The following is a 57671-nucleotide window of genomic DNA, read 5'->3' on the forward strand; positions in this document are numbered from 1 at the left end:
TAATAATTAATTTCTGCGTCATTCTGAATTTATTTCAGAATCTCATATAATGCTAAAAATCAAAGCTTATCAGATGAGACCCTGAATCAAGTTCAGGGAGACGAAACATTTTATGATGCATTACGGACATTCAAAATGATATTCAATTAAATCTATTCTAAACTAATGTCTCAAGGAATATTTGCAAATATCATTTGTTCTTTTATCAATGTTTTTATGCTAGTAACCTACTATTTTCTATTAGTCTGGCAGAATAAGGTAAGAAGTGGTATTTGTCGGACTACTACAGTCTAATGATCATTGATTTTATCTCTAATTCTCTTCTTTACATTATGATTAAAAGAATCAGCTATTAAGCAATTCTAAAATAGGATTTAATATTGTGAGCTCTCAACTAATATCTAGTCTGATATTATATAATAAATAAAAAAGCCAAAACTTATCGTTTTGGCTTTTTTATTTATTATAAATTTTTATCTCAAATTTTATTTTAATTTGAAAGTAACTCTTCTTACCAATTGTCTAGCATCAGAAGAAGATTTGTCAACAGAATCATCAATCCCTTCACCTCTGTAGCTTAATCGAGATTCGTTAATACCTGATGCCACGATAATGTCATAAACTCTTTTAGCTCTGCGCTCAGAAAGTTGTTTGTTGTACTCCGCATTACCTAACTCGTCTGCATATCCCACTAAGTCAGCATTTGCGCTAGGGTTTTCGTGCATGTATCTTACCAAGTAATTAATAGCTTCGAAAGAATAGGTTTCAGGTTTGTCGCTGTTAAATTGGAAATATACATTTACATAACCATCGTTTAAAAGTTTTTTAATGCCCATGCTTCCTGAACCTCCTTCTTTTTGGAATTCTTCTTTAGAAGTATAGCGCTCATCTAAAGAGGATTCTATTTCATCTGGTATACCATTATTGTTTTTATCTACGGCAACTCCTTTAGAATCAACAGCTACACCATTCATTGTGTTTGGTTCTCTGTCTAAATAGTTGGGAACACCATCTTGATCTTCATCCATTAAATCGCTTTCTAGATCTGCAACTCTACCTTGAATCGAATCTAATTGGTTTCTTAGTTCAGTTTCTTCACTGTTATCTACCCAGTCTGCATGTTTTTCAGATTTCCCTAAATAGACCTGAAAACCAATTGAAGCGTTAACTAACATTCCGTCAAACCCTCTATTCGGAGTTTCAGTATTACCGTCCCAAGTGTAATCTTGGTTTACATTACCATAAAGGCTTAAATCTCCTACAAGCGCAAAATGATTTCCTAAGCGAATTTGTGGAGTTAATCCTACAGTGAAAACAGTCATGTAGTCTTCTTCATCGCTGTAAAAGGCATCTTCGTCTAATCGCATTTGAGCAAGACCTACGCCACCGTGACCTAATAGGTTAAAAGTATTCGTCCAGTCTCTAAACTTAAAAAGATTTCCTAAGTTAACTACTCCTTGAAGGCTTGCGTGATAGTATTGAGTTTGGAATTCAGGTACTTCATCTCCCTCATTAATATTATTGTAACCTGCATTCAATTTGAAACCGAATTTTTCGTTAATCATATAACGAACTCCTAAATCGGCATTCCAAGCACCAAAAGTAGGTGAGTAATAAAGGTCGGTATATGGTCTAGTAGGCTTATTTAAGCCTCCCATTACTTCAATCGACCAATGATTGTATTCTGTTTTAGTTTCTTCTTGCGCTTGGGCAGTAATCATTGTGCTAAGAGCGCAAATTAAAAATAGCGTAATTTTTTTCATAATATAGTAGTTTACTCCTAATTAGAGATTTGGGGTAAAGATAGAATACAAATTTCATATATAAAAAAAAACAGCTTGAATTATACTTTTTTTAATATTAAGAAAAAGTAGAGGCTTAAATATTACACGTGCATTTTAAATTCTTTTATAATTTAGTGATTATATAATTATTATTAGTTTTCTTTGAATTTTATATTTTATAAAGTTAATCTTAAAACGAATTGAAGAGTAGTTATAAAACGGATGCGGTTTCTGGAGTTAAATGGACGGGTCTTTCTTCTACAACTATAGCTGGTGGTAGCTTTTTGCTGATTCTATTACTTACTAGGATTTTAAGTAAAAGTGATTTTGGATTATTTGCCTTGGTAAACGTAGTGGTGGGCTTTTCAGCTGAGTTTGTTGATATTGGTATAAGTCAAGCTATCATTCAAAAATCAAAAATTACTTCTAAACAACTTTCTTCACTTTATTGGATAAATATTGGCTTAGCCATTTTGGTTTTTTTAGTAGTTTTCTTATCAAGTGGTTTAATTGCAGATTTCTATGAAAGTCCGCAATTAAGTTTGCTGCTAAAATGGATAAGTTTAAGTTTCTTGTTTACAGGTTTGGGAGCGCAGTTTCAAGCGCTTTTTCAGAAAGAAATGCTTTTTAAAAAAATGGCGGTAATAGATGTCATTGCTTTTATAGGTTATGTTGGTTCTACACTTTTATTGGCTTATCAAGGGTATGGTGTTTTTTCTTTAGTTTGGGGGAATTTAATTCGAAGTGCCTTAAAATCTCTTGTCTCGTTAGTTTGTGGATGGTCATTGCATCAGCCCAAATTATATTTTAACCTAAAAGAGGTAAAGTATTTTTTAAGTTTTGGCTCATTTAGAACAGGTTCTTTTTTGGTAAATTTTCTAAGCTCACAGTTAGACTCTATTTTAATCGGTAAATTTATAGGAGTTTCAGAATTAGGTGTTTATGATGTGTTTAATGAAGTGTCTAAAGGGCAGTCGTCTGTCTACAATATAGGTAATTGAAGTCCAGTGTAATTGTTAGACTTTATTAAAGCGTTTGAAATAGAAATAGGTAGAAAAGCTGATATGAAAATGTTATCTAAGCAACTTGCTGTTATGGAACAAACTTGGGCAGATACTACCGCCTTGAAAAGAGATTATGATTATAATTCAAGTTCGCCGATACAAAAATGTGTTCGTCATTTTGTAAACTGGTTTGAAAAATATTATTAAATTATTTTAAACACATGAGTCAAATAAAGAATGGTGCTTTATTGTCGTATTTAAATATTCTTATAACCACAATTATAGGTCTTTTTATTACTCCTTATATAATATCAAAATTAGGTGATTCGGAATATGGATTATATAGTTTAATAGGGTCTTTAATAGCATATTTTACCCTTGTAGATTTTGGTTTAGGAGATACTGTAATTAGGTTTGTCGCTAAGTTTAGGGTTAAAAAGCAAATTGATGAACAAGCTGAATTTCTGGGTACGGTATTGAAATTGTATTCTTTGATAACTTTAGTAATTATTATTCTGGGAGTTATATTGTATTTTAATTTAGAAGTGTTATTTGGGAAGGCTCTTAGTAGTGCTGAAATAAATAAAGGGAAATTAATGTTCATATTGTTTTTGTTTAATCTTGGTATATCGTTACCTGGCAATATATTTCTGGGTATTGCAAATGCTTATGAGCAATTCATATACACTCGTGGAGTTTTGATTATCAAATATTTAATAAGATCATTAGCTATTTTTGTTAGTTTGAACTATTTTGAAAGTGCTTTAGCTTTAGTAACAATAGATACCGTAATTAATATACTTTATTTATTAATAAATTTTCTATATGGACGTAATTATTTAAAAGTAACCTTTAAGTTTACTTCATTTAATATTGCCCAAGTAAAAGGTATATTTGGGTTTTCTATCTGGATGTTTATTTTGGGTTTAGTTAGTCAATTTCAATGGAAGGGAGGCCAAGTCATAGTGGGGATGAGGGGAGGCTCTGAAATGGTAGCTATATATGCTATTGGAATTTTACTAGGAACTTATTATGGCTCTTTTTCATCAGCGGTTTCATCCTTATTCTTACCCAAAGCTACTAAAATGGTAGTGAACCTCGAATCTAATGAAAATTTAACTACTGTTTTTGTTAAAATAGGGAGGTTGACTTGTGTAGTTCTTCTTTTAATTCTTGGTGGCTTCTATCTCTTTGGTAAAGATTTTATTGTTTTGTGGTTAGATGAAGGCTATTTGCCAGCATACAGAATCGCAATGCTTATTATGGTTGCCTATACAATACCTTTGACCCAAACATTTGCTACCTCCGTATTAGAGGCTAAAAATAAAATTCACTATAAATCAATTACTTATTTGATAGTTATTCCAATGGGTACTTTGTTGGGATATTTTTTTTATCCAATGTTTGGCATTTATGGAGTCATAAGTTGTATATGTTTATTTTGGCTTATAGGTGTAGCTATTTTAAATTATTTCTATATTAGAATTCTTGGTTTAAATATTGGCACTTTTTTTTGGAACTGTTTTCAAGCTTTAATACCATTAATACTTCTTTTGTTAATTTTTAAATATGTTGATTCCAATTTAAACTATTCTAATAGTTGGTTAATTCTTACTTTAAAATGTTTAGTCTTCTTTTTCAGTTTTGTAGTGTTTTATTATATATTGTTTTTTAACAAATTTGAAAAAGGGATCGTGAAAAAACTCTTGAAATGAAATTAAGTATCGTTATAGCTGCCTACAATGTTGATAAATTTATTGAGAAATGCATTTTATCCTGCATGTCGCAAAATTACCCCACAAAAAATTATGAGGTTGTTTGCGTGAACGACGGCTCTACGGATAATACCTCTGCAATATTAGATAAATACAGAAATAAATATTCTAACTTTACTTTAATAACCCAAACCAATCAAGGTTTGGGGGGGGCTAGAAATATTGGATTAAAACAAGCTAAGGGAGATTTTATTTGGTTTATAGATGGCGATGATTATATAGAAATAGAAATCTTAACTGAAATTATAAAGAAAATTGACGATTTTAATTTAGATACATTAGTATTGAATTATAACATTGTCCAGTCCGACAACCAATTGTTTAAGCATGGGGCCAATGATGTAAAAATTGACAATAGTACTATTACAGGGAGCAAATTTTATAGATTTAATTTCTCAAAAAGTTATTCTTGGAGCTTTGTGTTTAAAAAATCATTATTTGATAATCATCATATTCTTTTTAAAGAAGGGATAAATATGCAGGATTCTGAGATATTACCAAGATTATTAACAAATGTTGAGAGGCTTTCATTTTTGAAAAGGCCTTGTTATAATTACGTGCAACATCCTAACTCATTTACAAATTCAAATGATGGCGATAAACGTTTAAATTATTTTAAATCTATTATTGTGGTAAGTAATTCCCTAAAAGAATTTTTAAAGACAGAGGTAAAAGGTAATAATGATTTAAAATTTGGATTGATAAAAAAAACGGAAATGTTACATCAAATTGTTTTTAATCACCTTGTTTATTTTACATATGATAGAGAAACGCTTTTCAAGGTTATAAATTTGCTTAAATCTAATGGGTTTTATCCTTTAAGATATAATGCTAAAAGAAAAAATAAGATTTTTAAGATAGGTTTAAATAATTTTCCTTTTTTGATGAATGATGTTTTGAATTTTTTATTTAGACTAAAGCATTATAGAAGATGATAGTATCTAGACAAAAATCAAATCAACTTAAATCTATCGCAATCTTGATGATGTTGTGCTTGCATTTGTTTAATAGAAATTATTCAGGACTATTCCAACCTTTAATTTTTATGGGTAATCAACCTTTATCCTATTATATATCTATATTTTCAGATGCGTGTGTTCCTATTTTTGCGTTCATTAGTGGATACGGTCTATATTTTAGTTATATAAATAATCCAAAAGGTTATTATAAAAAGAATATTGGAAGAATTAAACAATTATACCTTCGCTATTGGATTATAATTTTATTATTTGTCGTTTTATTGGGATGGTTTGTAACAGAGCCGGGCTATCCAGGGGATTTGCGGAAATTTATTTTAAATCTTACGGGTTTAAGACCTTCCTACAATGGTGCATGGTGGTTTTTTACCATCTATATTTTATTTGTTTTCACTTCTAAGTTTTGGTTTAGATTAATTGATAGGTTAAATCCATATTTTTTTATTAGCGGCTTATTACTTATTTATATAGTTGCATTTTATTTCAGAATATATAAAACCAATATTTTTCACAATGCTATTTTACATTGGTTCCAGACGCAGATCGCTTTGTATTTTTGCACGCTTTTTCAGTTTATGTTAGGTGCTTTTGCCTTAAAATATCAATGGCATAATAAAGTATCCATACTTTTTGATAAAATTAGGTTTGTTAATCTATGGTCTTTTATAGGAATACTTGGTTTGATTATTCTTCATGGATTAGTGCCTAATTTTATTATAGCCCCTATAACTGCATTAGGCTTTATATTTCTATTTCTTCAAATTCAGCTAGGCAAATTTTTTGAGAAAGGTTTAAGCTTTTTTACGCCTCATTCTACAAATCTCTGGTTAATTCATATGTTTTTTCTATATGGTTTATTTTGAGGAGATTATCTATGTACCGCAATATCCTATATTAATTTTTATTTGGCTAGTTTTATGGTGTCTGGCTGCCTCATTATTAGTTAATTTGATTTATAATAAAGTATACAGTTATATTAAATGAAATTACTCTACATTACAAACGGAATAAACGGAGCTGGAGGCTTAGAACGCGTGCTTTCTATTAAGGCTTCTTATCTTGCACAGCATTATAATTATGAGGTTAGTATATTATCTTTAAATGATAATCATATCAACCCTTTCTATGAGTTTTCAGATAAAATAAAAATGCTAAGTATTACTGTGGATGGAAATCCATTTCAATATATAAAAGCTTATAAAAAAGGAATAACTCAAACCGTTAATCAAATGAAACCCGACGTGATTTCGGTTTGTGATGACGGATTAAAAGCATACTTCATTCCAAAAATAATTTCTAAAAGAATTCCTCTTATCTATGAGCGGCACGTATCCAAAGAAATAGAAATGCGAGATGATTATAGTTTTATTAAGAAAACTATAATTAAATCAAAGTGGAGGCTCATGGAACGTATGGCGAAGTCATATCGAAAATACGTTGTACTTACGGAAGGAAACAAGAAAGAATGGAAGGGTCTAAAGAATCTAGAGGTCATCGCGAATCCAGTTTCTTTTTACCCAAACGAAAAGTCCAGTTTATTACAAAAACAAGTAATATGTGTGGGAAAACAATCTTATCAAAAAGGACAAGATCTGGTAATTAGGGCATGGGAAAAAGTGAATCAAATACATCCTGATTGGAATTTGGTACTTTACGGCAAATTAGAACCTTCCTTAAATTTAGATAAAATACGGCGCAATTTGAATCTAGAAGATTCTGTTTTTTTTTATAAACCGGAAAAAGATATCCAAGCTAAATACTTGGATTCGTCCATATATGTGATGTCTTCACGATTCGAAGGGTTTGGAATGGTTTTGGTCGAAGCTATGGCTTGTGGGGTTCCCTGTGTGAGTTTTGATTGTAATTATGGACCCTCAGATATCATACAAGATGGAAAAGATGGTTATGTAGTTGAAAATGGAAATATTGAAAAATTAAGCTTAAAACTTCTGAAATTAATCGAAGATAAAGATCTACGAATTGAAATGGGGGCTCAAGCTAAACAAAATGTCAAAAGATATCTTCCTGAAATTATTGTTAGCCAATGGGATGAATTATTTAAAAGTTTGGTGTCTTGAAAATACTTTATCTTACCAATCAGTTTTATCTTCATGGTGGTATCGAAAAGATATTGAGTCAAAAAATCAATTATCTACTCGATGCTGGTTATGAAGTAGTTTTATGTACAAGTGAACATCAAAATAGAGAATATGTTTACCCTTTAAATAAAAGATTAAAACACATTGATTTAAAAGTGGATTATATACGGAATAAAAGTTATTTCCATCCTAAAAATCTTATAAAATCTTGGGTACATTTTAGAAGATTAAAAAAGATAATCCACCATGAACAACCAGATGTGATTATATCAGTAAACTATACGCCAGAGCAGTACTTTATACCTTTTATAGAAAAGAAGATTCCTAAAGTCAAAGAGTTTCATTCTTCTGGAGATACCTTATATTTTAAGAACAATTTAATTGGGATGTTAAAAAAACAATTATTTAGTTTATTTAATTATTATCACTGTTTAGTAGTATTGAATCCAGATGAAATAAAGTACTACCCTTTTTCAAATATAAAAGTTATACCTAACTTTATAAATTTAGAGAAAGGTTTTAAAATAGAACCCACCAAACAAAAAATAATCCTGGCAGCGGGGAGAATAGCCCCTGTAAAACAATTTGATCATTTAATAGCAGTGTGGGCAAGGATAGGTTCTTACTTTCCCGACTGGCAGGTAAAGATTTTTGGAGAAGGGGACGTGATCTTAACAAATGAACTCAAACATCAGATTAATAGTTTAAAAGTGAATAATATTCAATTGATGGGTTCAACTAATCAGTTAGATAAAGAGATGCAAAACGCTTCTGTCTATGCGATGACTTCGGCTAATGAATGTTTTCCCATGGTTTTATTGGAGGCCCAAGCCGCAGCAATTTCAATTATAGCTTACGATTGTCCAAATGGACCACGAAATATCCTTGAAAATGATTTGTCGGGTATCTTAACGCAACCCAACTCGATTCCAGATTTTGCTGCAAGTCTCAAGCGGTTGCTAAAAGATGAGAACCTAAGATTGGAAATGGGGGCTCGTGCGGTTAAACAAGTGAAGCAATTTAGCCCAGAGAATGTGATGGGTATGTGGGAAGATTTATTTAAAGATTTAAACAAATAATATGTTTGACTGGATTCCATTAGAACTCTATTCTCCGATATACTATTATATCCTTTTAGGAATAGTGCTAATGATTTTAGTAGATTCTCATCTAAATCGTATACCTAGAAATGATAAGATGCAGCGCTTTGGATTTTTACTAATTATATTTTTAGTATTATATATGGGTTTTCGACCCATAAGTGGTAGGTATTTTGGCGATACCAGTACCTATGCGTCTATTTTTAATAATTATTTTAATGGCGCTGATATTACATCTGATAAGGATTTTTTATTTCATAATTTAATGAAAATCAGTTCTTATGTTATAAATGTACATTTTTTCTTTTTTTTATGCGCACTATTATATGTAGTACCATTATACTTGGTCTGTAAAAAATGGTTTAAGGACTTATGGTTCTTTGGTTTCCTATTTTTAATTACGGCTTTTTCCTTTTGGGCAGCAGGAACAAACGGGATAAGAAATGGAATAGCTGGTTCTTTATTGTTATTAGGAATTTCGAAGGAAAAAAGAATCATCCAAACTTTATGGATTATTTTAGCTGTAAGTGTTCATAAATCTATGCTTTTACCTACTGCGGGATTTATATTGGCTCAATTTTTTAACCAACCCAAAAAGATGATTTTCTTTTGGGCGCTGTGTATTCCTATATCCTTATTGGCTGGAGGGGCTTTTGAAACCTTTTTCGGTTCTTTAGGCTTCGATGATCGATTAAGTTATTTAACCGAAGGCAATGTCAATGATGACGACTTTAGTAGTACTGGTTTTCGATGGGACTTTGTATTATATAGTGCTACGGCTATATACGCAGGATGGTATTATATTGTTAAAAAAGGCTTCCATGATCAAGTTTATTATTGGTTGTTTAATACTTATATTTTTGCCAATGCTTTTTGGATTTTGGTCATTCGAGCTAATTTTTCCAATCGTTTTGCTTATCTCTCATGGTTTATGATTGGATTAGTAATTATTTATCCCCTATTGAAGGAGAATATTTTAAATAATCAATATAAAAAAGTGGGTTTTGTGTTAGTTTTGCAATTTGCATTTACCTTTTTTATGAATGTTATGTTAAGCTAATGAAAAGTATTACCGTTTTTACACCTACCTATAATAGAGCTTATTTACTGCCTCGTTTATACGAAAGTTTATGTAGACAAACCTGTACTGATTTCTTGTGGTTAGTTATAGACGATGGATCTAAAGATGATACTGCGCAGTTAATCCAAAGTTGGAAATTAGATAATAAAATAGAAATTCATTATGTTTATAAAGAAAATGGGGGCATGCATACGGGGCATAATTTAGCTCTTAAGCTAATAAATACTGAGTTAAATGTGTGTATTGATTCAGATGATTATTTGACAGACCAAGCGATTGAAATTGTTATTGATTTTTGGAATAAAAATAAGGATGAGGGTCTTGCAGGAATTTTGGGGCTTAATAGCTACAGTAATGGCAAAATAGTTAGTAGCAATTTATTCCCTGAAGAAATTAAACAAGGTAAATACACACAGTTGAAAAGTAAATATAATATTGTAAATGATGTTAAATTCGTATACTCAACAAAAATAATTCGTAAATATCCAGACTATCCTACTTTTGAAAATGAAAAGTTCGTTCCTCTTGGTTATAAGTATGGTTTAATTGATAAAAAATATGATATGTTATTTTTAAACAAAGTTCTTTGTATTGTAGAATATATGCCGGATGGATCTACTTTAAACATGTTCAAACAATATTATAAAAATCCCAATGGATTCTCTTTCAGTCGTAAACAATCATTAAAATCTATATATACTATAAAAGAAAAATTTATACTTGCCATTCATCTGGTGGCTGAATCAATTTTAGCGAAACAAAATTTTTTCAAAGATAATAATCAGAAGGTTTTGACTGCATTGTCCCTTCCGTTTGGATTAATTCTCTATATCTTTATTTTGATAAAAAAGTAAAATTCATGGCGAAAGGTTCAGTATTTCATCGGTTTAAGAATATTATTAATTTCTTTGTTTGGCTTGATTCTTTTCTTCCAGACAGTATTAATAAATTTATACTAATTCTTTTTCGAAATATACCTTTCAAGTTAGGAGTTTTAATAAGATATATTTTACTTAGAAACCTATCTATTTCTTGTGGTGATAATGTTATAATTTATGAAGGTGTGATTTTTGACGCTATAGAGATGATGAGTTTTGGTAATAATGTTTCTATAAACCCTAATTGCTATTTAGCTGGAGAAATAACAATTGGAAGTAATGTATCTATAGCTCACACGTCTGCTTTTCATAGTTTTAATCATACTTGGAGTGACACTAATTTACCTATAAACGAAAACCCTTTATATTCGAACAGAATAGTCATTGAGAATGATATTTGGATAGCCTGTAATTGTGTAATTTTATCTGGTGTTAGACTCCATACAAGAACTGTAGTAGCTGCAGGTGCTATTGTAACAAAATCTTATCCAGGCTGTTCATTATTAGGAGGTAATCCTGCGCGTATAATAAAAAATATCTAAGTTTATGAAAACATTTGATATAAAGAATATTTCTTACAAAACACTTCCATATTTTCAAGCTTGTTTTAATAGTAACGGAAGTAAAAAAAGCATTAATAAGGTAGAATGGCAGTTTTTAGAAAATCCCATCAATAAACAATTTGTAAACATTGCGATTGATACAAAAAAGGATAAGACTGCCGCCATTTATGCTATATCTCCGTTGAAATTTAAGCTTAACAATAGATTATTGCTAGGTTCTCAATCCTTAGATACTATGACTGATAAAAATTATAGAGGTCAAGGACTTTTTATAAACTTAGCCAATAGTGTGTATAAAAAAGCACAGGAGGGCAATGTCAAGTTAGTTTATGGGTTTCCAAACGGAAATTCTATTTATGGTTTTAAAAAAAAACTAAAATGGCAAGTCTTAGACCCTGTGCCATTTCTTATCAAACCTCTAAAAACAAAATATTTTACAAAACGTTTTCCATTTTTAACTTTAATACCCAATTTGAGTTTGAGCTTTTCAAAATTTAAACCTTCTAAAGCTTATAAGTTGGATTTTAAGAATGAATTTCCAATGGAGGTTAACAATATTTGGAAAATTTTTTCAAAGGATATCCTTGTTGCTGTTAATAGGGATAAAGAGTATTTGGACTGGAGATATATAACAAAACCTAATGAAGTGTATAAAATACTACATTGTTTTTCTAATACCGGAGAATATTTAGGCTTTATCGTATATACTATAAAAGGTAAACATGGGGGTAAGATTGGATATATTATGGAACTTATTTATGATTTAAGTAATCCATTTGCTGCAAAACAACTTTTAGGAAAAGCAATTTCAGAAATCAAGCAACAAAATGCAGATTGCATTTTATCTTGGTGTTTAGAACATTCTCCAAATTATAAGATTTTTAAAGGTAAAAATTTCTTTAAAATGCCAGAAAAATTGAGACCAATAGAGTTGCATTTTGGTGCAAGAGCATTTGATGAAAAACTCAACGATTTGGTTTTAAATCGCAAAAACTGGTATTTGAGTTATTCAGATTCAGATACAGTTTAATTATGGAAGGTGGTAAATTGGTAATCTCCCTTGATTTTGAATTGCATTGGGGTGGAGTAGAAAAGTGGAAGATAGAAGAAAAGCACCAATATTTTTCAGATACTATTCAATTTATTCCAGAGCTTTTGGAAATTTTTAAGGTGAATTCCATTAGAGCTACTTGGGCTACGGTTGGGTTTTTATTTGCGGACGATAAAAAACAATTATTGGACTTTTCTCCAGATCTTATCCCCTCTTACAAGCGGAAAGAATTGTCTTATTATAATATTTTTAAGAGCCTTGGAAATAATGAAGTTATGGATCCTTTTCACTTTGCACCAACTTTGATTAGTCTCATTTTAAATACTCCAGGACAAGAATTGGCTTCGCATACTTTTTCTCATTATTATTGTAACGAAAAGGGACAAACAATTGAGCAATTCCAAGCGGATTTAGAAGCTGCTCAGCACATCGCTGAAAAGAACTATGGCGTTACCTTAAAATCTTTGATATTTCCTAGAAACCAGTTTAATGAAAACTATTTAGAAATTGCTAAAAAAAATGGAATTCAAGTGGTTCGGTCAAATCCAGATGTTTGGTTTTGGAAAAGAAACTATGGAAAGTTAGCCCCTGTTTTTAGGGCTTTAGATACACTAATACCAATTAGTAGGTCACTATGCTTTTCATTAATAAAAGAACAAAGTGGATTAATACACTTACCTGCTAGCCGATTTTTTAGACCTTATAAGGAAAGTGAAAAGAAGATTCAAAGGTATAAAATAAATAGAATTAAAAGCGAGATGACCTATGCAGCCAAAAATAACAAGATCTATCATTTATGGTGGCATCCTCATAATTTTGGAGAGGATATTCAAAATAATAAAACACAATTATTAGAATTAATTAAGCATTTTAAAGTACTAAAGGAGAAATATAATTTCACCTCTACAAATATGATTGATTTTATCAACGAGTAATAATGTCCAAACCTAAACTCATTCGCATCACCACAGTACCGCTTTCTTTAGAAAAATTGTTGGAAGGACAATTAAACTATATGCAAGAGCATTTTGAGGTTACAGCTATTGCTGCAGATGAGTCTAGGCTAAGAGTATTCGGTAAGAAAAATAGACTTAAAGTTTTTCCTTTAGAAATGACGCGGCAAATTACCCCTTGGGCAGATCTAAATGCCTTGGTCAGGTTGGTGTATTTTTTAAAAAAAGAACGTCCACAAATAGTGCATACACATACGCCTAAAGCTGGAATCGTAGGCATGTTGGCGGCAAAAATAACGGGAGTGCCACATCGTTTACATACAGTAGCGGGTTTACCCCTAATGGAAGCGACAGGTAAAAAGCGTTGGTTGCTAAATAAAGTGGAGAAACTTACCTATTTCTGCGCAACAAAAGTTTATCCTAACTCGCAAGGCTTATTTGATTTTATCGAAAAAGAAGGATTTACGTCAACCGAAAAATTGAAAATTATAGGGCAGGGGAGTTCTAATGGAATTGATACGTCTCATTTTAACCCAGACTTGTTTAGTCGAACTCAAAAAACAAGCTTACGTCATGACTTAAATATTAAAGAGGATGACTTTGTTTTTGTATTCGTGGGGCGTTTAGTAGGAGATAAAGGCATAAATGAATTAGTAGAAGCTTTCAATAATTCAAAATTCAAAATTCAAAATTCAAAACTATTATTGGTGGGGCCTCAAGAACCTGACCTAGATCCCCTACAACCCTCAACTTTACAAGAAATTGACAAAAACCCGAATATCATTTCGGTAGGTTACCAGGAAGATGTACGTCCGTATTTTGCTCTTAGCGATGCGTTGGTTTTTCCTAGTTATAGAGAGGGATTCCCTAATGTGGTGATGCAAGCGGGTGCTATGGGTTTACCTTGTATTGTAAGTGATATTAATGGTTGCAACGAGATTATAGTGGAAGGAGAGAACGGACTCATTATTCCTTCCAAAAATAGAGAAGAATTACAAAAAGCAATGAGACTTTTAGCCGATGATCGAGATATATACACCCAGCTTCAGAAAAATGCTCGTAAAATGATTATAAGACGGTACCAAAGAGAAGAGGTTTGGCAAGCTTTGTTAGAAGAGTATCAAACTTTATTAAAAGAGAAAGGACTGGGAGAATAGGGAATAAAGACTAGTGATTAGGAACTAGAGATTAGGAACTAGAGATTAGGGACTAGGAGAATTGAATAAAATATGAAAACACATAAGGATTTAGAGGTTTGGAAGAAAGAAAAGCCTTGTCATGCTGAACTTGTTTCAGCATCTAAATAAAATAGATCTATGCCCCAACGAACATACCACAATTATACGGTATATATTTTAACAAATAAACCTAAAGGTGTATTGTATATCGGTGTAACTGGAGGAATAGATGATAGAATGGAACGTCATATAGAAGGCAAGGCTAGTCAGTTTACTTCGAAATATAAACTAAAGCGCTTAGTGTATGTTGAAGAATTTCAATATATTGAAGATGCTATAGCCAGAGAAAAAAAACTAAAAAACTGGCATCGGCAATGGAAGATTAATTTAATAGAGCAAGAAAATCCTGAATGGAAAGATTTATATAAACCTTTAGCGACAGATCCTGAAACAAGTTCAGGATGACAAATGCTTATTATCCAATAGTTCCTGCCTTTCGGTAGAAAGGTTTATTTTAGCATTTTAGACTTTTTTAACAATGTACACTAACATCATAAAACCTTTAACCGATTTCCTAGCTGCGTTCATCGGTTTACTTTTATTGAGTCCTATTTTTATACTAGTGACTATAGGTTTGTTTTTTGCGAATAACGGTCAACCCTTTTTCTTTCAAGTTCGACCTGGTAAACATGAGCAGCTTTTTAAAATCATCAAATTTAAAACGATGAATGATAGGAGAGATAAGGAAGGGAAGTTGCTTCCAGATGCTCAACGTTTAACTTCTATAGGGAAATTTGTACGCAAAACTTCTTTAGATGAACTGCCACAGCTAATCAATGTATTAAAAGGAGAGATGAGCATAGTGGGACCTCGACCGCTATTGCCGGAATATTTATCTTTATATAATGAAGAGCAAAAAAAACGACATGCAGTAAAACCCGGAATCACGGGTTGGGCACAAGTCAATGGGCGTAATGCCATTTCTTGGAAAGATAAATTTCAGTTTGATGTATGGTATGTAGAAAATCAGTCTTTTGGGTTAGATTTAAAAATCTTATTTTTAACGGTAAAAAAAGTGTTCAGGTCTGAAGGAATTAATACTGCAGGTCAGGCAACTACCGAACCGTTTAAAGGTAATTTATGAATGCACTTACAATATATGGGGCAAATGGACATGCGAAAGTGGTTGGAGAAGCTTTTTTGTCACAATTCCCTAAAGGTAAAATTAATTTTTATGATGATGATACTACTAAGGTTAGTTGTTTAGAAATTAAAGTAAATCACGATACAGCCCATATACATGCACACGAAAATTCACTAATTATCGCTGTAGGTAATAATCAAGTACGTAAATCAATTGTAGAGAAACTTGGCGGAAGAATAAATAATATTGTATTTATAGACTCTCTTCGACATCCTGCAGCTCATATTTCTCGATCTGCTCAGCTTGGGTTTGGTACTTTAATTGCGGCAAAAGCGGTTGTCAATGCTGAAGCAATTATTGGCCAACATGTCATCGTAAATACAGCATCTATAGTGGAGCATGATTGTAAGATTGAGGATTTTGTTCATATAGGTCCGGGAGCTTTATTAGCGGGTAATGTAGAAGTAGGAGAGGGAACATTTGTTGGTTTAGGAGCAAAAGTAATACAGGGTGTAAAAATAGGAAAGTGGTGTACAATTGGAGCAGGATGTGTTGTGCTCCATGATATTCCTGATGGGGCAACTGTAGTTGGAATACCCGGAAAAATAATAACCAAATAAAAAAAGCTACTTCAACTGAAGTAGCTTTTTTTTCTTAAAAAGAAATCTTATTTCTTTTTAAGTTTAGAGATCCCTAAAGAACCGCCGGCGATCATGAGCAGCCATAAAAGTCCGTTAATAGGAGCTGCAACTTCATCATCAACATCAGGTTCAAAACCAATTTGAGCTTTCATTGTGCTCGTGATCAATACCAATGCTACTAAGGCAAGAACGATTTTAAATTTATATGAAAATTTTAGCATAGCTTTTATTCTTTTACAATTTTTTGAGTAAAGGTTTTTCCGTTGATCGTGTTTATTTGAATCACGTATAAACCGGTATTTAATTCTGAAACATTAATTTGATGGTTGAAGTTTTCCGTCGCTTCGATCTCTTTTACTGTTCTTCCTAAATTATCGTATATTAAAATTGAAGCAATCGTTTCAGTGCTGTTCCATTTAATATTTAAGATTGATGAAGTCGGGTTAGGAAATAACTGAAATGCTTGAGCTAAATCTTCATCCACACTTAAATTGTTAGCGCTCATCATTAATTCAAACCGGTCGCTGTTTAGTGTAGCGTCACCAGCTTGATTAAAGTTAACCTGAAAGCTATAAGTACTTCCATTAGTTAATAAAGTGCTTTGATTTAAATAGTTATCTTTCAGATATACATCGTATTCTTCTAAACCTTCAAGTTGAGCTTCAAAGATGTAATTCGTGGTTCTGTATGTAGAAATATATAGCGGAAGAACTTCTGAAATTTCAGGGTAACTTCTTACTTCAATAGAGGTAATCTCGCCGTCAATGTTTCTAGCTATATTTTCATCTAGGTTAAACATCTTAGGAGCATCTTTATAGGTAAATGCATCATCACCATATTCCTGAAACTTTATTTTTAGACCGTCTGAAGATTGTTCACCATCATTAAATAAATTTTCTTGGTAAATATGTAGTTGAAGAAATGATTCGTTTCCTGAATTAGCAGGTCTAAATACACTTGTAGCTGTTTGATTTACATTCTTATTAGCTTCTATAAATGATAATGTTGGAGTGGTTCCTTCATCAGCCGTTAAAAAGAATCCGGCTTGCATCGGCATGATAAACTTATTTCCATCGCCATTCGTACCTGTATTGGTTAGAACATCTATGGTTGAATAAGAACCTCTCGTTCCTGCGGTAGGATCCCAAATATAGTAATAAAGCGTATTCACATTAGAAGTAGATACATTTGCTAAAACTTGTGACATATCGACAATAGCGTGATAAGGATTTCCGAAGAAATTGAAATAGTCTTCAACATCACTAAATCCAGATGAATAACTAATAGGGCCTGCGTTAATTTCTCCAATTGCTCGAAGTCTAGTATCTGTACTATCGGTATCGTTGTCTGTGACATCAATGCTTCGATCTCCTCGAATCATCAAGCGATAAGGTTTACCGGCTAAAAGGGTTGTTGCATCTGTGTTATCAATATTATACCAGCTTTGATTGATATTATCTAGCTCGTACATCGAGGTATTTCCTGAAGGGGTATAATCAAACCCATGATAACCATCTGCATTTTGCCAAACACCGGTAATGTGAGTTCCGTAGCCAGGATGAGGGTTATCGGTATAACTGCTGGCATCTTCTTGCCAATTTTCTCTTATACTTGTTGTGGTAGTTACTGAAGAGGTTACAAATCTAAATGCTCTTCTTGCCGGGAAACATTGTTCAGTAGTGATAGTTCCGTTAATGCTTCCGGTTACTTCATCAATTTGTGCAGTGTTTCCTGAAAAGTCACAAGTTAACGTAATATTTCCGTTCGTGGTTAACTCTCCAGAGATCACATTTAAAATTTCAGTAATTGTAATTGGAGTATTTGCAGAAACTCCGTTAGGGTTTTCAATAGTTAAATTAGCAACATCACCACTAATAAATCCATTAGGGATAGTTTGTGCTGTTTGTCCTGAAAAGTTTAATTCTGAATCAGGAGTGCTTCCATCGATAGAAGCGCCGGTTCCTGCTGTAATCGTTCCTTGAATGGTGAATAAATATCCATTAAGATCGATTGTAGCGCCATCTCCCATAATTAAGTTATCGGCACCTGTATTGATATCTAACACCGGATAATTGGTTAATCCAGTAGGAATTGTTACATTAAAATTGGCATTAGGAACTTCAGCATTGCTCCAGTTACCAACATCATTCCAGTCAGTATCCACATTACCTGTCCAAGTAGCATCGCCACATCCGGTAGCATCTGCAATAGTAGAAGAAACTACTTCTTCTAAACTGGAAGAGTTGAAAGCGATGGTGTGATCACCACCAACTTCAAAAACAAGGTCGTTAAAGGTCGCTTGTCCTGAAGCATCGGTTGTTTGAGTAATTGTACCAAATAAATCACCCGGACCTGTTTTAATAGAAGCCGTTACTACGAAACCAGCTTGTGCTACACTAAAACCTGCGTCATCGGTAATTTGAATTGTAAATGATGAAGGCATCGTACCATCACAATTAGAAGTAGTTGGTTGAGCAGTAATATCAATTCTACTTGCCACCGGTATAGAAGGTTCGTTATAAGCGATAAACGCCGGATCAGCGCTTCCTCCCGGTATGTAGATTAATGCTACTGCGTCTGCTATATTAGAGGCGTCAATCCCAAATTGAGAAAGTTCAATTGCAGCAAATCGCATTGATTTTGTAACATTGATTTGAGAGCTAGGTTGGCTGTTAAAAAGATATAGATCGGTTCTCCAAGTACCTAATGAAGGTGCTGTAGACAATGATAGACTTACAGAGTTACCTACAGTAGCTCCGGAAGAATTTACAAATTTTAATTGATCTGCACCTCCGGGTTGAGCAATTTGAGATACAAAAATATCTGGAATACCATCGCCAATATTAGCTAGGTCTAATCCTGCATTACTTAATTCGAAGCGATTATTAGTTCCACTAGGAATGTTTGTTAGGTAAGTACCTAGATCAAGACCATGCGGACCGGTTGTTAAATAGCTTGCTAATTCACTGCCAGTAGGGTTTGCATTAAACGGGGTAGTCGAACTTGTGTCAGCTCCATTATTTATTCCATCATACAGCTGACCAAAACCTATATAATAGGATCCGCCACCACTTGTGGGTAAATTTAAAACTGGTAAAGCTCTAAACTCTTGTGGATAATAGAGAACACTATGATTGGTTAAAATGACATCATTCACACCGGTAGAGTAAGTGGTTCCATTATGCGTGAAACCAATTACATTATGTGAATTCTCTGGTTTGATAGGGTTTTGGTTAGAATTTGTCGAATGCCAATACCCTAAATAATCTGTGTAAATTCCTGTAACCTGTTGTGCGTAAGTTTCAACAGAAAAAATGGCAAATATCAGCACGGTGATAATTTGCCATTTATAAATTGCGTATTTGTTTTTCATTATCTTTGATAAAATTTTTTAAATTTATCTAAATAAGACTAACTTATTAAAATTGACTTGTTTAGATAAATGGAAAAATAGTTATTCGATTCAAAGATAGTTATGCTATACTATTTATTCATAATAATAACTTATGTTTTCGATAAAGTCATAAAATATTTGTTAAAGTGAAAAATCGATAACTTTTCAAGTTTGTTTCTGGGCTAATTTATACATTTGGTAGATCACCTTTACCTTTCGTCGAAAGCTCAGAAGTGCCCATCAAAAATTTATCTACTTCGAAAGCTGCTTCTCGACCTTCAGAAATAGCCCAGACAATTAAAGATTGCCCTCGGCGCATATCTCCTGCGGTAAAAAACTTCTTTTTATTGGTTTGATAATTTTTTTCGGCTTTAAAATTATTTCTCTCGGTAGTGTGTATACCTAATTGTTCAGCTAAGGTTTTCTCGGGACCGGTAAAGCCTAAAGCTAATAAGGCTAAATCGCAAGGCCATTCTTTTTCAGATCCTTCGATTTCTTTGAGTTGCGGACGGTTATTTTCATTTTTAATCCATTCGACCTCTACCGTTTTTAAGGCTTTTAAATTTCCTTGTTCATCTTTTAAAAACTCTTTGGTAAGAATGCTCCAATTGCGTTCAACCCCTTCTTCGTGAGAAGAACTGGTTTTTAGGGTAAAAGGCCAATATGGCCAAGGGTGTTCTTTAGTTCTATTTTCAGTTGGCATCGGCATAATTTCAAAATTAGTAACCGATTTTGCTCCGTGTCTATTCGAAGTTCCCACACAATCTGAACCGGTGTCTCCACCACCAATTACAATCACGTGTTTGCCTTTTGCCGATAGTCTTTCTTTAGGTTCTGCTAAACCATCGACCACACGGTTATTGTGTGCTAAAAACTCCATCGCTTGTACCACTCCATCAGCGTCGGCTCCATCAATAGGAAGCGGACGACGTTGTGTAGCACCGCCACATAAAACGACCGCATCAAACTCTTCTAGTTGTTTTGCGTCATAGTTTTTTCCGACGTGAATTCCAGTTTTAAAATTGACACCTTCAGCTTCTAGTTGTTGTACACGACGATCGATCACATGTTTTTCCATTTTAAAATCCGGGATTCCGTAGCGTAATAATCCGCCTACTTTTTCATCACGTTCAAAAACAGTCACGGTATGACCGGCTCTTCGTAGTTGTTGTGCAGCAGCCAATCCTGCCGGGCCAGAACCTACAACGGCGACCTGTTTACCGGTTTCGGTTTGTGGTGGTTTGGGCTTGATCCAGCCTTCTTCAAAACCTTTTTCGGCAATATATTTTTCAATGAGTTCAATAGCGACGGGAGGTTCAATAATCCCTAAAACACAAGCTGACTCACAAGGAGCTGGACATAATCTTCCGGTAAATTCTGGAAAATTGTTAGTTGAATGTAGAATTTGCACCGCTTTTTTCCATTCATTTTGATAAACAGCATCGTTAAAATCGGGTATTAAATTCCCTAACGGGCAACCGCTGTGGCAAAACGGAATTCCACAGTCCATACAACGAGCGCCTTGCGTGTTGAGTTCTTTTTCACTTAATGGTTTTGCAAATTCTTTATAATTCTTGATTCTTTCTGCGGGGTCAATATTGTCTTCCGTCTTTCTTTCGTGTTCAATAAATCCTCTTAACTCTCCCATTACGCCGTTTTTAATTCTTTGTTATTTTTCTTTTTCTCTTCTTCAATTTTTTTCAATGCCTTTTTAAATTCTGTAGGCATCACTTTGATAAACTGTTGAGATGTTTCTTCCCAGTTTTCTAAGATTTCTTTAGCAACTTTACTTTCGGTGAATTTGAAATGATTGCTAATCAGCTGTTTTAATTCATTTTTATTTTCTTCGGAAGGATCTTCTAATTCAATCATTTCCATGTTGAAATTATGATGATCCAATTCATTTTTCGGGTTGAAAATGTAAGCAATTCCGCCACTCATTCCTGCGGCAAAATTTCTTCCGATTTTCCCGAGAATCACCGCTACACCACCGGTCATATATTCACAACCATGATCGCCAATTCCTTCGATCACAGCTTTAGCTCCGGAATTTCTTACACAAAAACGCTCACCACCAATTCCATTAATGTAAGCTTCTCCAGAAATAGCCCCGTACAACGCTACATTACCAATAATGATATTTTCGTTCGATTTAAATGTTGCTGAAGCAGGTTTGCGCACGCTTAATTTCGCGCCGGAAAGTCCTTTTCCGAAGTAATCATTCGTGTTTCCGATCACCTTTAAGTTAAGTCCTTTTGTAGCAAAAGCACCAAAACTTTGTCCGGCTGAACCGGTAAAATTTATATTCAGGGTATTTTCAGGTAACCCGGCTTCTCCGTGAATTTTAGAAATTTCGTTACTCACAATCGCTCCGGTAGTTCGGTTCATGTTATGAATTGGGAAATCGAGACTCATTTTTTCTTTTCTATAAATCGCCGGATGCGCTTTGCTTAAAATTTCAAAATCTAAGACTTTTTCTAATTGATGATCTTGCTTCTCTGTTCGGTAAAGCGGCATATCTTCAGGGATGTTTGGCTTGTAAAGAATATTCGATAGATCGATGCCTTGCGCTTTGTAATGCTTAATGGCTCGATTCATATCTAATTTCTGACTTTGTCCCACCATTTCATCTAAAGTTCGATAACCTAAATCTGCCATAATCTGGCGAAGTTCTTGCGCGACGAAATACATATAATTGATCACGTCTTCCGGTGTTCCTTTAAAGTTTTTACGCAACTCGGGATCTTGGGTGGCGATCCCAACCGGACACGTATTTAAATGGCAAGCGCGCATCATAATACAACCTGAGGCGACAAGCGGAGCGGTAGAAAAGCCAAACTCTTCGGCTCCTAATAGAGCGGCAATCGCAACATCGCGACCTGTTTTTAACTGTCCGTCACATTCCACGGTGATTCTATTTCTAAGGTTGTTGAGTAATAAAGTTTGCTGCGCTTCTGCAATTCCTAATTCCCAAGGTAAACCTGCGTGACGCAAAGAAGTTAGTGGTGAAGCTCCGGTACCACCATCGTAACCAGAAATGAGTACGACATCGGCTTTTGCTTTGGCAACTCCGGCAGCAATCGTTCCAACACCAACTTTAGAAACTAGCTTTACGTTGATTCGTGCTTCTCGATTCGCATTTTTTAAGTCGAATATCAATTGCGCTAAATCTTCGATGGAATAAATATCGTGGTGCGGAGGTGGCGAAATTAATCCTACATAAGGTGTTGAATTTCTTGTTTTGGCAATATCCGGATTCACTTTTGCGCCGGGTAATTGTCCGCCTTCTCCGGGTTTTGCACCTTGCGCCATCTTGATCTGAATTTCTTGCGCGTTACTCAGATAATTAATGGAAACGCCAAACCTTCCGGAAGCGACTTGTTTAATGGCGCTGTTTCGCCAGTTTCCGTTAAGGTCTTTATGGAAACGGTCGGCATCTTCACCTCCTTCACCGGAGTTGCTTTTTCCTTTCAATCGGTTCATCGCGATGGCTAAATTTTCGTGGGCCTCTTTACTGATGGAACCAAACGACATCGCCCCGGTTTTAAAACGCTTTACGATGTCTGTCCACGGTTCAACTTCTTCAATAGGAATCGGATTAAGATCGCGGAATTTAAATAAGCCGCGAAGTGTCATCAAGCGTTCATTTTGTTCATTGATAAGCTTAGAATATTCGCTATAACTTGTGGGATTATTTTGTTTAACGGCTTGTTGTAATTTTGCTACACTTGCCGGATTGAACATGTGTCGTTCACCGTTTCTTCGCCAGCGATAATCACCGCCAATGTCTAGGTCTAAACCAACTTCTGTTGTTTTGGGATAAAAAGCTTTATGGTAACGTTTCTGGATTTCTTTTTCGATTTCATAAAGGCCAATTCCTTCAATTCGGGTAGGCGTGTTGCAGAAATATTTATCGACAAACTTTTTGTTGAGCCCGAGAATTTCAAAAATCTGAGAACCTCGATAAGAAAGTAGCGTAGAAATTCCGATCTTGTTCATGATCTTTACGATTCCTTTTCCGATAGCTTTGTTGAAATTTTGAATCGCTACTTCCGGTTCTTCTTCGATTTCATCTTCATTAGCGAGATTGAAAATAATTTCATTCACCATATACGGATTGATCGCACTAGCTCCATAACCAAATAATAACGCAAAATGATGTGGTTCTCTTGGTTCAGCAGATTCAATCACAATTCCGAAGGAAGAGCGACGATCGTGATCTTTTACACGGTGATGAACAAAAGAACAAGCTAGTAAGGAAGGTATCGGAGCGAGTTTGTCGCTTACATCACGGTCGGAAAGAATAATGATGTTGCAACCTTCGTCGACAGCATCGTTAATTTCAAAAATCATTTCTTCTAAACGAGCTTCTAAACCGTTCAAGCCTTTTTCAGCTTCATATAACATCGATATAGATTTCGCTTTAAAATCGGGATGATCGATGTATTTAATTTTATCTAAATCTTCATTAGAAATGACGGGATTCTGAATTCTTAACTTTTTGCAATGCTCGGGGACGATGTCGAATAAATTCTTGTCTTCCCCAATCGTTAAGCTAATATCGGTAACAATTTCTTCACGAATCCCATCGAGCGGCGGATTGGTAACTTGAGCAAATAGTTGTTTAAAGTAGTTGAATAACAATTGCGGCTGATCTGATAAAACTGCCAAAGGAATATCGGCTCCCATCGAACCAATTGCTTCTTTGCCTTGCGTGGCCATCGGCGTGATGATGGTTTTAATATCTTCTAAGGTGTAACCAAATAGTTTTTGACGCTTATTGATTTCAACCTTTTCTATTGGCGTTTTGTTTCCGGTGTAGGGAATATTGGCTAACGGGAGTAGATTATCGTTTAGCCATTCTCGGTAAGGTCGCTTGGTAACAATATCGTATTTTACTTCTTCATCTTCAATAATTCGACCTTTTACCATATCGACCAAGAACATTCTTCCCGGTTCTAGGCGACCGTGAAATTCTACGTTACCCGGTTTAATATCGGTTACGCCTGTTTCTGAAGCCATAATCACATAACCATCTTTGGTTACCGTGTAGCGAGAAGGTCGTAAGCCATTTCTGTCTAGTAAAGCACCAATGTAATTTCCGTCGGTAAATGGGATGGAAGCCGGACCGTCCCAAGGCTCCATAATACAAGCATTGTATTCGTAGAAGGCTTTTTTCTCGTCAGACATCACCGGATTTTTTTCCCAAGCTTCCGGAACCATCATCATCATCGCTTCGGGTAATGAGCGACCAGTATGCAGTAATAATTCTAAAGCCATATCCATCGAAGCAGAATCTGATTTTCCTTCCATCGTGATCGGAATGATCTTCTTGAGATCTTCACCGAAAAATTCACTTTCAAATAACTCTTCTCGCGCTTTCATTCGGCTTAAATTTCCGCGAAGGGTGTTAATTTCTCCGTTGTGGCACATATAGCGGAATGGTTGCGCTAAATCCCAAGTAGGAAAAGTATTGGTTGAAAAACGTTGGTGAACCAAAGCAAGCTTGGTAACAACATCATCGTCATTTAAATCTGGATAATAAATATTGATATCGTTAGGCATTAAAAGCCCTTTATAAATAATGGTATTGGTAGAAAGACTAGAAACGTAAAAATTGTCTTTTTCTGAAAGTTCTGAATCATCAATACGATGTTCAGCAATTTTACGAGCAGCGAATAACTTGGCGTTGAATGCTTCTGCTGAATCTTCTTTGGGTTTGGCAATAAATGCTTGATAAACTTTAGGTTCAGAAAGTTCGGCAATGCTTCCTAAGCAAGAGCGATCTACCGGTACTTCTCGCCAACCAATTAAATCGAGTTCTTGAGCTTCGATTTCTTCTTCAAAAATCTCCTTACAAATTTTTAGTTGATTGCTGCTTTTGGGTAAAAATACCATCGCCACAGCGTATTCTTTAAAATCGGGTAACTCAAAATCGCATACTTTTTTGAAGTATTGATGCGGAATTTCAATTAGTATCCCGGCGCCATCTCCGGTTCTTCCATCGGCGCCCACGGCACCACGATGTTCAAGCCGAATTAAAATATCGATGGCTTTGTGAATAATGTCGTTAGTTTGCTTCCCTTCAAGGTTGCAAATAAAACCGGCTCCACAATTATCATGTTCAAATTCCGGTGAGTAAAGTCCCTGTTGTTGTGGCTTCATATAGTCTTTTTCTTTAGCTTAAATTTTTCAGTTTAAAGGAAACGTAAAGTAAAGAAAAAGAGGTTTATATCCTAAAATCGCAGATTATTTCACGTTTTTTTAATTAAATCTTGAATTTTTAATAATATCTGAATAAAAAGTCGATAAAATCTTAATTTGAGATTTAAATGCTGAAATATTGAGAAATAAAAAACCCGATTCTTTAAAAATCGGGTTTTACAAGTAATTTATAACGATTCTTAATCGCGTAGTAATCCTCTGGAAATCACTATCTTTTGAATCTCTGATGTTCCTTCGTAGATTTGAGTGATTTTTGCGTCACGCATTAAACGCTCTACGTGGTATTCTTTTACGAAGCCATTTCCGCCATGAATTTGCACCGCTTCTACCGTCGCATCCATCGCGGTTTTTGAAGCGTAAAGTTTTGCCATAGCACCAGACATATCGTAGTTATTGCCTTGGTCTTTATCCCAAGCTGCCTTCATTACTAAATGACGCGCTGCTTCAATTTCTGTATACATATCGGCTAACTTGAAAGCAATTGCTTGGTGGTTACAAATTTCTGTGCCAAAAGCTTTTCTAATTTTAGAATATTCTCTCGCTAATTCGTAAGCACCGCTGGCAATACCTAAAGCTTGAGCTGCAATACCGATTCTTCCACCGGAAAGTGTTTTCATCGCAAATTTAAATCCGAAACCATCTTCGCCGATTCTATTTTCTTTAGGAACTTTTACATCGTTAAAGTTTAGCGTATGCGTATCGCTACCTCTAATTCCTAATTTATCTTCTTTAGGACCAACTTCAAAACCATCCCATCCTTTTTCAACGATAAAAGCGTTAATCCCTTTATGGCCCTTTTCTCGGTCGGTTTGGGCAATTACCAAATAATAATCGGCGCTGCCACCATTGGTGATCCAGTTTTTAGTACCATTTAAAATGTAGTGATCCCCTTTATCGATCGCTGTAGTTTTTTGAGAAGTTGCATCACTTCCTGCTTCTGGTTCACTTAAACAAAAAGCACCAATCGATTCTCCGGTTGCTAATTTGGTTAAGTATTTTTGTTTTTGCTCTTCGTTACCAAAAGTTTCTAATCCCCAGCAAACTAAAGAGTTGTTTACAGAAACAATTACCGAGCAAGAAGCATCTATTTTAGAAAGCTCTTCCATAGCCAACACGTAAGAAATGGTATCCATACCGCCGCCGCCATATTCTGGAGAAACCATCATGCCCAAAAAGCCAAGTTCTCCCATCTTCTTTACCTGCTCTGCAGGAAATTCTTGTTTATTATCTCTTTCGATGACTCCCGGAAGTAACTCTGCTTTCGCAAAATCTCTTGCTGCATCTCTAATCATTAGATGCTCTTCAGTAAGCTTAAAATCCATTATATTTTGTGTTTGTCAAATTTTTAGTGAAACTTCGCAAATATAGCTGTAAGTAATGAAATTATCAATGATAATCGGTTATTTTTGCGAATATGAGAAGAAAACAATTTCGTATTTTAGGAGTAATGTCGGGGACTTCGTTAGATGGTATCGATCTGGCTTACTTAGCGTTTACAAGGGAAAATGGCTGGGAAGCTTCTATTTTAAAGGCGGAAACGATTCCGTATCCTCAAAAATGGGTTGAGGTTTTAAAAGCTTCTTCGGAATTATCTCGACCTGAAATTACTGCTTTAGATGAAAAATATACTGATTACTTAGCTGAAATTATTCAGCAATTCATTCAGAAAAATAAAATAGAAAAGCTTGATGCGGTTTGCTCTCACGGGCATACGGTTTTGCATCAACCGGAAGAAGGTTTTACTGTTCAGATCGGGAATTTACCCAAGCTGGCAACAATACTTCAGCAAAAAGTAGTTTGTGATTTTCGAGTGCAAGATGTAGAATTGGGCGGACAAGGAGCTCCGCTAGTGCCTATTGGGGATCGTTTATTGTTTTCTGATTATGATTATTGTTTGAATTTAGGGGGCTTTGCCAATATTTCGAGGGAAATTGAATTTGAAACTGAAACTGAAAGTAAGCGGATCGCGTATGATATTTGTCCGGTAAATACGGTATTGAATGAATATGCTTCTCGATTGGGTTTTGCCTTTGATCGTGATGGAGCAATTGCCCGAAATGCTGAGGTAAATCAAAACTTATTAAAAGAGTTAAATGCGTTGAGTTTCTACCAACAAAAACCGCCAAAATCTTTAGGGATTGAATGGGTTAATTCAGTGATTTTTCCAATTCTGGAAAAAAGCGAAAGCACTTCCGAAGAAATTATTGCCACGTTTACTCAGCATGTGGCGGTTCAGCTTTCAGAAAATATTCAACATCATTCCTCTCGAAAAGTATTGGTAACCGGTGGTGGCGCTTTTAATACTTATCTAATAGAACTACTTCAGCAAAAGACGAAAGCTCAGATTATTCTTCCGCAGAAAAATCTTATCGAATTTAAGGAAGCACTCATTTTTGGCTTTTTGGGAGTCTTACGTTTAGAAAATGAAATTAACGTTTTAGCAAGTGTAACGGGAGCTTCAAAAAACCATTCTTCTGGGAAAATATTTGAAGTCTAAAAAATTAAGATTTCATTCACAAACACCTTAAGGTTTAACTATATTTGTGAGCGAAAATTAAGATTTTTTTAGATATGAAAGAATTACTTGAGATATACGAAAATAAACAACCTGAAATCGTTTTTAATTGGAAAGACTCTGAAACCGAGGCTGAAGGCTGGACGGTGATCAACTCTTTGCGTGGTGGTGCTGCCGGCGGTGGTACACGTATGCGTGAAGGTTTAGATATGAACGAGGTACTTTCTTTAGCCAAAACGATGGAAGTGAAATTTACGGTTTCTGGTCCGGCAATTGGCGGAGCAAAATCGGGAATTAATTTCGATCCGCAAGATCCGCGTAAAAAAGGAGTTTTGGAGCGTTGGTATAAGGCTGTTTCGCCATTATTAAAAAGTTATTATGGTACCGGTGGCGATTTAAATGTAGATGAAATTCACGAAGTAATCCCCATTACTGAAAATTGTGGAGTTTGGCATCCGCAAGAAGGTGTTTTTGCAGGTCATTTTCAACCCACAGATGCCGATAAAATTAATCGAATCGGTCAGCTTCGTCAAGGAGTGATCAAAGTTTTAGAAAATACGACTTACTCACCAGATGTTTCGAGAAAATATACCGTGGCCGATATGATTACCGGTTATGGTGTGGCAGAAGCTGTTCGTCATTATTACGAAATTTACGGTGGTGATGTAAAAGGAAAACGTGCTGTAGTGCAAGGTTTTGGTAATGTAGGTTCTGCGGCAGCTTATTACTTAGCGCAAATGGGTGCTAAAGTGGTAGGAATTATCGATCGTGCCGGCGGATTAATTAATGAAGAAGGTTTTTCTTTTGAAGAGATCAAGCAATTATTCTTAGAGAAAAAAGGAAATACCTTGGCTGCTGAAAATTTAATTCCGTTTGAAGAAGTGAATAAAAAAGTTTGGGCTTTAGAAACAGAAATTTTTGCTCCTTGTGCAGCATCAAGATTGATCACGCAAGAACAAATTTCTAAGTTGATCGAGACCGGTTTAGAAGTGATTTCTTGTGGAGCAAACGTCCCATTTGCCGATAAAGAAATTTTCTTCGGAAGTATTATGGAAGATACCGACCAGCGTGTGAGTTTAATTCCAGATTTTATTTCTAATTGCGGTATGGCACGTGTGTTTGCCTATTTTATGGAAAGAAGAGTGCAAATGACCGATGAAGCGATCTTTAATGATACTTCGATGACGATTAGAAATGCCATTCAAAATACATTTGATAATAACAGCAGTAAAACCAACATTAGCAAAACCGCTTTCGAGATTGCATTAAAACAATTAGTGTAATTATAAAATTAACCTACTTTATCGAGAAAAATGCTTAAAAATTTTTTGGGGAATAGTCCCTTATGGTTAAAATATACCATACTATCATTTTTGGTTCTTAACGTTTTTGCAAATTTTTTATTAGGACCAACTGTTACAGCCTGGATTTTTATAGCAGAATTTATTTTCTGCTTAGCGATGGCTTTAAAATGTTACCCGTTACAAACCGGCGGATTGTTAGCTTTAGAAATTCTCATTCTAAAGTTAACCTCTCCGGAAGCCGCAAAAGAAGAAGTGATTCAGAATTTTGAAGTGATTTTCCTCTTGATGTTTATGGTGGCAGGGATCTATTTTATGAAACCTTTACTCATGTTTATTTTTAGTAAAGTGTTCACCAAAATTAAGTCGAAGCTTTTTCTCTCGTTACTCTTTTTAATTTTAGCGGCGGTGCTTTCAGCATTTTTAGATGCACTTACCGTGACTGCGGTTTTAATTAGTGTAGCCGTAGGTTTTTATGGTGTTTATCACAGAATACAATCGGCAAATACCGATTATAATGATAGTGGAGTTTTAGACCGTAAAGAATTAAGTGGAGAAACTTTGGAAGAATTTAAATCTTTTCTTCGAAGTTTAATTATGCACGGAGTGGTAGGTACTGCTTTAGGTGGAGTTTGTACGTTGGTGGGTGAACCTCAAAACCTGTTGATCGGTGAGAAAATGGGTTGGGACTTTATCGACTTTTTCGTAAGAATGTCTCCGGTAACACTTCCTGTTTTATTTGCCGGATTATTAACAACTATTATTTTAGAAACGACCGGTTGGTTTGGTTTTGGACAAAAACTACCTAAAGTTGCTCGAACGATTATTGAAAATTATACGAAAGAAGAAGATCGTAAGCGAACTAAATCACAAAAATTCGGTTTAATTGTTCAGGCGATTTCTGCGGTGTTTTTAATTATCGGGTTGGCGCTTCATTTGGCTCCCGTAGGCTTTATTGGTTTGGGATTAATCATTGTGCAAACTGCCTTTATGGGAATTACCGATGAACACAGTATCGGGAAAGCTTTTGAAGAAGCACTGCCATTCACAGGTCTAATCGTAGTATTTTTTGTGATCGTAGCAATGATTCATGATCAACATTTATTTCATCCGATCATTCATTGGGCGCTTTCATTAGATACCGCAACGCAGCCTTCCGTATTTTATGCGGCAAATGGATTATTGTCGATGATTAGTGATAATGTTTTTGTAGCTACCGTTTATATTGGTGAAGTAAAAGATGCTTTCGATGCGGGAAATATTTCAAGAGAACATTTTGAAAAATTAGCGATCGCGATCAATACAGGTACAAATTTACCAAGTGTTGCCACACCAAATGGTCAGGCAGCATTTTTATTCTTATTAACTTCGTCGTTAGCACCACTTATTAATCTATCTTATTTTAAGATGGTAAAAATGGCACTTCCGTACACAATAGTTTTAGCCGGAATTGGCTTTTTAGGAATTTGGTTTTTTTTGTAATCAATAATAAATAACTTAGCTTTATCACAAGAATATAATTTATTCAAATATTTAACGTTATTCTTTTAAACTAAACAGAACTTATGCTAGCTACATTTTTGCAAGAAGCGGTTGAAGAAACAGCCGAGCAAATGCCGGAAGAAAAGACCTTGTCTTTTATAGAATTGATTTTAGATGGTGGTATTGCAGGTACAGTTGTAATTGCCATTCTATTTGTTCTACTTATTGTGGCATTATATATTTATTTTGAACGTCTTTTTGCAGTTAAGGCAGCTTCGAAAACCGATGTGAATTTCATGTCACAAATTAAAGATCACGTAGCTAATGGAAATATTGAAGCGGCTAAAATTAGATGTGCGCAAGAAAATTCTCCGGTAGCGCGATTAACTGCTAAAGGAGTTTCTAGAATCGGTAGTCCGTTAGAAGATATCAATACTGCTATCGAAAATGCCGGTCGATTAGAGGTTTATAACTTAGAAAAGAACGTTTCTGTTTTGGCAACAATTGCAGGAGCGGGACCAATGATTGGTTTCTTAGGAACTGTAATTGGTATGGTTTTGGCATTCCACGAATTAGCATCAAGTAGTGGGCAAGCAGAAATGGGAAGTTTAGCTGAAGGTATTTACGTAGCGATGACTACCACCGTTGCCGGATTAATTGTCGGGATTATTGCATATATTGGTTACAACCACTTAGTAGTGAAAACCGATAAAGTTGTTCATCAAATGGAAGCTACCGCAGTAGATTTCTTAGACTTATTAAACGAACCCGCTTAATATGAATTTAAGAGGAAGAAATAAAGTAAGTCCAGAATTCAATATGTCGTCGATGACAGATATTGTATTCTTATTATTGGTGTTCTTTATGTTGACTTCTCCTGCTGTTACTCCCGAAGCTTTAGATTTACTTTTACCAAAAGCGAAAGGAAAAACAAGTAACCAGCAAAACGTTGCCGTAAGTATCAACAAAGATCTAGAGGTTTTTATTAATTCAGAACAAATCAATAAAAATCAATTAGAAATAGAATTGCAAAGACGTTTACGTGGCGAAGAAGATCCAACCATTATTTTGAGAGCAGAGCAAAGCGTGCCTATTCAAGATGCAGTGAATGTGATGGATATTGCAAAACGTAATAAATATAAAATTGTATTAGCGGTTAAACCGTAATCATTATGGCTTTATTTGAAACGAAATACGAGAAAAAATCTGCTACGATCACTGCAGTGATTTCAGGATTAATCTTAATCCTGCTTTTCTTGTTTGGTTTCACCTATTTAGATCCGCCACCGGAAAATGGAATTGCGGTTAATTTTGGTACATCAGATGTCGGTTCAGGAGATGTTCAGCCAACAGAACCGGTACAATCTGCTCCGCAGCAAAACACTGCTCAGCCTACGCCACCACAACCTACAGAAACTACTCCCGAAGTAAAAGATGAGGTTGTTACTCAAGATACAGAAACAGCTCCGGTAATTGAAAAGGAAGAAGAAAAGAAAGTTGAAAAAGAGCAACCTAAAGAACAGCCTAAGGAGAAACCTGTTGAAACTACAGAAACTCCAAAAGAGGTGAAAGAAACCAAAGAGGTTAAAAAGCCTGATCCTAAACCTGATAAAAATACTTCAGATGCGTTGAATAGTTTAATCAACGGACCTAAAAAAGACGGTAAAGCTAACGGAGGAGAAGGTAACGATAATCAACCCGGTGATAAAGGAGATCCCAATGGTGATCCTAATGCTTCGAGTTATTATGGGCAAGGTAAAGGGTTGGATGGTGATGGGAATTATCGTTTAGGCGGAAGAAAAGCCTTGAATAAAGAGAAATTTGTTCAAGATTGTAACGAGTCGGGTATTGTCGTGGTGAAAATTGAAGTGAATCAACGCGGGCAGGTAATTAATGCTGTTCCCGGAGCTAAAGGAACCACCAATAATGCGAGTTGTTTAATGGAGCCGGCTAGAAGAGCAGCTTTGGCTACCAAATTTAATAGCGATGCCGATGCGCCTGTAAAGCAAACCGGTTATATCGAATACGAGTTTAAACTTTCCGAGTAAGAATTTAATTTTTATTTCATGGCTTCATACCAAGAAACCCTTGATTGGATGTTTCAGCAACTTCCTATGTATCAAAAACAGGGAAAGACGGCTTTTAAAAAAGATCTCACCAATATTTTAAAGTTTGCAGAAGAACTTCAGCAACCGCAAGAAAAGTTTAAAACAATTCACGTAGGCGGTACGAATGGTAAAGGTTCAACCAGTCATATGTTAGCTTCGGTATTGCAAGAAGCAGGTTACAAAGTGGGTTTGTATACCTCACCTCATTTAAAAGATTACCGAGAGCGAATTAAGATCAACGGGCAAATGATCTCTGAAAGTTTTGTAGTTGAATTTATTCAGCAACATCAAGATTTTTTAGCTACACAACAACTTTCTTTTTTTGAAATGAGTGTAGGCATGGCTTTTCAGTATTTTTCTGAAGAAAAGGTAGATATTGCAGTAATTGAAGTAGGTTTAGGCGGAAGATTAGATTCGACGAACATCATCACTCCGGAAGTTTCAGTAATTACAAATATTGGCTTAGATCACACGCAGTTTTTAGGGAATACTTATGAAGCTATTGCTTATGAAAAGGCCGGGATCATCAAAAATAATATTCCGGTTGTTATAGGAGAAACTTTAGCGGAAACAAAAAATGTTTTTCAGCAGAAAGCCAATGCTATGAATAGTTGTATTGTTTTTGCGGAAGATAATGAGTTTACTGAAATAGATTCAGACCTAAAAGGAAGCTATCAGATTTACAATAAGAGAACCGTCTTAACTGCTTTAGAAGTGCTGAAGTCTGTTGGCTGGCAATTAGATGATCAATCCATAAGCAGGGGAATTGCGAACACTGTAAAAAATACCGGTTTGCGTGGACGTTGGGAAGTTTTACAAACCGAGCCTAAAGCAATTTGCGATACCGCGCATAATAAAGAAGGCTTAAAATTTGTACTCCAACAATTGCAAGAAGAGCCATTTGAGCAATTACACATTGTTTTAGGAGTAGTAAACGATAAAGATTTAGAGAGTATTTTACCTTTATTTCCTAAAAACGCCACTTATTATTTTTGTAAACCGAACGTTCCTCGTGGACTTGATGAAAAAGAATTAGAAAAAAAATCAAAAAGTTTTAATTTGTTGGGAAGAGCTTTTTCTTCTGTTGAAAAAGCCTATTTAGCTGCTAATGAGAAGGCTAAAAACACCGATTTAATTTATGTTGGCGGTAGTACATTTACGGTCGCAGAAATAATTTGAAAAAAATATTTTTTTTATTTGGTGGAATGTAAAAAACACTTATATTTGCACTCGCATTACAACAACAGAGGGCAATTAGCTCAGTTGGTTCAGAGCACCTCGTTTACACCGAGGGGGTCGGGGGTTCGAATCCCTCATTGCCCACAAAAAACCCGAAGTGAAAACTTCGGGTTTTTCTTTTAATAAATGCGGGTCATTAACTCAGTTGGTTCAGAGTGTTACCTTGACAGGGTAGAAGTCACTGGTTCGAATCCAGTATGACCCACTTCTTTTTATAGAACTTCTAGAATTCTTTCTAATGCCATTCCTCGAGAACCCTTAATGAGGATGGTGGATTCCTTAAAATTATTTCTTTGAATGTAATTTTTTAAATCTTCGAAATTTTCGAATTTTAATACCTCTTGTGTTGAAGTTTGATAGAAATTTTTTCCGCAAACCATCATGTTAGAAAATTCAAGTTTTTCTAAAAGATCAATAATGATTTGATGTTCTTCTGCTGAGGTATCTCCAACTTCAAACATATCACCTAAAATGGCAATTTTATTTTTTGCAGGAATGGCTTCTAAATTCTCTAAGGCAGCTTTCATGCTTGTAGGATTTGCATTGTAAGCATCAAGAATAATTTGGTTAGAGTTCTGATCGATGATCTGCGATCTGTTATTAGTAGGTTGGTAACTTTCAATAGCTTCTTTAATTGCTTTTGCGGGTATTTTAAAATACTTGCCAATGCATATTGCTGCTGCAATATTTTTAGCGTTATAAGTCCCGATGAGCTGTGAATTTATTTGGGTGTCTTCGGTCTTAATTTTTACAAATGGATCGGCTTTTAAAAAGGTAATTTGGTGGCTGGCATTTTTACCTTCACTGAAAGAAATAATATCAGTTCCTTTGCTTTTTTCAACCTGAATTTTATCATCATAATTAATGAAAATGGTCTTATTATTTTTAATGAGGTAATTGTATAATTCACTTTTGCCTTTAATCACTCCTTCAACTCCGCCGAAACCTTCTAAGTGGGCTTTTCCGAAGTTTGTGATGTAGCCGTAATCGGGATGCGCGATTTTGCATAGGGAAGCAATTTCTCCTTGATGATTTGCGCCCATTTCAACAATGCCAAATTCCGTTTCTTTATTCATCGATAATAAAGTCAAGGGGACGCCAATATGGTTGTTTAAATTACCTTGCGTAGAAACGGTTTTGTATTTTTTTGAAAGCACTTCTCTGATTAACTCCTTGGTAGTGGTTTTTCCGTTACTTCCTGTTATTGATAAAATAGGTAAGTTTAAATATTTTCGATGATAAGCAGCGAGTTTTTGTAGTGTATCAAGTCCATCTTCAACTTTGATGATATGATCGTTTTGTTCTTCGGGTTCTTCGTCTACAATGGAATAATTTGCGCCTAGTTCTAAAGCTTTAACTGCAAAATTATTTCCGTTGAAATTATCACCTTTTAAAGCAAGGTATAAATTCCCTTTTTTTAGTTTTCTAGTGTCGGTGCAGATGCCTGTACTTTCTAAAAATAACTGGTGTAGTTGGCTTAATTCTTTCATAAAAATAAAGATATAAAAAAAGCCCTTTCAGAAAGAAAGGGCTTTTAAATCTTACAAAAATATTATTAGTTTCTTGCTCTTTTACCTTTTTGAGATTTAGAACCAACTCTAGACATTGCATTTCTAAACCCGATATAGTCTGTTGCCATATCTTGTGGGAAGTATCTTCTCTGTGCAGGATCTAAATAGTATGCTCTATCTCTCCAAGAACCACCTTTAAATACTCTTACTTCGTTATCGATTAAAGTAGTTCTGCTTGAATTAGTATCGTATTGTCTGTCTAAACCTTTAGCAACTCCTGTTGAGTCTTTAACGGCAGAAACACTGTGCTGTGGAGAGTTATACATTCTCTTGCTATCGGTTCCGTTTCCAGAGTAATATCTAGATGAAGCTCTATCACCATCTCTAAAGTCTCTGTTGTCACTTTCTGAGAATTGTGTTCTTAAGTAAGTATCTTCAGAATTTACCGGCTCTTGTTTAATTTGACCAGGAAGTGTTCTGGCAACAATATTACCGTTACTTAACGTATCAAATACGATAGAATCTGAAGTCACTAGTTTTACAGTGCCATCTTGGTTAATCGCATTCTTAGTATAAACGTTACCACGGAAATAGTTAAAGTCGTTAAACTCATCATCTACGATTGGTCTATAAACATCGGCAACCCATTCTGCAACGTTACCTGCCATATCATATAATCCGAAATCGTTTGGAGGGTAAGTTTTAATTTCAGCAGTAATATCTGCTCCATCATCACTCCATCCTGCGATTCCGCCGTAATCACCGTCTCCTTGTTTAAAGTTTGCTAAGTGATCTCCTCTTTTTCTTCTTCCGCCTTGACGAGTGTATTGACCATCCCAAGGATATTTCTTTCTACCTCTGTACTGGTTGTATTCTCTAATTCCTGCAAGACCTAAAGCAGCATATTCCCACTCAGCTTCAGTTGGTAAACGGTAAGCTGGTAAAAGAACACCATCTTTACGTTGTACGTAGTTATGTACCGTGTCTTCTTTAATAACCTGAGTTAATCTTTCGTTGTTTCTTCCTTTGCTTAACGAATCATTTCCGCCGTAAACTTTAGAAGGAGCATTGATGTAGGTTTCTGTGTTGAAAGTAGTTTCTGCGTCTGCACCATATTTAGCGCCTTCTGCGGCATAACCTTTTTGCTCTAATTGTAATTCGTTTACACGGTCTGTTCTCCATTTACTAAACTCAGTAGCTTGGATCCAGTTTACACCAACTACCGGATAATTTTGGTAAGCCGGGTGACGTAAGTAGTTGTTGGTCATCGTTTCGTTGTAACCTAAACGGTTTCTCCAAACTAAAGTATCAGGAAGTGCTCCCTTGTAAATGTTAGCGTATTTTTTCTCTGTTGGTGGGAAAGTGAATTTCAACCAATCTAAATATTGAAGATACATTCTGTTGGTAACTTCAGTTTCGTCCATATAAAAAGACTGAACGTGTTGTTGAGTAGGAGAGTTGTTCCAGTCGTGCATCACATCATCTTGTACTTTACCCATGGTAAAAGTACCGCCTTCTACAAATACTAAACCTGGTCCTGTTTCTTGACCTTGATAATCGGTTTGGTATTTCATAGAGCCGTCTTTTCCGTCGAGTCTCCAGCCTGTAGCTCTAGAGTTGTCTTGGTAGTCTTTAGACTTGTTACAGCTTACTAAACTAGTAGTAACCGCAACAAATAACATAGTTTTTAGAGCAAAATTAAATCTCATAATCCTCAATATGTTTGTAAAATTTGGGTTCGCAATATAACAATTAACGCTAAATTAACAACGTTCTTTTGTCAATTAGTGTTAAAGCTTAAAAAATCTTATGTGTAAATAACGTAAATCTTACATTATTATTACTTTCTTCAAATAAAAAAGTATTTTTGAAGCTCTAAATATAATACAATTATTTAAATCTCGTTATTTCTATTGATGAAGTTTATTTTTACCTTATTTTTTTTAAGCTCGGTTTGGTCTTCTGTAGCGCAGCAGGAAGACTTTATTGTGAATTGGAGTCGCTACCAAAATGAGGTGAATTCAGCTTCCGATGTTCAAAAAACTTCTACTTTTACTGAAAATGATTTTGGATTATACTATAATGAAAGTTCAAAATCTTTTGAGTTCTCCAAAAACTGGCAAAATAATAGCCGTCTTTCTAATGTAGAAATAACAAACGTTCAACTCGAACCTGCTCCGCAGCAAATCATAAATAAAATTAACGTAGAGCAATTAAGTGAAGATTATAATCTGTCTTACGCAGAAATGAAAGCTAGAGAGTTGAGTTATTCTTCAGTTTCAATCTCTCCGGTAGTTATTAAGAATGGGGTGGTTCAATTAGTGAAATCTTTTTCTGTTACTTATAAAAGGAGTAGTTCTTCGGAAAGAAATTTTACGGTAAATGGAATTAATACAATTACAAATTCTGTCTTTTCAACCGGGAATTGGTATAAGTTTTATGTGGAAAGTACCGGTGTACATCGTATTACTAGAAATTTTTTGTCTAGTCTCGGGATGGATGTTTCTTCTATTAACCCTAATAGTTTAAAAATTGTTGGTCACGGTGGAGATATGTTACCCTTGCGAAATAGTGAGAATCAATATTTTGATCCGCCGGAAGTTTCTATAAAAGTAATAGGTGGTGAAGATGGCAGTTTTGATAATGGCGATTATATTCTTTTCTATGGAAAAGCGGTAGATGATGAATGGAATGAAGAAAGTGATACTAATCTAAATCTTTATGCAGATCGTTCCTATTATTATATCTCAGCGAATGGTTTAGGAGGTAATCGCGTTGCAGATTATGTCGAACCTAGCGGGACGATTACAGAAACCATTACAACTTTTGATGATTACCAATATTATGAAGTAGATGAGTATAACATCATTAATATAGGTAGAAGGTGGTTTGGTGATCGTTTCGATGTTCAGAATGAACGCAGTTATCGTTTTAATTTTCCTGATTTGGTGCAAAATGAACCGGTGCAAATTAAAGTTTACGGAGCTTCGGTTTCAGGAATAAGTACCTCGATGAGTTTTGCTGCTGGAGGTTCAGAATTAGGAACTTTAAATTTTGGTGTCATTACAGATAGTAATTATGGAAGTGGTCAAAGTGCTAACTTTTCTTATAGTGCAAATTCAGATGAAATTGAGATTGATGTCACATATAGTAATAACGGGAATCCTTCAAGCTTAGGTTATCTCGATTATATTAATGTCACGGCAAAAAGAGAGCTGAATGCTGGTTCAGATCAATTCAGTTTTAGAAATTATGAAGTCGCTAGTCTCTCAGGTTTGGGTGAATATGTTTTAAGTAATTCGTCACAGGTTAGCGAAGTATGGGATGTGACAAATCCAACCCAAGTGGTCAGTATTCCGAATACAGAAGCATCGAACTCTTTTTCCTTTAGAGCGAATTTAGGTGAAGTTCGAGAATATATAGCGGTTGTCAGTTCAGATTTTTATACGCCACGAAGAGCTTCGAGTCCTTTGGTAAGCAATCAGAATTTAAAAGGAAATGTTTTTAGTTTTAATGGAAATCAAGAAGATGTAGATTACCTAATTATTACTTCAGATTTGCTTTTTCAGCAAGCAAATCGATTAGCTCAATACCGTTCCAATCGCGATGACTTAAATATTAAAGTGGTATTGCTAGAAGATATTTATGAAGAATTTAGTTCGGGTAAACAAGACATTTCAGCGATTAGAAATTTTGTAAAGTATGTGTATGATAATGCGATTAACGCTTCCTCTCGTTTAAAATATGTGTGTCTTTTTGGTGACGCATCGATAGATTATAAAGATCGAATTTCAGGAAATAATAATATCGTGCCCACTTATGAGTCGATGGCTAGTTTTAGCACAGGTTCTTCAGCTTTTGCTTCCGATGATTTTTATGGACTGATGGATCCGCAAGAAGGAAATTTAAATAGTGTAACCGGTTTGTTAGATATTGCGGTGGGTCGAATTTTAGCCGATACACCATCGATGGCTAGAAATGCGGTCGATAAAATAATTGCTTATGAAAGTCGAGAATCTTTCGGGCCATGGAGAAATAATTTTGTGTTGATTTCTGATGATGCAGATGAACCTGGTGGCGGCGGTTATGAATTGCAGGTGGAGTTAGATCAAATCGGTGACGAAATTTCTGCTAATAAACCTTTTGTTAATGTGAAGAAAATTCACTCAGATGCTTATCAGCAAGTTTCTTCTGCGGGAGGTTTTCGTTATCCCGATGTGAATGAGGCGATAACTGAAGTTGTAGAGGTTGGAGCTTCGGTGATTAATTATTTTGGGCACGGTGGTGAAAATGGCTTGTCTTCAGAACGCATCGTAACCGTTGATGATATTTTAAGCTGGCAAAACACCGATAAGTATAATTTATTTGTGACGGTAACCTGTGAGTTTACACGATTCGATAATCCGGCGCTTTTATCTCCTGGGGAGTATATTTTAAGAAAAGAAGATGCAGGTTCTGTAGCCATGGTAACGACAACGAGATCGATATTTGTGAGTACAGGAACAGCTTTTAACCATTTGCTAGCGCCTTATCTGTTTAATTATAATAATGAAGATGATTCTATTGCCGAGTCAGTTCGGAAAGCTAAAAATGCTGAAGGAACTGGTAATATTAGAGTTGTTTTTTATTTTGGCGACCCTTCGATGAAGTTGCAATTACCGGAACCTCAAATTAGGTTAACATCTATAAATGAAGCTCCTTTTACGCAAACGTCAGATACTTTATCGGCTTTAGAATATGTGAAATTAGGAGGTGAAGTGCAAGATCAAAACGGTAATTTATTGTCGAATTATAGCGGAGAGCTTTCAACTTCAATTTTTGATAAGCGTATTGATAGAAGTACACTCAATAACGACGGAAATGGCGTTTTTGAATTTACTACTTTAGGTGAGATAATTTTTAGAGGAAAAGCTTCCGTAAGCAATGGTCAGTTTGAATTCGATTTTGTAGTGCCGCGAGATATTGCTGTGCCGGTCGGTAATGGTCGGGTGAGTTTTTATGCGGAAAGAAATTCGATCTTAGAAGATCAACAAGGTTATACCAATGAAATTCTTATCGGCGGAATTAATGAAAATGCTCCCGAAGATAATCTTGGTCCGGAAATTCAGCTTTATATGAATGATGAAAGTTTTGTTTCCGGCGGAATTACCAACGAAAGTCCTTTTCTCTTAGCGAAACTTAGCGATGAAAACGGAATTAACACCGCTAGCGGAATTGGGCACGATTTAGTAGCGATTTTGGATGGCGATGAAACCAATCCGTTTGTAGTAAACGATTATTATGAAACTGAATTAGACGATTACACCAGAGGTAATGTGAACTATAGATTGCGAGATTTAGAAGAAGGTTTGCATACCTTAACATTTAGAGCTTGGGATGTCTATAATAATTCAAGCACTGCAGAAATTCAGTTTCGAGTAGCTAGCGATGATGATCTAAAAATCAACCGAGTTTTAAATTATCCTAATCCGTTTCATAATTATACCGAGTTTTGGTTTAACCATAATCGGCCATTTGAACCTTTAGAAGTGCAAGTGCAAGTGTTTACGGTTTCCGGTAAAATTGTATGGACACAAAACCAAACCATTACCACCGATGGCTTTTTAGCAAGAGAAATTACTTGGGATGGTAAAGACGATTTTGGGCAAGCGATAGGAAAAGGTGTGTATGTGTACAAGCTTACGGTAAAATCGACGTTAACTAATAAGAAAGTAGAGAAATTTGAAAAACTCGTTATTCTCTAGTTTAAATAATAATTTATATTTGCCAAATATTTAATAAAATATATGAAAAAGTCAATACTATCCCTCATTACTTTAATTTCTTTGTCGAGTTACCTTTATGCTCAGAATGATGATCAACCTACTACTAGGCTTGTAGATGATAGCAGGGTGATAACAACCTCGGTTCCTTTCCTGTTAATTTCCGGTGATGCGAGAGCTTCCGGTTTAGGAGATCAAGGTGTAGCAACCTCACCAGATGCGTATTCATCACAATGGAATCCTGCTAAATTTGCTTTTGCTGAAATTAAAAATGGAGTAGGTGTTTCTTACGTTCCTTATTTAAGAGAATTAGTAGGAGATATTAACTTAGGGGTGTTAAGTTATTATAACCGACTAAATGAACGTAGTGCTGTAGCGGCAAGTTTACGCTATTTTGGTCAAGGAGAAATTGAACTTAGAGAAACGCCAGATCAACAACCGCAATTGGTAGAGCCAAGCGAATTAGGTCTAGATGTGACTTATGCGTTGCGTTTAAGTGAGCGTTTTTCGATGGCAGTAACCGGGCGTTACATTAATTCTAATTTAAGAATACCATCGGTAAATAGTGACGGGACAGCAGCTAACTCTTTCGGCGTAGATATTTCTGCATTTTATCAAAGTGAAGAAATTGCCTATCGAGATTTTAACGGTCGTTGGCGAGGAGGTATCAATATTTCAAATATTGGTCCAAAAATTAGTTATGATGATGCGGGTGATGAAAACTATATTCCCACCAATTTTAAAGCCGGTGCCGGATTCGATTTTATTTTAGATGCCGATAATACCATCGGGGTTTATGGTGAAATAAACAAGTTGTTGGTGCCAACACCTCCAGAACTTTATATAAATGAAGAAACAGAAGATTTGACAGAAGAAAGTCAAAGAGATTTAGAAGATTATGAGAACACGAATTCTTTTGGAGCAATTTTCTCATCTTGGAGTGATGCGCCGGGAGGAATGAGTGAAGAGTTAAAAGAGATCACTTGGGCTTTAGGTGCTGAGTACTGGTTTAGAGAAAGTTTTGCTTTTCGTGTAGGTTATTTCAATGAAAGCCAGGATAAAGGTTTTAGAAAATTCTTAACCTTGGGTGCCGGTTTTAATTATAATATTACTACGATCGACGTTTCTTACTTATTCTCGACAGCGAAAGCGGTTAACAATCCATTAGAAGGAAGCTTACGTTTCAGTCTTTCATTTAAATTTGGTGAAAATTATAACGAAAGATAAATAAACGCTAATTATATGATAAAGAAAAGCATCGAGTTTTAATTCGGTGCTTTTTTGTTTTATATTGTTCAGACAATACAATTTATAATGATAGAAAAGCAATTTACCACTTCTTACCAAGTTTACGATCAATTAGATGAAATGCCCGAAGAAGACATTCAACTTATGAATAAAGCTTGCACAATTCGAGATCAAGCTTATGCGCCTTATTCTCAGTTTATGGTTGGGGCAGCAGTTTTATTAGAAAATGGAGAAATTGTGCTAGGAAGTAATCAAGAAAATGCAGCATATCCTTCCGGACTTTGTGCAGAACGTAACGCGATCTATCAAGCAGGATCTTTATATCCTAAAGAAAAAATACTTGCAATAGCGATCACGGTAAAATCACAACGCAAAAAAGTAATTGTTCCGGCAGCACCCTGCGGAGCTTGCCGTCAAGCGATCGCAGAATATGAATTTAAACAAGAACACCCCATAAAAATTATGTTTATGGCAGAAATAGGAAAGGTGATTAAAGTAAACGCCCTCTTAGATATCTTGCCCTTAGCATTTGATGGCTCTTATTTGTAAATTCAGCATTAATTAATTTAAAAGTGTTTTCTCATTAAGACTTATTATCTTATTTTTGTGGTTCGCAATTTTTTTGAGCGTAATAAATACGATATTCATGAAAGAAATAACTAAAGACACTTACCTTAATTGGTACGAAGAAATGCTCTTCTGGCGTAAATTTGAAGATAAATTAGCCCAAGTATATATTCAACAAAAAGTTCGTGGTTTCTTACACCTTTATAATGGTCAAGAAGCTATTCTTGCCGGTTCTCTACATGCGATGGAACTAGGTAAAGATAGAATGATTACCGCTTATCGTAATCACGTTCAGCCAATCGGGATGGGAGTAGATCCTAAACGTGTAATGGCTGAGTTATACGGTAAAAAAACAGGAACTTCTATGGGGCTTGGAGGTTCAATGCACATTTTCTCGAAAGAGAAGAATTTCTTTGGAGGTCATGGGATCGTAGGAGGGCAAATACCGCTAGGTGCAGGAATGGCTTTTGGAGATAAATATTTCAAAAGAGATAACGTAACCCTTTGTTTCTTTGGTGATGGTGCTGCCCGTCAAGGAACACTTCACGAAGCTTTCAATATGGCGATGAACTGGAAGTTACCGGTAGTTTTCTGTGTTGAAAATAACGGTTATGCGATGGGAACTTCTGTAAAAAGAACGGCTAGTCACGAAGATATCTGGAAGTTAGGTTTAGGTTACGAAATGCCTTGCGGACCTGTAGATGCAATGAATCCTGAAAAAGTTGCAGAAGCTATGGATGAAGCCATTTCGAGAGCGCGCTCTGGTGGAGGTCCTACCTTCTTAGATTTGAAGACTTATCGTTACCGTGGTCACTCGATGAGTGATGCTCAAAAGTATAGAACGAAAGACGAAGTAAAAGAATATCAAAAAATAGATCCGATCACTCAGGTTTTAGATAAGATCAAAGAGAACGATTGGGCAAGCGAAGACGAAATTAAAAAAATCGATAAGCGCGTTAAAGACAGAGTGAAAGAGTGTGAGCAGTTTGCAGACGAGTCAGACTTCCCGGACAAAAACATTATGTACGACGTAGTTTACGAACAAGAAGATTATCCGTTTTTACCTCATAAATTATAATAATATAGTATGGCTGAAGTAATAAATATGCCGCGCCTAAGCGACACTATGGAAGAAGGAGTTGTTGCAAAATGGCTCAAGCAAAAAGGAGATAAAGTAGAAGAAGGAGATATTTTAGCAGAAATTGAAACCGACAAAGCTACTATGGAGTTCGAATCTTTTCACGAAGGTACGTTACTTCATATTGGGGTTGAAGAAGGTGATGGCGCTCCGGTAGATGCTTTATTAGCAATTATCGGTGAAGAAGGTGAAGATATTTCAGACCTAATCGATGGTAAAAGCGATAGCGACTCTTCAGAAGAAAAAGATAGCAAAGAAGATTCTTCAGAGGATAAGGAAGAAGAAGCTTCAGAAGAAGCTAGCGATGATAATGATGATACTTCAGAAGGAGAAATTCCTGAAGGAGTAGAAATTATCACTATGCCACGTCTTTCAGATACCATGGAAGAAGGTACCGTTGCCTCTTGGTTAAAACAAGAAGGTGACGAAGTAGAAGAAGGAGATATTTTAGCAGAGATCGAAACCGATAAGGCAACGATGGAGTTTGAATCTTTCTATTCTGGTACGTTATTACATATTGGTATTGAAGAAGGTGATGGCGCTCCGGTAGATGCTTTATTAGCAATTATTGGCCCTGAAGGAACCGATGTTTCAGCCTTTTTAGATGAAGCTAAATCAGGTAAAAAATCTTCAGGTAAGAAAAAATCAAATTCTAAGGAAGACAATTCAGCTAAAGAAGAATCTTCTTCAGAAGATAAAAAAGAAGAAAGCTCTAGTAGTTCTTCAAACGATGGTGGTCGAATTTTCGCTTCACCATTAGCTAAGAAAATGGCAGAAGAGAAAGGTATCGATTTAAACAATGTTGACGGTTCTGGAGAGAACGGAAGAATTGTAAAGAAAGATATCGAAAACTTTAAGCCTTCTCAAAAATCTGCTCCGGCAGCGAAGAAAGAAGAGAAATCTTCTGAAGCTTCTGCTCCGGCCGTACAAACGTACACTCCGGCAGGTGAAGAAAGTTTTGAAGAAATTAAAAACTCGCAAATGCGTAAAACTATTGCGAAACGTCTTTCAGAATCTAAATTTAACGCTCCACATTACTACTTAACGATTGAGGTAGATATGGAGAATGCGATGGCTTCTAGAAAGCAAATTAACGAAATGCCAGATGTAAAAGTGTCGTTTAACGATATGGTAATCAAAGCTTCTGCAATGGCATTGCGTAAACACCCGCAAGTAAATTCTACGTGGAGTGCAGATAGCATGAAAATTGCAAAACACATTCATATGGGGGTTGCGGTTGCGGTAGATGAAGGTCTAGTGGTGCCGGTTTTAAAATTTGCAGATCAAATGCAAATGACGCAAATCGGGGCAAATGTGAAAGACCTTGCCGGTAAAGCACGTAACAAAAAGCTTCAGCCTAAAGAGATGGAAGGTAGTACCTTTACGGTTTCTAACTTAGGAATGTTCGGTATCCAGGAGTTTACTAGTATCATTAATCAGCCAAACTCAGCAATTTTATCTGTTGGAGCTATCGTAGAAAAACCGGTAGTGAAAAATGGAGCGATTGTAGTAGGACACACGATGAAGTTAACTTTGGCTTGCGATCACAGAACTGTAGATGGCGCAACCGGAGCTCAATTCTTACAAACCTTAAGAACTTATTTAGAGAACCCGGTAACTATGCTGGCATAATCTAATTAAATTTATAAATCTAAAATCCCGTTAACCAACGGGATTTTTTTATATTTAAAGATGAAGAAATATTTACTATACTTAGCCTTGCCTATCTTAATTTATGGTTGTGGTAAAGCCAAAAGCAACGAAAACAAGAGAGAGGTTTCAGAATTAGAAACAACTGAAACTGTAAACGAATTGACAGAAATTAGAGAGGCTTCCATTAAAGAATCGTTGAGTTATCTATCGTCAGATGAATTACAAGGAAGACAATTTGGAACAGAGGGAATTGAAAAAGCAGCGAATTATATTCAAAAACAATTTAAGAAAGCTGATTTAAAGCCTTATTTTTCAACCTATCGGGATAGTTTTACCCACAACGGCAAAACCGGATACAATATGGTAGGTTTTAAAGAAGGAAATGATCCTCAACTAAAAAATGAGATTATTGTTTTGGGAGCGCATTACGACCATATTGGGATTGTTCCGGAAAGCAAACAAGTAAACGGAGATTCTATTGCCAATGGTGCCAATGATAATGCGGCAGGAACCGCTTCTATCTTAGAGTTAGCAAAGTATTTTTCAGCTAAGGAAACTAAACGAAGTTTACTATTTGTACTTTTTTCTGCGGAAGAAGAAGGTTTGATCGGTTCAAAACACCTAGCACAAAAACTAGCTGAAGAAAGTGCACCAATCTATGTAATGCTTAATTTTGAAATGATCGGTGTTCCTTTAGAAAATCAAGCTTATTCGGCTTATGTTACCGGTTTTGAAGAATCGAATTTAGCTGGAAAATTTAATCAATATGCTGAAAAAGAAGTGTTCGGTTTCTTTGAAAAAGCTAAAGAATTTCAACTCTTTAAACGAAGTGATAACTATCCGTTTTATCAAGAAATGAATATTCCTGCGCAGACTTTATGTACGTTCGATTTTTCTAATTACCCTTATTATCATCACGTCGATGATGAAGCAGAATTGATGAATGTTTCTCATATGAAGACTTTGTTGGAAGATATTATTCCAGGGATCGAAGGAATGGCAAATTCAGCAGAAAAAGAAATTCAACTCAATAATAAGCAGTAAGATTTTTATGAAACGAATTGTTATTACAGGTACAAGCCGCGGGATTGGTTTTGAAATGGTTCAGCTTTTTGCTCAACAAGATTGTGAGATCTTAGCTTTGTCTAGAAACCCAAAACCTGTTCAAGAATTAAATTTATCGAATGTTACCGCTTTGCCTTTTGATCTAGCTTCAACCAAAGATTTAGAAAACGTAGAAAGTTTTCTGAAAGAAAATTGGAGCAGTGTTGATATTTTAATCAATAACGCGGGTAAATTAGTGAACAAGCCGTTTACCGAGATCACTGCAGAAGAATTATTTTCTGTTTACCAAACTAATGCAGTGGGGACTTTTCAGCTTACTCAAAAAGTTGTTCCGATGATGAAATCTGATGGGCACGTGGTGAGCATCAGTACTATGGGCGGCGTACAAGGAAGTTTGAAATTTCCGGGTTTATCGGCTTATAGTTCAAGCAAGGCAGCGATAATCACCTTAACAGAATTATTAGCAGAAGAATATAAAGAAAGTGGACCTTCATTTAACGTGTTAGCTTTGGGAGCCGTGAAAACAGAAATGTTAGCTGAAGCTTTTCCGGGTTACGAACCACCGACAACCGCTCGTGAAATGGCATCGTATATCGCAAATTTTGCGCAAACAGGAGCTCAATTTTATAACGGTAAATTGCTTCAAGTTTCAAATTCTACTCCGTAAGTGAAAGATATTTTAACGAAATACCTTCCTGAACGAGCGGTAGAACCTGCTTTTCTCCTTATTGCTGAAAACGGAATTTACCTTAAAATCGTTAATGAGCGTAAAACGCGTCATGGCGATTACAGAAAGCAAAACGGAATTGCTCAAATTACGGTAAATGCCAATTTAAATCCATATCGTTTTTTAATAACTTTGATTCACGAAATCGCACACGCTGTAGCTTTTGAAAAGTATGGAAGGCTTATAAAACCTCACGGTAAAGAATGGAAATATACCTTTCAGCAATTAATGTTACCGTTTATAAATCCGGGTATTTTTCCGCAATCGGTACTGCCAATTGTTGCTCATCATTTTAGAAACCCGAAAGCGAGTAGCGATACCGATGCGAGACTTTCAGTTGCGTTAAAACAATTTGATGCACAAAACAATAAAAATTATATTTTTGAAATCCCTTACGGAAGTATATTTAGAATTGATAACGGAAGGGTTTTTAAAAAAGGAAGAAAGCGAATTAAACGTTACGAATGCCAAGAGGTCTCTTCGGGCAGCGTTTATATTTTTCAGCCTAATGTAGAAGTAGAATTAGTAAAAGTCGTATAGATGAATAAGAATTATTATGCAATTTTAATGGCCGGTGGAGTAGGATCTCGTTTTTGGCCGGTGAGTAAAAAGAAGTTTCCGAAGCAATTTCATGATATTTTAGGGACGGGAGAAACACTTATTCAGCGAACTTTTAATCGCTTGGCAAAACTTATTCCGGAAGAAAATATTCTTATTCTTACCAACGGTATGTATAACGATTTGGTGAAACAGCAGCTGCCAAATGTGACCGATAATCAGATTGTTTTAGAACCGGTAATGCGAAATACCGCACCGTGTATTTTACTTTCTGCTTTAAAAATTCAGAAGCAAAATGAAGACGCCATGATGGTCGTGGCACCAAGTGATCATTGGATCGAAGATGAAGATGCTTTTGTGGCCGACTTACAAACGGCTTTTGATGCTTGTCAACGACAAGATAATTTATTAATGACTTTAGGTATTCAGCCTACTTTTCCACATACAGGATATGGTTATATTCAGTATAAGGAAAATACTTCTTCTGCCATTAATAAAGTTTTGAATTTTAAAGAAAAACCCGATTATCATACCGCAAAAGAATATCTTTCAGCAGGTAATTATGTGTGGAATGCCGGTATTTTTGTGTGGAGCGCGAAAGCAATTACCGAAGAATTTAAAATTCATAATCCGACGATGTACGAAATTTTTGCTGAAGGAGAATCGTATTATAATACCACACAAGAGCAGCGTTTTATTAACGAAAACTATGAGGATGCCGAAAATATTTCCATTGACTACGCAATTATGGAAAAGGCTGAAAATGTTTGTGTGATCCCCGCAAATTTCGATTGGAACGATCTTGGTTCTTGGGGAGCTTTGCATGATGAGTTAGACCGTGATGAACACGAAAATGTATTCATCAACGCTAAAAGTTTAACTCAAAATGCATCGAATAATATTGTTCGTACGTTAGGAAATAAATTAGTAGTTTTAAAAGATATTGATAACTATATCATTGTTGAAGATGAAGAAGTTTTGCTGGTTTACCCGCGAGGTGACGAGCAAGGAATTAAAGAAGTGAGAAATCTCGCAAAAGAAAAGTTTGGGGAAGACCTTATTTAAATGAAAGAAGAACAAAAAGAAAATATTGAACCTACTTCTAAATCTGAAAAACTATCGGAAGATCTAAAAGGTACTTTTGGTAGCTTTAAAAGTTTTCTTTCAGATTTATTAGATATTCGTAGCGATACCGATCGAGATTCTACTATTGAAGCGGTTAAGAAAGATATTACCTTTAAAGGGCACAATGCGTGGATTCTTATTTTCTCCATTTTCGTGGCTTCGATTGGTCTAAACGTAAGTAGTACTGCGGTGATTATCGGAGCGATGCTTATTTCACCGTTAATGGGTCCAATCGTAGGGATTGGACTATCTGTAGCGATTAATGATATCGATACTTTAAGACGTTCGCTTATTAATTTAGGCGTAATGGTTGGTTTAAGCGTATTTACCGCTTTTCTCTATTTTTGGGTTTCTCCGTTAACAGGAAGTAATGCTGAGTTAGAAGCAAGAACTTATCCGACAATTTTAGATGTTTTGGTAGCTATTTTTGGTGGTTTAGCACTTATTGTGGCAAAAACCAAAAAGGGAACCATTGCAAGTGTGATTTTTGGGGTAGCTATTGCTACCGCTTTAATGCCGCCACTTTGTACGGTTGGTTATGGCTTGGCGCAAGGTAATTTTTCTGATGCCGGCGGAGCGCTTTATCTATTTTCAATTAATGCTACGTTTATTGCACTTTCAACATTTGTAGTTTCAAAACTTTTAGGATTTCCGTTGGTGCGATATGCTAATTCTAAGCGAAGAAGAGTGACCGCGCAAATTGCTTCTATTATTGCGATCATTGTGATGGTGCCGAGTATTTACTTGTTTTATAATATGCTGAAAGAGTCGTATTTTAAACAAGAAGCCACCCGATTTGTAGAAGAAGAATTAATGATTTACGAAGATTCTTTTTTGCAGAAAAATTCAACCATATTTGCTTACAATGGCGGAACCGACCCTAAAATTGAAGTTTCTTTTCTGGGGAAAGAAATACCGAGTTCAGTGATTAGTTTGTGGCGAACTAAGATGAAGAACTACAAGAATTTAGAAGACGCATCTTTAATTATTCTTCAGAATGAAAATACAGAATCTTACGATCAACTTCAGTATATGCGAGAATTTAAGCGTAGAGATTCGTTGAGTATATTGAATAAAGATGAACGTATTTCATTTTTAGAAACCGAATTGAAGAAGCTTTCAAAATTAGCAGAGCATCAAATTCCGTTTAATAAGGTGAGTAAAGAAGCCAAGATCAATTATGATGGTTTGGCAAGTTTTAGCTATGCCGATAAAATTATTTCCAACTTCAATACTACCGATACGATTCCGGAGTTTCGTGTAGCTTGGGCAGATTCGATTCCGCAGCAAGACATTCAGAAAAATGAAATGAAACTAAAAGAGTGGTTACAATTTACCTTAGAATTGGATACCTTGGTGTTTAAAAGAGATTAACTACAATCCTTTTAATTGTGCTTTTCTTACTTTTTTAAACAATTCTGAAGAGTAAACAAAATTGGTAAGCGACTCGTCTTCAGATTTATAAATTTCATCTTTAGAGCCGTTCCAAGCTAAGTTTCCGTTTTTTAAATACACGATATTCTCTCCGATCTCTAACACCGAATTCATATCGTGGGTGTTAATGACGGTAGTAATGTCATTCTCTTTAGTAATCTCTTGAATAAGATTATCGATGAGAATAGCAGTTTTAGGGTCTAAACCCGAGTTAGGTTCATCACAAAAAAGATATTCCGGTTTGTTAACAATCGCACGGGCAATAGAGACTCTTTTTTGCATACCTCCACTAATTTCCGAAGGGAATTTATGGTTGACGTTTTCTAAATTTACACGCTGTAAAACCTCATCTACACGATCCATCATTTCAGATTTTTTCTGTTTGGTGAACATCCGTAAGGGAAACATTACGTTTTCTGCAATCGTCATCGAGTCAAATAAAGCTCCACCTTGAAAAACCATTCCCATTTTTTGGCGCAAGTCTCTTTGTTTTTCAGCATCTAAAGAAGAATAAGCCTGACCATTATATTCAATTGTTCCCTCAGTAGGTTCAAATAAACCCAATAGACATTTAAGAAATACTGTTTTCCCGGCACCGGATTGACCGATGATTAAATTTGTTTTTCCTTGATAAAACTGAGTGTTTATACCTTTTAGAATTTCTTCTTTACCAAAACTTTTATGTAAATTATTTACTTGTATCATTAGCTTAAAAGTAATTGGGTTAGTAGATAATTTGCTAGTATGAGTACAACGCTTGTCCAAACAAAGGCAGTCGTACTTGCTTTACCGACTTCTAGCGCTCCACCTTTCATATAATAGCCGTGATAAGCCGGGATGGTTGCTAAAATAATCGCAAAGAAAAAAGTTTTGATAAATGCATAAACTAAATGAAACGAAATAAAATCGTTTTGTAAACCATTTAAAAACTGCTCCCCGGCTACAAAACCACCGAGAACTCCGGCAGCATAAGCTCCCGCAATTCCTACAAACATTGAAATAGCGATCACAAACGGGTAGAATAGCATTGCAATAATCTTAGGAAAAATTAAATAGTTGGCAGAATTAATTCCCATTACTTCTAAAGCATCAATTTGCTCCATTACTCGCATCGTACCGATACTTGAAGTGATATTAGAACCTACTTTACCCGCCATAATGATAGAGATAAACGTAGGAGAAAATTCTAAGATAATCGATTGTCTTGCAGTAAAAGCAATTAAACTTTTAGGAATTAAAGGATTGTTTAAGTTTAATGCAGTTTGAATGGTAACCACTCCACCAATAAAGAAAGAGATAAAAATAACAATCCCTAAAGAACTAATAATTAAATCATCAATCTCTTTAAAAATTAGACCTCGTAGAACAGAAGTTTTCGTCATTCTACCGAAGACTTTCTTCAACATTATAAAATATTCACCAATATCGTGGAGGTACTTCATTCACACAGTTTTTGTAAAACTAAAATAGAAAAAATTATCACAAAAGTATTTAACTAAGAATTAATCTTTAAAAGTTTCAACATTTCTATTTTTGCAGTTCTAACTTAATAATACTTATGAAAAAAATTCAAGTTTTTCTTTTGATGAGCAGCTTGTTCATATTTGGCTGTAAAACTTCAGAAAATACAACTTCAACAACCACAGAACAAACAGTTCAAGTAAAAGATAGTCTTAAGACCATAAATGAAACTCCAAAATTAGTGGTGGGCATCGTGGTCGACCAAATGCGTTACGATTACCTTACTCGCTTTTGGGATAGATTTGGTGATGATGGATTTAAACGTTTAGTAAACGATGGTTTCAACTGTAAAAATAACCATTACAATTACGCACCCACTAAAACTGCTCCCGGTCACGCATCGATATTCACTGGTACGAGTCCAAAAAACCACGGAATTATCGGGAACGATTGGTACAATAAGTTTGAAAAACAAATGGTGTATTGCGCCGGAGATACGAATGTTGAACCTTTAGGAACCGCATCAAGCGCCGGGAAAATGTCGCCACACCGAATGGTTTCTACCAGTTTTGCCGATCAAAACCGTTTACATACACAGTTTAAAGGAAAAACCATTGGGGTTTCTGTAAAAGATCGCGGAGCTATTTTGCCGGCAGGTCACTCGGCTAACGGAGCTTATTGGTTTGAAGGTGGCGAAAACGGAAACTTTATTTCGAGTACCTATTATTTTGAAGAATTACCAACTTGGGTGCAAGATTTTAATGCTGAAAAGCATGCTGAAAAATACCTGAAAACTTGGAATACACTTTACCCGATTGAAACTTATACCGAAAGCGGAATCGATAAAAACACCTACGAATATAGCTTTAGAAATAATGAAACAGCAGCATTTCCGTACGATTTAAAGGCTTTAAGTAAAGATAACGGGATCACCAGTATTTTGAAAAATACACCCTTCGGAAATAGCTTAACCACAGATTTTGCACTGGCCGCTATCGATGCAGAACAATTAGGTAAAGATAAAATTACCGATGTGTTGACGCTAAGTTATTCGTGTACCGATTATATAGGGCATAATTTCGGCGTAAATTCAAAAGAAGTTGAAGATACTTATTTGAGATTAGATCAAGATATCGCTAGATTTTTAGGGTATTTAGATGAAAAGGTAGGCGAAGGAAATTATACTATTTTTCTTACGGCAGATCACGGTGCGGTCGATGTTCCGAAATATTTAAGCCAGAAGAAAATACCTTCAGGCTATTTCCCGATGCATCAGTTTGAAAAAGATGTAAAAACGTATTTAGGGAACGAGTATGGTGCGATCGATCTCATTGAAAATATCTCGAACAATCAAGTGTTTTTCAATTACGAAAGTTTAAAAAGTAGAAATATTGAAGCAGAAGATCTAGCTGAAAATTTAAAAGCTTTTATGCTTACTTACGAGCATATTTACAAAGTTTTTACGCGTGAAATGCTAGAAAACGGAACTTACCAAAACGGAATTGAAGCATTGGTGCAAAATGGTTTCAATCAAAAAAGAAGTGGAGATATCGCTTTTGAATTTGATCCTGCTTACATTTCTTACCCTGAGAAAGGTTCAACACACGGAAGTGCTTTAAGTCACGACACGCACGTGCCGCTTATTTTCTTCGGTAAAGGAATTAATGCCGGAGCAACGACAGAACGTACAGAAATTACAGATATTGCGCCTACTATTTCAGCTTTATTAGGAATTTCTTTCCCTAACGGAATGACGGGAAAAGTACTTTATAAAATTATCGATAAATAAGCGGATTACTTTAGGTTGAATAATTTTCCTGCAAGGTTTTAGAAACCTTGTAGGTATTTTAAATCTTGAACATGACTGTTGAAATTAATAGGTAAAGAAATTAAAAGAGTTTCTCTTTTATTTTTTTCCAACGGTATTTTCTAATCCATTTGCCTTCTTCTGGACTCACCAGAGAAGGCAATTTTTTTTGTTTCGCCTGTACATATCCTTGTAAATAATCCTTCAGCAAAAGCGGTTGTTTTTTACGCATTGCTAGTTTTAAAGAGGCGATAAAGGTAATCGAAAAACCATAACCTAATTTGTAAAAAGCTTCTCCTTGTTTAAATTTAGCTGCATTATTATAGGTGTTTCCGGTAGGTCGCAAGTGTTTCACTTTTAGATCGGGTAAGGTTTTAATTTTCCAATCGTGATAAAGGCAAAGCAACTCATCAACGGTGTCCCAACCCATTGAAGGTTTGAGTCCACCAATAGCTTTAAAGCATTCTTTTCGGTAAGCTTTTAAAGCTCCGCGAATATGATCTTTATTGGTTAAACTCTCTAATTTCCAGTCACCATCTTTTTCGATGTAGCAAAAACCACCGACCATTCCCAATTTTTGATCTTGCTGAAACTCTTCTGCTAAACGCTCTAAATAATTCTTCGGAAAAATTAAATCCGCATCATATTTACAGATCACGTCATAATTTTCATCGAGTTGCTCAAAACCCTTGTAGAAAGCATTTATAATTTTACTTCCCGGTAAATGCTTCGAAGAAGATGTATTGTTGAAAAGCTGAATAAAAGGAAATTCAGCTGAAAATTTCTCTACAATAGCGGCCGTTTCATCGGTAGAATTGTCATTCACCACCAACACTTTTTTGGGTAAAAGCGTTTGGGAAGCTAACGATCGTAGCGTTTTTTCAATACAATCGACTTCATTATGCGCAGGAATAACAATATAGAATTTCATAAACTAAGCCTTGCGTTCCGCATAAACAATGTAATAACGCGGCGTGAATTTTCGAAGTATTGGTCGAATACCAAGTTTCTTTACTGGATTGGTCCATTTATCGCGTGCTTTAATTTCCCAGCCGGCTTTTTCTAACAACCAGTCAAATTGCCAATCTTCAAACTCGTGGTAATGCCGATCCCATTTTTCTTTACCTTGATAAGCTGTGGCAAACCATAACCGAAGCGGAATGGAAGCGACTAATTTCTGCGCTTTAATTTCTCGAAGTACATTAAACGGAGCGATAAGGTGTTCAAAAATTTCAAAAGCGGTGACTAGTTCTGCATCAGATTCTTTAACACTCGAAAAGTCGAGGTCAAGATCTTCGCCCTTGGTATTTTCAACCTCAAAACCTTCTTTTTGCATTATTTCAGAAAAAGGATTTTTCACACCTAAATCTAACACTTGCGTTTTTTGAGGATGAACTTTTTCTAAAAATTCTAATGTTTTCTGGTAGCGTTTATCGGGATAAGTATTTTCGTACAAAGCTTAAATTTTATAAACCAGCGCATTAATATTCATTCCAGCGCCGACACTCGCAAATATAACAACATCTCCTTTTTCTATGTGTTGATTTTCCAGTTGATTTTTTTTGACTAGATCTAATAACGTTGGAAGTGTCGCTACAGAACTATTTCCCAATTCAGCAATACTCATCGGCATCACGTGTTCAGGCATTTCTTTTTCGTAAAGCTTATAGAAACGTTCACAAATGGCTTGATCCATTTTTTCATTGGCTTGATGAATGAAAATTTTACTAATCTCATCAATTCCATAGCCACTTTTATCTAAGCAATTTTTCATCGCTTGCGGAACGTAACTCAATGCAAAGTTGTAAATTTTTCTTCCGTTCATTTTAATGTAACGGGTTTCTCTTTTCAGTTCTTGGTTATACGAAGCTTCAAAAGTTAAATAAAAAGCTTCATCGGTAGCATAAGTAGCACTTTCGTGAGCAATTATACCATTGTCGTGTTCATCTTCCACTTTTTCAATAATCGTTGCACCGGCACCATCGCTAAAAATCATACTATCACGATCATGAATATCAACCACGCGAGAGAGCGTTTCAGCACCAATCACTAAACATTTTTTTGCCATTCCTGCTTTGATAAATGCTTGCGCTTGGATAACACCTTCTAACCAACCCGGGCAACCAAAAACCACATCATAAGCCACGCAAGAAGGATTTTTAATTTGCAGGTAATTTTTTACACGACTTCCTAAACTTGGTACGGCATCGCTCTGGGTATTTTTATATTTTACGTCGCCAAAATTTTGGGCAACAATAATATAATCTAAGGTTTCTCGGTCGATACCGGCATTTTCGATTGCATTTTCTGCAGCTTTACCGGCCAGATCTGAAGCGGTTAAATCGTTATGAGCATAACGGCGTTCTTCTATTCCTGTGATTTTTTTGAATTTTCTAATAATCAATTCATTCCCGCCGGGAATAGGAGTTCCGTCTTCATTAAGGAATTCGTGTTCTAAGAAATCAGAATTTTTAACTCTGGTTTCTGGTATGCAACTGCCTACTCCTGTTATTTTTATCGACATAACTGTTTTTTTACCTATCTAAACACCAAACTAAGCATAATATTTTTTAGAATGAATAGAAAAATGAAGAGAAATGTATTTGTTGAATTTTTAAAAGTAAATGAATCATTTTTCTGAGAAAATGATAAATATCAGTTCATAAAAAAAGCCCAATCGATGGATTGGGCTTTTTGGTTTATTATGAATATTGAAATTATTCAGAATCCATATACGTTTCAATAGGATCACAAGTACACATTAAATTACGATCACCATAAGCATCGTCTACACGTCTTACTGAAGGCCAAAATTTATTATCGGCAACATACGCTAACGGGAAAGCGGCTTCTTGGCGAGAGTAAGGTAAATTCCACTCATTGCTTGTTAGCATTTCCATCGTATGTGGTGCGTTTTTCAATAAGTTGTTTTCTTGATCTTCGATCGCGTCAATTTCTTCTTTAATTGAATTTAAAGCATCACAAAAACGGTCTAATTCGGCTTTGCTTTCACTTTCGGTAGGCTCGATCATCATCGTTCCGGCTACCGGGAAAGAAACGGTTGGTGAATGGAAACCATAATCAATTAAACGCTTAGCAATATCGACCACTTCAATTCCTTTT

At 35.4% G+C, this 57671-nt stretch carries 47 protein-coding genes, 2 tRNA genes and 1 pseudogene (1 of these 50 running past the window's edge); 36 read left to right on the top strand and 14 right to left on the bottom strand.

What is annotated here, in order from left to right; all coding sequences use genetic code 11:
* Positions 1-485: 485 nt before the first annotated feature.
* Entirely contained in the window at positions 486-1763 is a 1278-nt protein-coding gene (locus G551_RS0110925; RefSeq protein WP_027885615.1) for an OmpA family protein, read from the bottom strand.
* A gap of 221 nt (positions 1764-1984) precedes the next feature.
* On the opposite strand from G551_RS0110925, the gene G551_RS15730 reads away from it, so the two are divergent.
* The 16 genes from G551_RS15730 to G551_RS0111010 all read left to right on the top strand — a co-directional run bounded on the left by G551_RS15730 (position 1985) and on the right by G551_RS0111010 (position 16207).
* Positions 1985-2785, top strand: a complete 801-nt coding sequence (locus G551_RS15730) for an oligosaccharide flippase family protein (protein WP_027885616.1) — start codon at positions 1985-1987, stop codon at positions 2783-2785.
* Between the two features lie 12 nt (positions 2786-2797).
* Positions 2798-2995, top strand: coding sequence for a hypothetical protein (locus tag G551_RS0110935; RefSeq protein WP_027885617.1), 198 nt, complete (start codon positions 2798-2800; stop codon positions 2993-2995).
* 14 nt (positions 2996-3009) lie between these two features.
* On the top strand, positions 3010-4503 hold the full coding sequence (locus G551_RS0110940; RefSeq protein ID WP_027885618.1) for an oligosaccharide flippase family protein: 1494 nt from the start codon (positions 3010-3012) through the stop codon (positions 4501-4503).
* Positions 4500-5498: a glycosyltransferase family 2 protein gene (locus G551_RS0110945; RefSeq protein ID WP_027885619.1), complete on the top strand. Its 999-nt coding sequence runs from the start codon at positions 4500-4502 to the stop codon at positions 5496-5498. The genes G551_RS0110940 and G551_RS0110945 overlap by 4 nt, the downstream gene beginning before the upstream one ends.
* Positions 5495-6403 carry an acyltransferase family protein gene (locus G551_RS0110950; RefSeq protein WP_027885620.1) on the top strand — a complete coding sequence of 303 codons (909 nt, stop codon included), beginning with the start codon at positions 5495-5497 and terminating at the stop codon, positions 6401-6403. The genes G551_RS0110945 and G551_RS0110950 overlap by 4 nt, the downstream gene beginning before the upstream one ends.
* A 117-nt stretch (positions 6404-6520) precedes the next feature.
* Entirely contained in the window at positions 6521-7618 is a 1098-nt protein-coding gene (locus G551_RS0110960; protein ID WP_027885621.1) for a glycosyltransferase family 4 protein, read from the top strand.
* On the top strand, positions 7615-8718 hold the full coding sequence (locus G551_RS0110965) for a glycosyltransferase (RefSeq protein ID WP_027885622.1): 1104 nt from the start codon (positions 7615-7617) through the stop codon (positions 8716-8718). The genes G551_RS0110960 and G551_RS0110965 overlap by 4 nt, the downstream gene beginning before the upstream one ends.
* A 1-nt stretch (position 8719) precedes the next feature.
* Positions 8720-9799: an EpsG family protein gene (locus G551_RS0110970; protein ID WP_027885623.1), complete on the top strand. Its 1080-nt coding sequence runs from the start codon at positions 8720-8722 to the stop codon at positions 9797-9799.
* A complete protein-coding gene (locus G551_RS0110975) occupies positions 9799-10674 on the top strand; it encodes a glycosyltransferase family 2 protein (protein WP_027885624.1) in 876 nt (291 codons plus the stop codon). Before G551_RS0110970 ends, G551_RS0110975 begins: the two co-directional genes overlap by 1 nt.
* A gap of 5 nt (positions 10675-10679) precedes the next feature.
* Positions 10680-11240 (top strand): acyltransferase, encoded by a 561-nt coding sequence (locus G551_RS16730; protein WP_027885625.1) that lies wholly within the window; start codon positions 10680-10682, stop codon positions 11238-11240.
* A gap of 4 nt (positions 11241-11244) precedes the next feature.
* Positions 11245-12291: a GNAT family N-acetyltransferase gene (locus G551_RS0110985; protein WP_027885626.1), complete on the top strand. Its 1047-nt coding sequence runs from the start codon at positions 11245-11247 to the stop codon at positions 12289-12291.
* A gap of 2 nt (positions 12292-12293) precedes the next feature.
* Positions 12294-13247, top strand: coding sequence for a polysaccharide deacetylase family protein (locus tag G551_RS0110990; protein ID WP_027885627.1), 954 nt, complete (start codon positions 12294-12296; stop codon positions 13245-13247).
* 2 nt (positions 13248-13249) lie between these two features.
* Complete coding sequence (locus tag G551_RS0110995) at positions 13250-14422, top strand: glycosyltransferase family 4 protein (protein ID WP_027885628.1); 1173 nt, start codon at positions 13250-13252, stop codon at positions 14420-14422.
* A gap of 159 nt (positions 14423-14581) precedes the next feature.
* On the top strand, positions 14582-14908 hold the full coding sequence (locus G551_RS0111000) for a GIY-YIG nuclease family protein (protein WP_027885629.1): 327 nt from the start codon (positions 14582-14584) through the stop codon (positions 14906-14908).
* Between the two features lie 73 nt (positions 14909-14981).
* Complete coding sequence (locus tag G551_RS0111005; RefSeq protein WP_027885630.1) at positions 14982-15587, top strand: sugar transferase; 606 nt, start codon at positions 14982-14984, stop codon at positions 15585-15587.
* Entirely contained in the window at positions 15584-16207 is a 624-nt protein-coding gene (locus tag G551_RS0111010) for an acetyltransferase (RefSeq protein ID WP_027885631.1), read from the top strand. Before G551_RS0111005 ends, G551_RS0111010 begins: the two co-directional genes overlap by 4 nt.
* 47 nt (positions 16208-16254) lie before the next feature.
* On the opposite strand, the gene G551_RS0111015 is transcribed toward G551_RS0111010, so the two are convergent.
* The 5 genes from G551_RS0111015 to G551_RS0111035 all read right to left on the bottom strand — a co-directional run bounded on the left by G551_RS0111015 (position 16255) and on the right by G551_RS0111035 (position 27169).
* Positions 16255-16449, bottom strand: coding sequence for a hypothetical protein (locus G551_RS0111015; protein ID WP_027885632.1), 195 nt, complete (start codon positions 16447-16449; stop codon positions 16255-16257).
* Between the two features lie 5 nt (positions 16450-16454).
* A complete protein-coding gene (locus G551_RS0111020) occupies positions 16455-19601 on the bottom strand; it encodes a T9SS type A sorting domain-containing protein (RefSeq protein WP_027885633.1) in 3147 nt (1048 codons plus the stop codon).
* 208 nt (positions 19602-19809) lie between these two features.
* Complete coding sequence (locus tag G551_RS0111025) at positions 19810-21270, bottom strand: glutamate synthase subunit beta (RefSeq protein WP_027885634.1); 1461 nt, start codon at positions 21268-21270, stop codon at positions 19810-19812.
* Entirely contained in the window at positions 21270-25787 is a 4518-nt protein-coding gene (gene gltB / locus G551_RS0111030; protein WP_027885635.1) for a glutamate synthase large subunit, read from the bottom strand. The genes G551_RS0111025 and gltB overlap by 1 nt, the downstream gene beginning before the upstream one ends.
* Positions 25788-26026: 239 nt before the next feature.
* A complete protein-coding gene (locus G551_RS0111035) occupies positions 26027-27169 on the bottom strand; it encodes an acyl-CoA dehydrogenase (protein ID WP_027885636.1) in 1143 nt (380 codons plus the stop codon).
* A gap of 92 nt (positions 27170-27261) precedes the next feature.
* Between G551_RS0111035 and G551_RS0111040 the strand changes: the two genes are divergently transcribed.
* The 9 genes and pseudogenes from G551_RS0111040 to G551_RS0111080 all read left to right on the top strand — a co-directional run bounded on the left by G551_RS0111040 (position 27262) and on the right by G551_RS0111080 (position 34697).
* Positions 27262-28344, top strand: a complete 1083-nt coding sequence (locus G551_RS0111040; RefSeq protein WP_027885637.1) for an anhydro-N-acetylmuramic acid kinase — start codon at positions 27262-27264, stop codon at positions 28342-28344.
* Between the two features lie 74 nt (positions 28345-28418).
* A complete protein-coding gene (locus G551_RS0111045) occupies positions 28419-29645 on the top strand; it encodes a Glu/Leu/Phe/Val dehydrogenase dimerization domain-containing protein (RefSeq protein ID WP_027885638.1) in 1227 nt (408 codons plus the stop codon).
* Between the two features lie 27 nt (positions 29646-29672).
* A pseudogene (gene nhaB / locus G551_RS0111050) lies at positions 29673-31145 on the top strand (sodium/proton antiporter NhaB); the annotation flags it as partial.
* A gap of 83 nt (positions 31146-31228) precedes the next feature.
* Positions 31229-31921, top strand: a complete 693-nt coding sequence (locus tag G551_RS0111055) for a MotA/TolQ/ExbB proton channel family protein (RefSeq protein WP_027885640.1) — start codon at positions 31229-31231, stop codon at positions 31919-31921.
* 1 nt (position 31922) lies between these two features.
* Entirely contained in the window at positions 31923-32312 is a 390-nt protein-coding gene (locus tag G551_RS0111060) for an ExbD/TolR family protein (RefSeq protein WP_027885641.1), read from the top strand.
* A 5-nt stretch (positions 32313-32317) separates the two neighbouring features.
* Positions 32318-33193, top strand: coding sequence for a hypothetical protein (locus tag G551_RS0111065; protein ID WP_027885642.1), 876 nt, complete (start codon positions 32318-32320; stop codon positions 33191-33193).
* Between the two features lie 18 nt (positions 33194-33211).
* Entirely contained in the window at positions 33212-34432 is a 1221-nt protein-coding gene (locus G551_RS0111070) for a bifunctional folylpolyglutamate synthase/dihydrofolate synthase (RefSeq protein WP_027885643.1), read from the top strand.
* Between the two features lie 69 nt (positions 34433-34501).
* Positions 34502-34576 (top strand) — tRNA-Val (locus G551_RS0111075).
* A 46-nt stretch (positions 34577-34622) separates the two neighbouring features.
* Positions 34623-34697 (top strand) — tRNA-Val (locus G551_RS0111080).
* A gap of 7 nt (positions 34698-34704) precedes the next feature.
* Here the strand turns inward: G551_RS0111080 and G551_RS0111085 are convergent.
* Together G551_RS0111085 and gldJ are read right to left on the bottom strand one after the other, a co-directional pair.
* Positions 34705-35982 carry a UDP-N-acetylmuramoyl-tripeptide--D-alanyl-D-alanine ligase gene (locus G551_RS0111085; protein ID WP_036243743.1) on the bottom strand — a complete coding sequence of 426 codons (1278 nt, stop codon included), beginning with the start codon at positions 35980-35982 and terminating at the stop codon, positions 34705-34707.
* A gap of 65 nt (positions 35983-36047) precedes the next feature.
* Positions 36048-37712, bottom strand: coding sequence for a gliding motility lipoprotein GldJ (gene gldJ, locus G551_RS0111090; RefSeq protein WP_027885645.1), 1665 nt, complete (start codon positions 37710-37712; stop codon positions 36048-36050).
* Positions 37713-37919: 207 nt separating this feature from the next.
* On the opposite strand from gldJ, the gene porU reads away from it, so the two are divergent.
* The 10 genes from porU to G551_RS0111140 all read left to right on the top strand — a co-directional run bounded on the left by porU (position 37920) and on the right by G551_RS0111140 (position 51220).
* Positions 37920-41747, top strand: a complete 3828-nt coding sequence (porU, locus tag G551_RS0111095; RefSeq protein WP_027885646.1) for a type IX secretion system sortase PorU — start codon at positions 37920-37922, stop codon at positions 41745-41747.
* A gap of 42 nt (positions 41748-41789) precedes the next feature.
* Entirely contained in the window at positions 41790-42992 is a 1203-nt protein-coding gene (gene porV / locus G551_RS0111100; RefSeq protein WP_027885647.1) for a type IX secretion system outer membrane channel protein PorV, read from the top strand.
* An 87-nt stretch (positions 42993-43079) separates the two neighbouring features.
* Positions 43080-43562, top strand: a complete 483-nt coding sequence (locus tag G551_RS0111105) for a cytidine deaminase (protein WP_027885648.1) — start codon at positions 43080-43082, stop codon at positions 43560-43562.
* Between the two features lie 97 nt (positions 43563-43659).
* On the top strand, positions 43660-44658 hold the full coding sequence (pdhA, locus tag G551_RS0111110; protein ID WP_027885649.1) for a pyruvate dehydrogenase (acetyl-transferring) E1 component subunit alpha: 999 nt from the start codon (positions 43660-43662) through the stop codon (positions 44656-44658).
* A gap of 9 nt (positions 44659-44667) precedes the next feature.
* On the top strand, positions 44668-46350 hold the full coding sequence (locus G551_RS0111115; RefSeq protein WP_027885650.1) for a pyruvate dehydrogenase complex dihydrolipoamide acetyltransferase: 1683 nt from the start codon (positions 44668-44670) through the stop codon (positions 46348-46350).
* 60 nt (positions 46351-46410) lie between these two features.
* Positions 46411-47415 carry a M20/M25/M40 family metallo-hydrolase gene (locus G551_RS0111120; RefSeq protein ID WP_027885651.1) on the top strand — a complete coding sequence of 335 codons (1005 nt, stop codon included), beginning with the start codon at positions 46411-46413 and terminating at the stop codon, positions 47413-47415.
* A gap of 7 nt (positions 47416-47422) precedes the next feature.
* The gene (locus G551_RS0111125) at positions 47423-48103 is read left to right on the top strand and encodes an SDR family NAD(P)-dependent oxidoreductase (protein ID WP_027885652.1); all 681 of its coding nucleotides are present in this window, start codon (positions 47423-47425) and stop codon (positions 48101-48103) included.
* Positions 48104-48703 carry a SprT-like domain-containing protein gene (locus G551_RS0111130; protein WP_027885653.1) on the top strand — a complete coding sequence of 200 codons (600 nt, stop codon included), beginning with the start codon at positions 48104-48106 and terminating at the stop codon, positions 48701-48703.
* Complete coding sequence (locus G551_RS0111135; protein ID WP_027885654.1) at positions 48704-49786, top strand: mannose-1-phosphate guanylyltransferase; 1083 nt, start codon at positions 48704-48706, stop codon at positions 49784-49786.
* The gene (locus G551_RS0111140; RefSeq protein WP_027885655.1) at positions 49787-51220 is read left to right on the top strand and encodes a DUF389 domain-containing protein; all 1434 of its coding nucleotides are present in this window, start codon (positions 49787-49789) and stop codon (positions 51218-51220) included. It begins immediately after the preceding gene.
* Here G551_RS0111140 and G551_RS0111145 read toward each other — a convergent pair whose 3' ends face one another.
* Positions 51221-51985, bottom strand: a complete 765-nt coding sequence (locus tag G551_RS0111145; protein ID WP_027885656.1) for an ABC transporter ATP-binding protein — start codon at positions 51983-51985, stop codon at positions 51221-51223.
* Positions 51985-52722, bottom strand: a complete 738-nt coding sequence (locus G551_RS0111150; protein ID WP_027885657.1) for an MlaE family ABC transporter permease — start codon at positions 52720-52722, stop codon at positions 51985-51987. Before G551_RS0111150 ends, G551_RS0111145 begins: the two co-directional genes overlap by 1 nt.
* Positions 52723-52838: 116 nt before the next feature.
* On the opposite strand from G551_RS0111150, the gene pafA reads away from it, so the two are divergent.
* Complete coding sequence (gene pafA / locus G551_RS0111155; RefSeq protein ID WP_027885658.1) at positions 52839-54530, top strand: alkaline phosphatase PafA; 1692 nt, start codon at positions 52839-52841, stop codon at positions 54528-54530.
* 100 nt (positions 54531-54630) lie between these two features.
* On the opposite strand, the gene G551_RS0111160 is transcribed toward pafA, so the two are convergent.
* The 4 genes from G551_RS0111160 to gcvP all read right to left on the bottom strand — a co-directional run.
* The gene (locus G551_RS0111160; protein WP_027885659.1) at positions 54631-55479 is read right to left on the bottom strand and encodes a glycosyltransferase family 2 protein; all 849 of its coding nucleotides are present in this window, start codon (positions 55477-55479) and stop codon (positions 54631-54633) included.
* Between the two features lie 3 nt (positions 55480-55482).
* On the bottom strand, positions 55483-56004 hold the full coding sequence (locus G551_RS0111165) for a methyltransferase (RefSeq protein WP_027885660.1): 522 nt from the start codon (positions 56002-56004) through the stop codon (positions 55483-55485).
* A 3-nt stretch (positions 56005-56007) separates the two neighbouring features.
* Positions 56008-57072 carry a 3-oxoacyl-ACP synthase III family protein gene (locus tag G551_RS0111170; protein WP_027885661.1) on the bottom strand — a complete coding sequence of 355 codons (1065 nt, stop codon included), beginning with the start codon at positions 57070-57072 and terminating at the stop codon, positions 56008-56010.
* A 193-nt stretch (positions 57073-57265) separates the two neighbouring features.
* A protein-coding gene (gene gcvP, locus G551_RS0111175; protein ID WP_027885662.1) for an aminomethyl-transferring glycine dehydrogenase crosses the window boundary here: on the bottom strand, positions 57266-57671 show its end. It continues 2444 nt past the right edge of the window; only the last 406 of its 2850 coding nucleotides appear in the window; the start codon falls outside the window, past its right edge — the gene reads right to left on this strand; it ends in the stop codon at positions 57266-57268.

The sequence above is a fragment of the Mesonia mobilis DSM 19841 genome, assembly GCF_000423405.1.
Classification (GTDB): domain Bacteria; phylum Bacteroidota; class Bacteroidia; order Flavobacteriales; family Flavobacteriaceae; genus Mesonia; species Mesonia mobilis.

Bases quoted from the DNA above. Each gene is read 5' to 3' on its own strand.
- G551_RS0111115 (WP_027885650.1), top strand. From the start codon at position 44,668: ATGGCTGAAGTAATAAATATGCCGCGCCTAAGCGACACTATGGAAGAA.
- pdhA (WP_027885649.1), top strand. From the start codon at position 43,660: ATGAAAGAAATAACTAAAGACACTTACCTTAATTGGTACGAAGAAATG.
- G551_RS0111020 (WP_027885633.1), bottom strand. From the start codon at position 19,601: ATGAAAAACAAATACGCAATTTATAAATGGCAAATTATCACCGTGCTG.
- G551_RS0111085 (WP_036243743.1), bottom strand. From the start codon at position 35,982: ATGAAAGAATTAAGCCAACTACACCAGTTATTTTTAGAAAGTACAGGC.
- G551_RS0110925 (WP_027885615.1), bottom strand. From the start codon at position 1,763: ATGAAAAAAATTACGCTATTTTTAATTTGCGCTCTTAGCACAATGATT.
- G551_RS0111025 (WP_027885634.1), bottom strand. From the start codon at position 21,270: ATGGGAGAGTTAAGAGGATTTATTGAACACGAAAGAAAGACGGAAGAC.
- G551_RS0111065 (WP_027885642.1), top strand. From the start codon at position 32,318: ATGGCTTTATTTGAAACGAAATACGAGAAAAAATCTGCTACGATCACT.
- G551_RS0111045 (WP_027885638.1), top strand. From the start codon at position 28,419: ATGAAAGAATTACTTGAGATATACGAAAATAAACAACCTGAAATCGTT.
- G551_RS0111105 (WP_027885648.1), top strand. From the start codon at position 43,080: ATGATAGAAAAGCAATTTACCACTTCTTACCAAGTTTACGATCAATTA.
- G551_RS0110945 (WP_027885619.1), top strand. From the start codon at position 4,500: ATGAAATTAAGTATCGTTATAGCTGCCTACAATGTTGATAAATTTATT.
- gltB (WP_027885635.1), bottom strand. From the start codon at position 25,787: ATGAAGCCACAACAACAGGGACTTTACTCACCGGAATTTGAACATGAT.
- G551_RS0110995 (WP_027885628.1), top strand. From the start codon at position 13,250: ATGTCCAAACCTAAACTCATTCGCATCACCACAGTACCGCTTTCTTTA.
- G551_RS0111150 (WP_027885657.1), bottom strand. From the start codon at position 52,722: ATGAAGTACCTCCACGATATTGGTGAATATTTTATAATGTTGAAGAAA.
- G551_RS0111160 (WP_027885659.1), bottom strand. From the start codon at position 55,479: ATGAAATTCTATATTGTTATTCCTGCGCATAATGAAGTCGATTGTATT.
- G551_RS0110975 (WP_027885624.1), top strand. From the start codon at position 9,799: ATGAAAAGTATTACCGTTTTTACACCTACCTATAATAGAGCTTATTTA.
- G551_RS0111040 (WP_027885637.1), top strand. From the start codon at position 27,262: ATGAGAAGAAAACAATTTCGTATTTTAGGAGTAATGTCGGGGACTTCG.
- G551_RS0110950 (WP_027885620.1), top strand. From the start codon at position 5,495: ATGATAGTATCTAGACAAAAATCAAATCAACTTAAATCTATCGCAATC.
- G551_RS0110970 (WP_027885623.1), top strand. From the start codon at position 8,720: ATGTTTGACTGGATTCCATTAGAACTCTATTCTCCGATATACTATTAT.
- G551_RS0111125 (WP_027885652.1), top strand. From the start codon at position 47,423: ATGAAACGAATTGTTATTACAGGTACAAGCCGCGGGATTGGTTTTGAA.
- G551_RS0110960 (WP_027885621.1), top strand. From the start codon at position 6,521: ATGAAATTACTCTACATTACAAACGGAATAAACGGAGCTGGAGGCTTA.
- G551_RS0111120 (WP_027885651.1), top strand. From the start codon at position 46,411: ATGAAGAAATATTTACTATACTTAGCCTTGCCTATCTTAATTTATGGT.
- G551_RS0111060 (WP_027885641.1), top strand. From the start codon at position 31,923: ATGAATTTAAGAGGAAGAAATAAAGTAAGTCCAGAATTCAATATGTCG.
- gldJ (WP_027885645.1), bottom strand. From the start codon at position 37,712: ATGAGATTTAATTTTGCTCTAAAAACTATGTTATTTGTTGCGGTTACT.
- G551_RS0111135 (WP_027885654.1), top strand. From the start codon at position 48,704: ATGAATAAGAATTATTATGCAATTTTAATGGCCGGTGGAGTAGGATCT.
- G551_RS0111035 (WP_027885636.1), bottom strand. From the start codon at position 27,169: ATGGATTTTAAGCTTACTGAAGAGCATCTAATGATTAGAGATGCAGCA.
- G551_RS0111010 (WP_027885631.1), top strand. From the start codon at position 15,584: ATGAATGCACTTACAATATATGGGGCAAATGGACATGCGAAAGTGGTT.
- G551_RS0111005 (WP_027885630.1), top strand. From the start codon at position 14,982: ATGTACACTAACATCATAAAACCTTTAACCGATTTCCTAGCTGCGTTC.
- G551_RS0111070 (WP_027885643.1), top strand. From the start codon at position 33,212: ATGGCTTCATACCAAGAAACCCTTGATTGGATGTTTCAGCAACTTCCT.
- G551_RS0111145 (WP_027885656.1), bottom strand. From the start codon at position 51,985: ATGATACAAGTAAATAATTTACATAAAAGTTTTGGTAAAGAAGAAATT.
- G551_RS0111015 (WP_027885632.1), bottom strand. From the start codon at position 16,449: ATGCTAAAATTTTCATATAAATTTAAAATCGTTCTTGCCTTAGTAGCA.
- G551_RS0111055 (WP_027885640.1), top strand. From the start codon at position 31,229: ATGCTAGCTACATTTTTGCAAGAAGCGGTTGAAGAAACAGCCGAGCAA.
- porU (WP_027885646.1), top strand. From the start codon at position 37,920: ATGAAGTTTATTTTTACCTTATTTTTTTTAAGCTCGGTTTGGTCTTCT.
- G551_RS0111170 (WP_027885661.1), bottom strand. From the start codon at position 57,072: ATGTCGATAAAAATAACAGGAGTAGGCAGTTGCATACCAGAAACCAGA.
- G551_RS0110990 (WP_027885627.1), top strand. From the start codon at position 12,294: ATGGAAGGTGGTAAATTGGTAATCTCCCTTGATTTTGAATTGCATTGG.
- pafA (WP_027885658.1), top strand. From the start codon at position 52,839: ATGAAAAAAATTCAAGTTTTTCTTTTGATGAGCAGCTTGTTCATATTT.
- G551_RS0110940 (WP_027885618.1), top strand. From the start codon at position 3,010: ATGAGTCAAATAAAGAATGGTGCTTTATTGTCGTATTTAAATATTCTT.
- porV (WP_027885647.1), top strand. From the start codon at position 41,790: ATGAAAAAGTCAATACTATCCCTCATTACTTTAATTTCTTTGTCGAGT.
- G551_RS16730 (WP_027885625.1), top strand. From the start codon at position 10,680: ATGGCGAAAGGTTCAGTATTTCATCGGTTTAAGAATATTATTAATTTC.
- G551_RS0111140 (WP_027885655.1), top strand. From the start codon at position 49,787: ATGAAAGAAGAACAAAAAGAAAATATTGAACCTACTTCTAAATCTGAA.
- G551_RS0110985 (WP_027885626.1), top strand. From the start codon at position 11,245: ATGAAAACATTTGATATAAAGAATATTTCTTACAAAACACTTCCATAT.
- G551_RS0111000 (WP_027885629.1), top strand. From the start codon at position 14,582: ATGCCCCAACGAACATACCACAATTATACGGTATATATTTTAACAAAT.